The sequence below is a fragment of the Stenotrophomonas rhizophila genome, assembly GCF_000661955.1.
Classification (GTDB): domain Bacteria; phylum Pseudomonadota; class Gammaproteobacteria; order Xanthomonadales; family Xanthomonadaceae; genus Stenotrophomonas; species Stenotrophomonas rhizophila.
Genome location: NZ_CP007597.1, coordinates 1,541,930 through 1,598,465, shown reverse-complemented (window position 1 = coordinate 1,598,465; position 56,536 = coordinate 1,541,930). Strand labels below are relative to the sequence as shown.

Below are 56,536 nucleotides of genomic sequence, written 5' to 3'. Positions count from 1 at the left end.
GGCTCCCCACCATCCACGCATCGCGCGAAGAGCAGCCGGGCAGAGCCCGGCGCTACGGGTGTTGCAATCCGGCGCCGACCAACCGGTAGGCATCGACCGTTGGTCGATGCGTGCACAACAACCGGTAGTGCCGGCCGCTGGCCGGCTCCCCGCCATCCATGCATCGCGCGAAGAGCAGCCGGGCAGAGCCCGGCGCTACGGGTGATGCAATCCGGCGCCGACCAACCGGTAGGCATCGACCGTTGGTCGATGCACGCGCGACAACCGGTAGTGCCGGCCGCTGGCCGGCTCCCCACCCTCCATGCATCGCGCGAAGAGCAGCCGGGCAGAGCCCGGCGCTACGGGTGATGCAATCCGCCGCCGACCAACCGGTAGGCATCGACCGTTGGTCGATGCGTGCGCGACAACCGGTAGTGCCGGCCGCTGGCCGGCTCCCCCACCATCCATGCATCGCGCGAAGAGCAGCCGGGCAGAGCCCGGCGCTACGGGTGTTGCAATCCGCCGCCGACCAACCGGTAGGCATCGACCGTTGGTCGATGCGTGCGCAACAACCGGTAGTGCCGGCCGCTGGCCGGCTCCCCACCATCCGTGCATCGCGCGAAGAGCAGCCGGGCAGAGCCCGGCGCTACGGGTGATGCAATCCGGCGCCGACCAACCGGTAGGCATCGACCGTTGGTCGATGCGTGCACAACAACCGGTAGTGCCGGCCGCTGGCCGGCTCCCCACCATCCATGCATCGCGCAAACAGCAGCCGGGCAGAGCCCGGCGCTACGGGTGATGCAATCCGCCGCCGACCAACCGGTAGGCATCGACCGCTATTCGATGCGTGCACAACAACCGGTAGTGCCGGCCGCTGGCCGGCTCCCCACCATCCATGCATCGCGCGAAGAGCAGCCGGGCAGAGCCCAGCGTTACGGGTGATGCAGCGGCGTGGCGCCCGATCAGCCCCGGCCGGCCCACCACGTGCGCAGCAGCGTGCGCATCGGCGTGACCTTCAGCTCGCGACCCTGCGCACTGGCCTGCAGCCGCGTGCGCGCCAGCGAGGCGTACATGCGCCGTGCGCGCGGGCCCGACACGCGGGCCGGCCACCGCGCCAGCAGCTGCTGTGCCCAGCGCTGCGCGGCATCGCCTTCGCCGGCGGCCAGCAGCGAACGCGGCACGGCCGCCACACCGGCGGCATTCAGCCGCTGGGCCAACGTCTGCACCAGCACCGGGGTGGCCACATCACCGCGCGCGGGCGTATCGAACATCACCGCTTCCACCGCGGCTACCGCGGCCGCATACGGCTGCAGCGCCTTGAATGCCTGCGCCGGCTCCAGTGCGGCCGCGCGGGCTTCGATCAGGTCCGGCAGCGCATCGGCCAATGCGGTCCACGGCGCACGCACCGGCTCCAGCAGGCGGCCCAGCGGGTGGCGCGAGCGCTGCCCGGCCCAGCTGCGCAGCTCCTCGCCCCACCACGCCAGCTTGGCATCGGCCGGCATCGGGTCGCCACTGGTATTGAGAATGTCGTCGAACTCCTGCAGCAGCGTGAACCACGCCACCACCAGGGTGCGCTGCGCCTCCGGGACGAACGGTTCGGCCACCGACCATTCCGGCCAGCGGGTGCGCCACTTGTCCAGGAAACTGTCGAGGGCGCTGGAAGTTGTCACGGGGGAAATCCTTGCAAAGGGGCGGTGCCCACCAACGGTGGATACCTACCGGGGGTGCGCAGCGGCTCAACGCCGGTGCGTGCCTGGGTTGTGGTGTGTACCCACCAACGGTGGGCACCTACCAGATCGCGTGTGTACCCACCAACGGTGGGTACCTACCGGATCGCTACGGGTCAGCCGCGTGTGGGCGGCCAGGCATCGGCGCGCTGCAGCTGCGCGGGGTGCTCGATCATGCGCTCGGCGCCCCAGGCCAGCGGGTCGTCGGCGTCCAGCCGGTAGCCCCAGAGGGCAGCGACCGAGGCCATGCCCGCCGCGTTGGCGGCCACGATGTCGCGCTCGTCATCGCCCACGTAGATGCAGGTGCCCGGCGCGATGTTCATGCGCTCGGCCGCGGCCAGCAGCGGCAGCGGGTGCGGCTTGCGCTGGGCCAGGGTGTCGCCACCGATCAGCACCTTGCAGCGCGCGTCCCAGCCCAGCTGCGGCACGATCAGCCGCGCCAGGTACTCGGGCTTGTTGGTCACGATGCCCCAGGCGCAGCCCGCGGCATCCAGCGCATCGAGCATGCCGGCCACGCCGTCGAACAGCACCGCGTGCTGGCCGATCAGCGCTTCATAACGCTGCAGGAACTCGGGCACCAGCGCGTCGCGCTCGACCTGGCCAAGCTCGGGAAACGCCACTGACACCATCGCGCGCGACCCCTTGGACACCACCGGACGCAAGGCGTCCAGGCGGATCGGGGCGCGATCGCGCGCGGCCAGCATCGCGTTGGCGGTGGCCAGCATGTCCGGCGCGCTGTCCAGCAGCGTGCCGTCCAGGTCGAACAGAGCCGCGTGCGGAAAACCGGACTCAGACACCGGCGGCATCGTCCGGCTTGACCGCGTGGGCCAGGTAGTTGATGTCGGTGCGGGTGCTCAGCCGCGCGCGATTGCGCCACGGCTCGTAGGCCATGCCGCTGACGTCGCGCAGGCTCAGGTCGGCCTCGCGCAGCCACTTGCCCAGCTCGGCCGGCTTGATGAAGTCCTGGTAGTGGTGCGTGCCCTTGGGCAGCAGCCGCGCCACGTACTCAGCACCGACGATGGCCACCGCGAAGGCGGCCGGGGTGCGGTTGACCGTGGACAGGAACAGCTGGCCGCCCGGCTTGAGCAGGCGGTGGCAGGCGGCAATGATCGCGCCCGGGTCCGGCACGTGCTCCAGCATTTCCATGCAGGTGACCACGTCGAAGCTGCCCGGCTGTTCGGCGGCCAGGTCCTCGGCGGCCTGCACGCGGTAGTCCACCGTCACGCCCGACTCCAGGCTGTGCAGGCGCGCCACCTTGACCAGTTCCGGGGCCAGGTCGATCGCAGTGACGTCGGCGCCCTCCTTGGCCAGTGCTTCGCTGAGCAGGCCACCACCGCAGCCGATATCCAGCACGCGGGCGCCGCGCAGCGGCACGCGCTGGGCGACGTACTGCAGGCGGACCGGGTTCAGCGCATGCAGCGGCTTCTGCGGGCCGTCGACGTCCCACCAGCGGTTGGCGAGGGCGGCGAACTTGTCCAGTTCGGCCTGGTCGAAATTGGTGGAAGCGTGAGGGGTGTTCATGGGGATCCTTGGTGCATCAAGCACGGATGTGTCGGATGCGCTCGCGCCACTGGCGCGCGTTGGCGACGATCGCCGCGGTGTCCATGCCGACCAGTTCGCGCTGTACCAGCTTGGGCTGGCCGGCGATCCAGACATCGCTGACCTGGTGGCGGCCGGCGGCGTAGACAAGCTGCGAGAGCACATGGTGCAGCGGCTGGGTTTCAAGCGCGGACAGGTCCACGCAGACCAGGTCGGCCTGCTTGCCCACTTCGATCGAGCCGATGCGGTCGCCGAAGCCCAGCGCGCGCGCGCCGCCCAGGGTGGCCGCGCGCAGCGTGGTGGCCGCGTCCAGCGCGGTGGCATCGTTGGCCACGGCCTTGGCCAGGATCGCCGCGGTGCGGTTCTCGCTGAACATGTCCAGGTCGTTGTTGCTGGCGCAGCCATCGGTACCGATGGCCAGGTTCACGCCGGCACGCTGCAGCGCGCACGCCGGGCAGAAGCCGGAGGCCAGCTTGAGGTTGGATTCGGGGCAATGCACCACGCTCACGCCGCGCTCGGCGCACAGGTGGATTTCCGCTTCGGTCAGCTGGGTCATGTGCACCGCGATCAGGCGGTCGTTGACCAGGCCCAGGCGGTCCAGCCGTGCCAGCGGGCGCTGGCCGTGCAGCTTGATCGAATCGGTGATTTCCTGCGCGGTTTCATGCGTGTGCAGGTGCACCTGCATGTCCAGCTGGTCGGACAGCATGCGCACGCGTTCGAAATTGGCGTCGTTGACGGTGTACGGCGCGTGCGGCGCGAACGAGGTGCCGATCAGCGGGTCGTTGCGCCACTGGTCGTGCAGCTCGCCCGCCTTGGCGAAGTATTCGTCGTCGGTCTTGGCCCAGGCGGTCGGGAAATCGATGATCACCGCGCCAACCAGGGCACGGAAGCCGTGCTGCTTATAGACGGCGGCCTGGACGTCGGAGAAGAAGTAGTTTTCGTTGGCGCAGGTGGTACCGCCGCGCAGCATCTCGGCGATCGCCAGGGTGGTGCCGTCGGCCACGAATTCCGGGCCGATCACCGCCGCTTCCACCGGCCAGATGTGCTGCTGCAGCCAGACCATCAGCGGCAGGTCGTCGGCGACGCCCCGCAGCAGGGTCATCGGGTTATGGGTGTGTGCGTTGACCAGGCCCGGCATCAGGGCCGCGTCGGGGCGGGATACGGTCTGCTTGGGGGCAAAGCGCTCTCGCGCTTCGGCGCGCGGCAGGATCGCGATGATCTCGCTGCCGCGTACGGCCACGGCATGGTCTTCCAGCACCACCGCATGCGGTTCGATCGGGACCACGTAGCCGGCTTCGATCAGCAGGTCACAGGTTTCGGGAATGCGTGCGGTGTCGGTCATGCGGGCTCACTTGTCTGGGCGGACGACCCGAGGGTGTGGGCGACCGGGACGCTCTGGAACGGGACGCTTTTGACGTAGAGCCGACCGTTGGTCGGCTGCGTGTGGCATCGGCAGCCGACCAACGGTCGGCTCTACGGGATGCTGCAGCCGACCAACGGTCGGCTCTACCGTAATTCGGCCTTGGCCGCCAACAGCAGCCGACCAACGGTCGGCTCTACCGTAATCCGGCCTTGGCCGCCAACAGCAGCCGACCAACGGTCGGCTCTACCGTAATCCGGCTTCGCCGGATTACTTGCCTGCGCGTGCGGAGTATTCGCCCGAGCGGGTGTCGACCTTGATGATTTCATCCTGGTTGACGAACAGCGGCACGCGGACCACGGCGCCGGTTTCCAGGGTGGCCGGCTTGCCGCCGCCGCCGGAGGTGTCGCCACGGACGCCCGGGTCGGTTTCGGTGATCTTCAGCTCGACGAAGTTCGGCGGCTGGACGAAGATCGGCTCGCCGTTCCACAGGGTGACGATGCAGGACTCTTCGCCCTTCAGCCACTTCTCGGCGCCGCCCATGCCGGACTTGACGGCCTGGACCTGCTCGAAGGATTCCGGGTCCATGAAGTGCCAGTACTCGCCGTCGCTGTACATGAAGTCCATGTTGGTGTCGACGACGTCGGCCTTTTCCACGTCATCGGTGGCCTTCATGGTCATTTCGACCACGCGACCGGACTTGATGAAGCGGTACTTCATGCGGGTGAAGGCCTGGCCCTTGCCCGGCTTGACGTATTCGGTCTCGGTGATGACCGCCGGTTCATTGTTGACCAGGATCTTCATCCCGTTCTTGACATCGTTCATGCCCACAGTGGCCATGCTGAAACTCCTGAATGGGCAAACGCCGCGCAGGCGCGGCGAGCCGGATAGAATGGAAAACCCACCGGCACCGGTGGGGTGACTCGTTTTTCTGACCGACATGATAACCGCAGGCCCCCATTCCATGCAGCTTTCCGCCACGCCCCTGCCCACCCCCGTGCGCTGGCAACAGCTGTGGCGCCAGGCGGTACGCGACCCGCGGGTGCTGCTGCAGCAGCTGGGCCTGGACCCGGATGCCCTGCCCGTCTCGGCCGAGGCCGCCCGCCAGTTCGCGGTGCGCGTGCCGCAGGGCTTCATCGCCCGCATGCGCCACGGCGACCGCCACGACCCGTTGCTGCGCCAGGTGCTGCCGATCACTGATGAAATGCAGGTGGTGCCCGGCTTCAGCCTGGATGCGGTCGGCGATGGGCTGGCCAAGAAGGCCACCGGGGTCATCCAGAAGTACCGCGGCCGCGCCCTGCTGGTCACCACCGGCAGCTGCGCGATCAACTGCCGCTACTGCTTCCGCCGCCACTTCGACTACGGCACCGAGAACGCGGCCAAGGAAGGCTGGCGCGAGGCGGTGGACGCCATCGCCCAGGACCCGGACATCGACGAGGTGATCCTGTCCGGCGGCGACCCGCTGTCCCTGGCCACCCACAAGCTGGTCGAGCTGACCGATGCACTCCGCCAGATCCCGCATCTGCGCCGCCTGCGCATCCACAGCCGCCTGCCCGTGGTGCTGCCCGAACGCGTGGACGAGGACCTGGTGCAATGGATGGCCAGCCTGCCCTGGCCGTTGGCGTTCGTGATCCATGCCAACCATGCCAACGAATTCGATGCCTCCGTGGACGCAGCGATGGCCCGCCTGCGCGGTGCCGGCGCCACCCTGCTCAACCAGGCGGTGCTGCTGCGCGGGGTCAACGACTCGCTGCAGGCCCTGCAGGACCTGAGCGAGCGCAGCTTCGCCGCCGGCGTGCTGCCTTACTACCTGTATCAGGTTGACCGGGTGGAAGGCGTGGCCCACTTCGAGGTCAGTGACGAGACGGCCAAGGCACTGCACGCGCAGCTGACCACGCGGCTGTCGGGCTACCTGGTGCCCAAGCTGGTCCGCGAGATTTCCGGCGACGGCAGCAAGCGCCCGGTGTGAGGGCAGCGACCACCAACGGTGGTCGCCTACCGGCGGGGATGCGCTGCGACCACCAACGGTGGTCGCCTACCGGCGTCGGCGACAGCGCGTAGCGCCGGGCTCTGCCCGGCTGAACCGCCAACGCACGTAGAGCCGGGCTCTGCCCGGCTGATCCGCCAATGTAAATCCAGCCGGGCAGAGCCCGGCGCTACGGGGCTTGCGCCCTACACCCCGGACTCGATCAGTTCCACCACGTCGGTGGCGCTGACCGGGTGGCTCAGCCAATAGCCCTGGCCCAGGTCGCAGCCGCGCTGGCAGAGCAGGTCGAACTGCACTTCCTGTTCGATACCTTCGGCCACCACGGTGATCCCCAAGGCATGGGCCATGGCGATGATCGCCGTGGTCAGGGCCAGATCGTCCGGGTCGCGCTGCATGTCGGCCACGAAGCTCTTGTCGATCTTGACCCCGTCCACCGGCACCTGGCGCAGGTGGCTCAGGCCGGAGAAGCCGGTGCCGAAGTCATCCAGCCACACCTTCACCCCGGTCCGGTGCAGCTTGTCCAGCAGCGCCGCGGCCAGCATTTCATCGCCGATCACCGCCGTTTCGGTCAGCTCCAGGTGCAGGCGCGAGGCCGGCAGGCCGGTGTCGCGCAGGCAATCGGCCACCAGGTTGGGCAGCTCGCCGCCACGCAGCTGGCGCGGCGAAACGTTGACCGAGACGAACAGGCCGTCGCCGTCCACGCCGTGCGGCCACTGCACCGCTTCCATGCAGGCCGCGCGCAGCACCTTCGGGCCGATCACCTCGATCAGGCCACTCTGCTCGGCCACTTCGATGAACACCGACGGCGGGATCGTGCCCAGCGTGGGGTGTTGCCAGCGCAGCAGTACTTCCACCCCGACCATGCGCCGGTCGCGGGTGCGGAAGATCGGTTGGTAGACCAGGCGCAGTTCGCCGCGCTCCCAGGCGCCGCGCAGCTCCTGCTCCATATGCACGCGGCGCTCCACCGCGTGGTCCATGGCCCGGCTGTAATAGCGGTAGCAGTTCTTGCCGGCCACCTTGGCCTGGTACATCGCAATGTCGCCGTTCTTCAACAGCGTGGTCGCATCGGCCGCATCGTCGGGGAACAGGGTCACGCCAATGGACGTACCCAGGAACAGCTCCCGGCCCTGCACGAACAGTGGCTTGCCCAGCTCGCGGACCAGGATCTCGGCCAGTTGGCGGGCATGCGCGGCCACATCGCCGTCGCCGAGCAGGATCACGAATTCATCGCCGCCAAAGCGGGCCAGCAGGGCCTCGTCGCCCCCGGCCTGCGCCACGGCGGTGCTGATGCGCTGGGCGAACTGCAGCAGCGCTTCATCGCCGGCTTCATGGCCCAGCGTGTCGTTGACGCGCTTGAAGTCATCCATGTCGGCAAACAACAGGGCCAGCCGATGGTTGGACGCACGCGCGGCCATCAGCCGGTGGTCCAGCGCCTCACGGAAGGCCAGGCGGTTGGTCAGCCCGGTCAGCGCATCGGTGTAGGCCATGTGCCGCACTTCGCGGTCGTGGCGGGCGATCGCCTCGCTCATCCGGCCAAACGCACGCACCAGTTCGCCCACCTCGTCCTTGCGCGGGCTTTCATGCAGCGTCAGCTGGTAGTCGCCCGCCTCGATCTGGCGCGCGGCCCCGGCCAGCCAGCGGATCGGGGCCACCAGGGTGCGCTGCACGTAGATGATCATGCCCGCGCCGATGCCGACCAGCAGCCCGAGCATCAGCAACAGCCAGCCGAGGTGGCGCTTGCCCACCTGCTGCAGGCGCTCGCCCAGGGTCTGGTTGGCGCGCTGCTCCATCGCCTGCACGTCATCCAGCGCCATGCCCACCCGGACCCCGCCGATGCGCTGGTTGCCGATCATGATCGGCATCGCGTTGTCGAGCACCTTGGGCGACTGCTGCACCACCAGCGCCCGCGCGGCGACGGCACCGGAGGCCAGCGGGTCGCTCATCGGCCGGCCGAAGTCGATCACCTCGGCCGAGCCGTCGTGGATCAGCTTGCCGTCCTCGTCGAACACCAGCACATAGCGCACCACCTGCTGCCGCGAGGTGTTGCGCACCAGCGCGCCGACCTGCTCCAGGTCGTTGTAGTACAGCGGGTTGGCCAACGCGTCGGACAGCTCGCGCGCCAGCGCTTCACCGCGGCTGCGCACGCTGCGGTCGAACAGGTCATGGATGACGTTGCCACTGAGGTGCTGGACCTCATCCTGCATCGTCGCCTGGCGCCCAAGCACCACCGCGACGATGGCGATCACCACCAGCATCGCACCGCTCATCGCGAGCACGAACCGTGCCTGCATTCCGGAACCCAACAGCCTCATTCCACTTCCATCCGCACGCGAGCCAAGCCTTGTTTCAATTCATCCAACCGGTGCTGCATCTGCGCATCCACCCGATGGAACCCGGACGTACCAAAAAATGTCTGCAGCGCATCCTGCGCCTTGGGATCCGATGCCGCCTCCAGCAGCACCGCCTGCAACCGGTCGCGCACCCGTTCATCCAGCCCGGCGCGCACCATTTCCACCGCGCGCGGATACGGCTCGGTACGATGGATGACACGGAAATCACGCAGGAAAGTGGCCGGAATGCGATGTCCGTCGGTCCAGTCCACGCTGCTGACCGCCCCGGCGTCCACCACACCCTTGTGGACCAGGGTGGCGATATTGCCCTCCGAGCGTGCAAACACATAGCCCACCGTATCGGGGGCGGCCGCATCGCGCGCCGACAGCAGGATCTCCGGGGTCAGGCCCTGCTGCAACAGGGTCATCACCGGCACCAGGTAGGCACTGGTGGAGGCCACGTTCTGCAACGCCAGGGTGTGCCCCTTGAGGTCGGCCAGCGTCGCAATGGTGCTGTCCCGGCGCACGAAGAACACGGTGTGGTAGTCACGCACGCCGCTGCGCTCGGTCAGCAGCAGGGGCTGGGCGCCACTGCGCAGGCCCAGCGCCACCGCGGTACCGGAGGTTTCAGTGACCCAGTCCACCCGGCCACGGCGCAGGTAGCTGGCCATCTGCTGGGCGTCGGGTGCCATCAGGATGCGGCCTTCGGTAATGCCGACGTCGCGCATGCGCGGAACCACGTAATCGAGCAGGGGTTGCAGTTGCGCATAGTGTGACTTGGGGTTGTCGCTGATCCGGCCCAGCACCAGCACGTTGTCCGGTGCCGCTGACGCAGGTCCGGCCATCAGCACGATAGCCAGACACAGCAGACCTCCCTGCAGCAGCCATCGCAGACCCGGCACTCCCATCACTCCCCCCAAGGAATCCGAACAGCCTACCCGAAAAAGTGAGAACTGCGTCAGCTCATTCGGGCTTGGCGTTGGCCAACCGTGCCATCCGCTGGGCGTCGGACAGGATGCCGCGCAACAGGCGCACTTCCTGTTCGCTCAGTCCGGTGCGCAGGAACAGGCGGCGCAGTTTGCGCATGGCCGATTCCGGGGCGCGGCCCTTGTGGAAGTCGATATCGTCCAGGGCCTGACCAAGCTGGGTGAACATGCCTTCCACCTGCGCATGGCTGGCCGGCTGCTCGCGGAACTCGGGGTCGGCCGGGGCGGCGCCGTCGATGCCGCCGAGCACGGCCATGCGCGTTTCATAGGCCAGCACCTGCACGGCGGCGGCCAGGTTCAACGAACTGAAGTCGGGGTTGGACGGGATATGCACGGCCAGGTGGCACAGCTGCAGTTCCTCGTTGGTCAGGCCGGTGCGCTCACGGCCAAACACGAAGGCCACTTCGGCCGGCTCGGCGGCCTTGGCCAGGGCGCGCTGGGCAGCGACGGCCGGCAGCAGTTCCTCCAGCTGGACCCGGCGGGCGCGTGCAGTGCAGCCCAGGACCAGGGTGCAGTCGGCGACGGCCTCGGCCAGGGTGGCCACGACCGGTGCATCGCCCAGCACGTCCTCGGCGCCGGCCGAGCGCCGGAACGCTTCATCGTCCAGCGGCTTTTCCGGTGCCACCAGGACCAGCCGGGACAGGCCCATGGTCTTCATGGCGCGCGCCGCAGCGCCCATGTTGCCGGGGTGCTGGGTGCCGACCAGGACGAATCGGATACGGGTAGGAGCGGTTTCAACGGACATGAACAGGCCAAACGCGAGCAGGACAGCCACAGATGGTAAACTGTGCGACCGGCCTCTGCGCCGGGACCGCTCTTTTCCCCCGCCAGTACCCCCCACTCTGCCTTTCCGGGAGCTTTTCGCCATGCAGAAACCCGCCGTCACCGTCATGGTCAAGGCCGCCCGCCTCGCCGGCAACGTCCTGTTGCGCAACATCAACAAGCTGGAGGCGTTGAACGTCGTGCAGAAGGGGCGCATGGACTATGCCAGTGAAGTCGATGCGGATGCGGAAAAGGTCATCGTCAAGGAACTCAAGCGCGCCTATCCCGAGTACGGGATCATGGGCGAAGAAGGTGGTGTGCAGGGTGTGAACCGGTACATGTGGGTGATCGACCCGCTGGACGGCACCAGCAACTACCTGCGCGGCTTCCCGCACTACTGTGTGTCCATCGCGCTGGTCGAGAACGGCGAGCCGATCGATGCGGTGATCTTCGATCCGCTCCGCAATGAGCTGTTCACTGCCAGCCGCGGCGCTGGCGCGGTGCTGAACGACCGTCGCATCCGCGTGGCCGACCGCAAGGACATGGGCGGCGCGATGATCCACACCGGTTTCGCCCCGCGTGAGCGCCAGCGCGCCAGTTCGCAGCTGAAGGCCGTGGATGCGCTGCTGGTGCACGCCGAAGACGTGCGCCGTACCGGTTCGGCCGCGCTGGATCTGGCCTACGTGGCCTGCGGCCGCGCCGACGCCTACTTCGAGGCCGGCCTGAAGGCCTGGGACATCGCCGCCGGCGTGCTGCTGGTGCGCGAGGCCGGTGGCCGGGTCTGTGACTACAAGGGCGCCACCCCGGCCCGCATGGACAGCCGCGGCCCGGAGACCCAGCAGATCGTGGCTGGCAACGTGAAGAACACCGATGTGCTGCAGAAGGTGCTGGTCAACACCGGCTACGCAGCCGAGTTCGACGCCAAGTTCTGATCGGCCACCGCGCTGAAACCGAAGAACGGCGCCCTTGGGCGCCGTTTTTTTGTGCCGGTGCGTCCGGCTTTCCACCGCGGCCCGGGTAGACGGGAGGCCGCAACGCAACGCCACGCGCGCTACACTTTTTGATTGCGCCGCGGCGCACCCTTCAAGGAAGACCCATGTACAAGCGCGCGATTCTTTCCCTGGCCTTGCTGCTGGGGGGATATGACGCGACCGCGTCGGTGGTGATGGACCCGTCGTCCACGGAAGGGCCGGTGGTCCTGCCCGAGGAGGTCGCGGCGACCTGCGCCGACCTGGTCGCGAGCCTGCAGGCATCGGCCGCGCTGAGCCTGAAGAAGGCCGGCAAGGACGGCGGCGATGTCACCACGAGCCCGACCTGGGCGTACACCCCGTTCTCCCACCGCGTGCTGATGGCGTCCTGCGTGGCGTATGTCCTGACCGGCAGCACCGACGCCCCCGCCCGCCCCTTGCGCTTCATCGATGAAGACAGCGGCACGCAGGTGGCGGTGCTGGACAAGACCGGCTACCGCGACATCACCCCCTGAGCCGGCGCACCGCCGTATTTGACGTCGGCCTATGAGCCACCGTCCCGTATTATTCCGATTATTCCGACAACGGCGCCCTTGGGCGCCGCTGTTGTTTATGGGAACTGAGTGACTGCGGAGGCAACGGCAAAAAGCGCCATGCGCATCGCCTGCTGCTGGCTGGCTGGCGCGGGTGGGGGCGCGGGACACGCTGCAAGTACATCCATGTAAGCTCCGTCGCCGCATCCATGCGGCTCAGGGTCCCGCACCCCCACCCGCGCCAGCCCCTGACAGAGGGTCGGTGCCCTGGGCAAAAGGCAGGGCGCAAAGCCGGACTTCACCGGCGTGAGCTCAAAGGCACCGCTGCGGGGTTCCTTGCCGTTGCTTCGCATGGCCACCGACCCACTGTCGAGGGCGGGACGGTGTGGGTTCGCGGGACCCTGAGCGCCATGGATGGCGCGACGGAGCTTACAGGGACGTACTTGCAGCGTGTCCCGCGAACCCACACCGTCCTGCCCAGCCCGAGAATGCAGGGCAAATGAGGCCTTTGACGTTGCATTTGCCTCAAGGGCAGCCGGGCAGAGCCCGGCTCTACCAGGGAACAACGCAGACACAAAAACGCCCGGCCGAAGCCGGGCGTTCTGAGGTTTCAGCGCACCGCGGATCAGGCTGCGGTGCTGGCCTTCAGGGCGGCGATGCGCTCTTCCAGCGGCGGGTGGCTCATGAACAGCTTGCGGGCCGTCGAACCGGCGATGCCGAAAGCCGCGATCTGCGTCGGCAGCGTGCTCTGGCCGTGGTTGAGCTTCAGCCGCTCCAGCGCCGCGATCATCTTCTGGCGGCCTGCCAGGTGCGCACCACCGGCATCGGCGCGGAACTCGCGGTGGCGCGAGAACCACATCGAAATCATCGTCGCGAACACACCGAACACCATCTCCAGCACGAACACGATGATGTAGTACGCAAAGCCGCGACCGCCGCCCTCGCGGTTGCCCGACAGCGCGCTGTCGATGAAACCACCCACGATGCGCGCCAGCACGATCACGAACGTATTCAACACGCCCTGCAGCAGCGCCATCGTGATCATGTCACCGTTGGCCACGTGCGCGATCTCGTGGCCCAGCACCGCCTCGGCCTCGTCCTCGCTCATGTTGTGCAACAGCCCCGTGGACACCGCCACCAGCGCCTTGTTGCGGTTGGCACCGGTTGCGAACGCGTTGATTTCCGGGCCGTCGTACACCGCCACTTCCGGCATGCCGATGCCGGCCTCGCGGGCCTGGCGCTCGACGGTGGCCAGCAGCCAGCGCTCGGTCGGATTGCGCGGCTCGGTGATCACCACCGCGCCCGTGGAACGCTTGGCCATCCACTTGGACAGCAACAGTGAAATGAAGGAACCACCGAAGCCAAAGATGGCCGCCATCACCAGCAGGCCGCTCATCTGGTTGGGGTTCACGCCCAACACCGACATCACGATGCCCGCCAGGACCAGCACGGCAAGGTTGGTCAGAAGGAAGAGAGCAATGCGACTGAACATGGGGAAATGACGCTCATGGGAGGTGGATGACTGCAAATCTGCGGGGACTTCAGGTTGAATTCAAGTCGCAAACTGACCGACGATTCATAGTTCATGCCAATGACCCCCTACCTCGGCCGCTTCGCGCCCTCGCCCACCGGCCCCCTGCACCCCGGCTCGCTGCTCGCCGCACTGGGCAGCTGGCTGCTCGCCCGCCACGCCGGCGGGCAGTGGTGGGTGCGCGTGGAAGACGTCGACCCCCCGCGCACCGTACCCGGTGCCATCGACCAGCAACTGGCCTGCCTGACCGCGCTTGGCCTGGCCAGCGACGGCGCTATCGTGCGCCAGAGCCAGCGCGACGCCCTCTACCAGCGCGCCCTGGAGCGCCTGCTCGACGAAGGCACCGCGTTTGCCTGCCACTGCAGCCGCAGCGAACTGGCCGACCAGCACGGCATCCACCATCACTGCGTGGCACGCGGCCTGCGCGCGCAACCGGCCATCCGCCTGCGGGTACCGCCCGGCACCCGGATTGCCTTCCACGACGGCCTGCGCGGCCCGGTGGAACAGGACGTGCACGCCGACGTCGGCGATTTCGTGCTGCGGCGCGCCGATGGCTACTGGGCCTACCAGCTGGCCGTGGTCGTGGACGATGGGCAGCAGGGCATCACCGACGTGGTGCGCGGCGCCGACCTGCTCGACTCCACCCCGCGCCAGATCCTGCTCCAGCGCGCGCTTGGCCTGCCGACCCCGGCCTACCTGCACCTGCCCCTGCTGCTGGACGCGCACGGCCGCAAGCTGTCCAAGTCCGACGCTGCCCGCCCGCTCGACCCGGCCGAACCGCTGCCCGCCCTGCGCCAGGCCTGGGCGGCCTTGGGCCAGGACCCGGCCGTGGTGCGCGACGCTGCCGGCGTGACGCCGTTGCTGGACAACGCCCGTGCCGGCTTCGATCCCACCCGCCTGCCCGCCCATGACATCGCCCCACTCGCCACGCCCGGCTGACGCCCCATTTGCCGCGGCGATGTTGCAGAATCCCCTTCCCCCTTGTTGGCACAGCCTTTCGGAGTAGCAGCCCATGACATCTCGCGTCGCACTGGTCACCGGCGGAACCGGCGGTATCGGTACTGCCATCTGCCAACGCCTGGCCGACCAGGGCCATCGGGTCGCCACCAACTACCGTGACCAGGCCAAAGCCCTGGCCTGGCGCGAGATGATGCTGGCGCGCGGCTGCGACGTGGCGATCTTCCCGGGCGACGTCGCCGACCCGGACACCGCCGAGGCCATGGTCCACGCGGTGGAAGCAGCACTCGGCCCGATCGAGATCCTGGTCAACAACGCCGGCATCACCCGCGACACCACCTTCCACCGCATGCGCGCCGACCAGTGGCACGACGTCATCAACACCAACCTCAACTCGGTGTTCAACGTCACCCGCCCGGTCATCGAAGGCATGCGCCGCCGCGGCTGGGGCCGGGTGATCCAGATCAGCTCGATCAACGGCCTGAAGGGCCAGTACGGCCAGGCCAACTACGCCGCGGCCAAGGCCGGCATGCACGGCTTCACCATCTCCCTGGCCCGCGAGAACGCCGGCTTCGGCATCACCGTCAACACCATTTCCCCCGGCTACGTGGCCACCGACATGGTGATGGCCGTGCCCGACGAAGTGCGCGCCAAGATCATCGCCGACATCCCCACCGGCCGCCTCGGCAAGCCCGAGGAAATCGCCTACGCGGTCGCCTTCCTGGTGAACGAAGAAGCCTCGTGGATCACCGGGTCGAACCTGGACATCAACGGCGGCCACCACATGGGCTGGTAGAGCCGACCGTTGGTCGGCTGCACGCAATCCTGGTAGAGCCGACCGCTGGTCGGCTGCACGCAATCCTGGTAGAGCCGACCGTTGGTCGGCTCCACGCAATCCATCCAGAAAGGTAGGCGATCAAAGGCAGCCGACCAACGGTCGGCTCTACCGGGGATTTTCAAGAAAACGTTTGCAGGACTTTTTACGGCTGCACATATTCACCCGTTTGCAAATGCTGCACCCCGCGCAAATCCATGCTGCGCAACATAAAACCGGTCCTGTACCCCGCCGCATGGGCCTTCCGGCGGTTGCATGTGCTGCTGCACTGCGCCATGCTGCGCGCCTACTGTGATGAGTGACCGTTTCATGGCTGCGAACCGCATTATCAAGAAATACCCGAACCGCCGGCTCTACGACACCGAGATTTCCAGTTACATCACCATCGAAGATGTGCGCCAGCTCATCCTCGACGGCGAAGATTTCGAAGTGCGCGACGCCAAGAGCGGCGACGACCTGACCCGCTCGGTGTTGCTGCAGATCATCGCCGACCAGGAACAGGACGGTGAGCCGATGCTGTCCACCCAGCTGCTCAGCCAGCTGATCCGCTTCTACGGCGACTCCCTGCAGGGCTTCATGGGCAACTACCTGGAGCGCAGCATGCAGGTCTTCCTGGACCAGCAGCAGCAGTTCCGCCAGCAGATGGGCAACCTGCTCGGCCAGACCCCGTGGGCGATGATGAACCAGCTGACCGAGCGCAACCTGGAGCTCTGGCAGGACTTCCAGCGCAACATGGGCCCCGGCTTCGGCCCGCGCCCCGGTGGCACCTCCACCGGCACCGGTACCGGCAAGCCGGAAACCCCGGCCCCCGGCGCAGGCAAGACCCGCCGCTGAGGCAACGCCCGGCACGGGCCAATGAAAAAGGCGCAGCCCCACGGCCGCGCCTTTTTCGTATCCGCGGCGTGCGCGATCAGCGCTTCGGCTTGGCGCACCCGGTGCACACGCGCTCGACCGTGAAGCCCTTGGCCTTGAGCTTGTCCACCACGCCGTCGTCGCCCAGCAGGTGCAGCGTGCCGACCACCACCAGCGTGCCGCCCTGCCCGGCCTGCAGGTACTGCTGCAGCTTGGGCACCCAGGCATCATTGCGATCGGTATTGATGCGCTTGTACAGCTGCGGGTACTGACCGCGCATCTGCGCGGCCATCGAGGTCCACAGCAGCTTGTCGTCACCGCGGCGCCACGCGTCGTGCAGCTTGCGGCCTTCCGCGTCGGCCTTGTCGGCCTGGTCCAGCGCCTCGGCCACCATCTGCTGCTGCTCGGCCGCCGACATCCCCGACAGCACGCCGACCTGGGTGTCGATGTCCTCCAGCCCGGAGGTCGGCTTGCCGGCCGTCGCGGCGCGCTGCATGAAGTGCCGATCCAGGCCCAGGTTCGGGTCCAGGCCCATCTTGGTGAACTGCCCCAGCGTGATGGTCAGCCCCACGAACCACGGCTTCATGCCCTGCAGCTGCGCCAGGGGCAGATTGTTCGCGGTGGCGTAGGCCTGCAGCTTGGTCCACGTCGCCGGGTCCAGGTCACGCTTGAGCTCGGTGCCGTCGGTGCGCACCGCCGCCTGCAGCATCTTCTGGGTCAGCTGCGGCGACTGCATGTCCTGCGGCGACAGCTCGAACACCACCCGCTTGGACGCTGCGAACGCCTGGTCCACATCGGCCGCAAGCGGATAATCCTGCGCACGCAGCAGGTGGAACGAACCCAACAGATACACCCGGCTGTCGCCGGGGCCGGTCACCTTCCACAACAGCGGCACCGGCGGCGTGGCCTTGGCCGACGGGGCGTCGCCGCGCGCCTGCACCACGCCACTGCCCAACAGCAGGCCGACCATCAACACCGGGGACAACATTCGGGACAACATCGACATGGTTCAGGCCTCTCCTTCAGGGGCATGGTAGGCCTGCTCGCCCGCGTCAATGCGCAGGTCCAGGCGGTTTTCCGGCGGCGCCAACGGGCACGTTGCAAACGGCGTGAATGCGCACGGGGGATTGTAGGCGTGGTTGAAATCCACCTGCACCTGCCCGTTCGCATCCGGTGCGGCCACGTCCAGGTAGCGCCCGGCCGGGTAGCTGCCGTGGCCGCTGGTGCGGTCGGCGAAGATCACGAACAGCTCGCGCCCGGGTTCGCCCAGCGCTTCCAGCCGCCAGGTGCGGCCGTCGCGTTCGAACTCCAGTGCGCCGGCGTTGGGCATCTGCGTGGTCAGCCCGGTGATGTCCACGATGGGCAGGGTCTTGCCCGGCGCGTGCGGCACGAAGCGCGCGTTCACCCGCCACGACGGGCCGCCCGGCCAGTACTGCAGCCCGGTGAAATTGGCCCGGCTGGCCGCGTCGGCATGCTTCACCCGCAGTGCATAGCGCTCGCCGCGATGGATCAGGCTCAACTGGCCCTTGCCGTCGTCGAAGGAAATCAACGTCGGGGCGGGGTCGCGATCACTGGCGAACCGGATGCGGCCGGTGAGTGGTTTGTCGCCCACCTGCAGGGCAGCGCCACGCTCGGGCGTGAACCATACCGTGTCGCCGTCGCGCGCCACCATGCCCAGCTTGGCCGGTCCGACCGCCAGGCGGATGCCACTGCCCGGCCCGCTGCCGATGTAATGCGCCTTGTACTCCAGCCAATGCAGGCCCACCAGGCTGGTCCAGCCGTCGGCGGCATGCAGTTCTTCATAGCGCTTCTGGCGCCACTGCTGCTGTTCGGCGGCGAACGCCGGATCCACCGCGGCGGCCACCGTGGGTGCCGCGTCTTTGTCGCCGCACGCGGCCAGCCCCACCGCCAGCATGATCGCGCCCAGCGCCCTTCCCCAAGTTCGCATGATTGTCCCCTTCAACGTCCGCGCAGGAACCAGCGGTCGATTTCCGCCAGTGAAAAACGCGCCCAGGTCGGTCGGCCGTGATTGCACTGACCCGAGCGTTCGGTGATTTCCATGTCGCGCAGCAGCGCGTTCATTTCCGGCACGGTCAGGCGCCGGTTGGCGCGCACTGCGCCGTGGCAGGCCATCGTGGACAGCAGCTCGTCGCGGGCGCTGGCGATGCGCCGGCTTTGGCCGTGCTCGCGCAGGTCGGTGAGCACGTCACGCAGCAGGCCTTCCGGTTCGGCGTTGGCCAGCAGCGCGGGAATGCTGCGCACGTGCAGCGACCCTGGACCGGAACGGGTGATCTCAAAGCCCAGCGCCACCAGCGTGTCGGCTTCGCGCTCGGCGGTGTCGGCATCACGCTCGCCCACTGCCAGGGTGATCGGCACCAGCAGTGGCTGCGCGTGCAGGCCCATGCCATCGTGCGCGGTCTTCAGCCGCTCGTAGCCGATGCGCTCGTGCGCGGCGTGCATGTCGACCACGATCAGGCCTTCGGCGTTCTCGGCCAGGATGTAGATGCCGTGCAACTGCGCCACGGCGTAGCCCAACGGCGGCACGCCGCTGTCGGCCGCGGTAGCGGGCAGGCCGTTGTAGCTGGGCATCGGCGGCAGCGCAGCGGACACGCCGCCGGCAGGCGTGGCGTACAGCGCGGCGTAGGCCGACGGTGCATCGGCCACCTGCAGGCCCAACGGTGACTGCTGCGGGCGCCACTGGCCGGCCATGCTGCCACCCCCGCCGCCACCGCCCAGCGCGTAGCCGCCGCCGGACGTGCCATAACCGGCCGCACTACCCGGTGCGGTGCCGGGCAATGCGTGCGCCTCGGCGGCACCTGCGGTGGCGGTCATGCCGGCGCGGGTTTCGGCCAGCGCTTCCTTCAACGTGCGGTAGACAAAATCATGGATCAGGCGTGAGTCGCGGAAGCGCACCTCGTGCTTGGCCGGGTGCACGTTGACGTCGACCCGGGTCGGGTCCAGTTCCAGGAACAGCACGTAGGCCGGCTGGCGGCCGTGGAACAGCACATCGCCATAGGCCATCTTCACTGCGTGGGCCACGCTGCGGTCACGCACCGAACGGCCATTGACGTAGAGGTATTGCTGGTCGGTGCTGGCGCGCGAATAGTGCGGCTGCGCGATCCAGCCATGCAGCCGCAGGCCGGCCCCGCTGTGGTCCACGCGCAGCGCCTGCGCGGCGAAATCCTCGCCCAGGGTTTCGCCCAGGCGCGTATCGGAATACAGATCGCCAGGCTTGTAGCGGCGCGACGGCTTGCCGTTGTGCGACACCCGCAGTTCCACGTCCGGGCGGGCCAGCGCCAGCGACCGCAGCCACTCTTCGATATGGCCCAGCTCGGTGCGTTCGGCGCGCAGGAACTTGCGCCGCGCCGGCACGTTGTAGAACAGCTCGCGCACTTCCACCGTGGTGCCCGGCGCGTGCGCGCGCGGGGTGACCTCGCCGAGCTTGCCGCCTTCGATCTGCAGGGCCGAACCGTGCGCATCGCCGGGACGGCGCGAGGCCAGGGTGAAGCGGCTGACCGAGGCGATCGAGGGCAGCGCTTCGCCACGGAAGCCGAGCGTGGCCACCGCTTCGAGGTCGTCCAGGCTGGCGATCTTGCTGGTGGCGTGGCGGGACACCGCCAGCGGCAGTTCCTCCGGCGCGATGCCGCCGCCATCGTCACGGATCCGGATCAGGCGGACGCCGCCTTCTTCCAGATCGATGTCCACGCGGGTGGCACCGGCATCCAGTGCGTTTTCGACCAGTTCCTTGACCACCGACGCCGGGCGCTCCACCACCTCGCCGGCGGCGATCTGGTTGATCAGGATCTCGGGCAGTTGGCGGATGCTCATGCGTCGCTCCCGCAGAAGGGACAGGCGACGGCGGAAGCGAGGGGGAATCGGGGGCTGTACGTCATCGACAGATGATAGCGTAGGCCGCCAGCCTACCCACGGTCGGCTCTACCCGATTCATCCGGATGGGTTACGTGTGGGGCCCAGCCGACCAACGGTCGGCTCTACCCGGTTCATCCGGACGGGTTACGTGTGGGGCCCAGCCGACCAACGGTCGGCTCTACGCGGTTCATCCGGATGGGTTACGTGTGGGGCACAGCCGACCAACGGTCGGCTCTACGCAAATGATCTGCGTTGGGGATTATTTGCTGCCGCCGGCTACCGTGCTGGCGGCCTGGATCTCGGCTTCGGCGCGGGCGGCGTAGAGCGTGCCCGGCGGCGGTTGGCGGCTGAAGAAGGTGTGCACGCCGTCGAGCACCGCACCGGCGATCTGGCGCTGGTAGGCCGGGTCGATCAGGCGACGCTCTTCATCGGGATTGGAGATGAAGGCGGTTTCGACCAGCATCGCCGGCATGTCCGAGGTGCGCAGCACCGCGAAGTTGGCGCGTTCGATGTTGGGCTTGTGGTTCTTGCCGATGCGCTTGAGCCCGCCCAGCACGTGGCCGGCCGCATCTTCAGACGCCTTCATGTACCCACTCTGCGCCAGGTCCAGCAGCACGTTGGCCAAGGTGCCTTCGGTCTGCTGCAGGCGCACGCCACCGACCAGATCGGCGGCGTTTTCCTTGTCGGCCAGCCAGCGCGCACGCTGGGACGAGGCACCCTTGGTCGACAGCACGTACACCGACGAACCGGTGGCGGCACGGTTTTCAGCCGCGTCGGCGTGGATCGAAATGAAGATGTCGGCCTTCGCCGAACGTGCCTTCTGCGCGCGCATCGGCAGCGGAATGAACACGTCGGTGTCGCGGGTCAGGAAGGCTTTCAGACCGGGCGTGGCATTGACCTGGCGTGCCAGTTCACGCGCCACTGCCAGGGTGATGTCTTTTTCCCGCTTGCCGGTGGGTCCGACCGCACCGGGATCCTGGCCACCATGGCCGGGATCGATCGCGACGACCAGCGGGCGCATGCCCGGGCGCATCTTGATCCGCGAGATTTCGCTGGGCATCACCGGGCGCGGCGGCTCGGCAGGCACCACCACCGGCGTCGGTGCGGGCACCACTGCGGCAGTGGCCTGCCCGGCCAGGATCGCCGCCGGAGTGGCCGAGTTGCTGGCGGCATTGGCGTTGCCGGCGGCCGCCACGTTCACGGCGGCAGCGGCCGGTGGCGTGGGGGTCGGCACCGGCGTGGCGGCCGTGGCGCTGGCCTGCTGGCGCACCGAGGCGGTCAGCAGTGCGGTGGCACGCGCCGCATCGCTGCGCGCCTGCGCTGCGTTGGCGGCCGTCTGAGCCGGCGGTGCGGTGCCGGCAACCGTACCTGCCGGGGCGGGTGCGGGCGTCGGGGGTTGTGCGGGTGCGGGGGCAGGCGTGCTGGCAACACTGGTCGGCGCATCGCCCGGCCATTCGATGACCAGCCGCGACTCGTCGCCCTGCTTGACCATCTGCGGCCGGAACGGCGCGACCGATTCGGCCAGGTCGAACACCACCCGGAACGTGCCGGGCACCGGCTGACCGGTGCGCACGGCCGTGACCACGCCCTTGGGCGCAGGCAGCTTGAGGTTGCGTACCGCGCTGGAGTCCGGGAAATCCACCACCAGACGGTTCGGGCCGGCCAGGCTCAGGGTCTTGTAGCCACCGCTGCCGGACAGCGCGATCTCCGCGCGGGTGCCGGTGGCACCGGTCTCCAGGCCCACCTGGCGCACTTCACCGGCCCACGCCAAGGCGCTCGCCAGACAGAGTCCGACGGCGGCACAGATGGCGGTGAGTGGTTTCCCCATTGGCATGGGTCAAGATTCAATCACCGCCCTGAATGAAATGCAACTCCTTTTCCCTTAATAATCCGTAACCTGCCGGTGTTTCCTAGTGTCAGCCGACAGAAAGGGCCTGCAAGTCGCCCCCTTGTGGCAACCGGGCAAGCCATTCACGACCTGCGTCGCTCGTCGCATTGAGACGCACGCGGCGTCCCTGCCCCTCGATTTCCAGCGCCACGATCAGGTCGGTGGGCGGCAGCGCGCCCGCGCCGCGCTCGGGCCATTCGATCAGCCACAGCGAGGCACTGCCCTCGTCCAGCCCCAGGAAATCCAGCTCATCGGCCTGGCCGATGCGGTACAGGTCCAGGTGCCAGGCTTCGTGCCCGTCGGCCAGCGAATACCGCTCCACCAGCGTGTAGGTGGGGCTGCGGATGGCGCCCTGCACGCCCAGCGCGCGCAGCAGCGCACGCGCCAGCGTCGACTTGCCCGCGCCGAGGTCGCCCTGCAGCTGCATCACCGCCTGCGGCGGACGGGTCGCGGCCAGCCACTGCCCAAGCAGGTCGGTGTCGTCGGTCTGGGCGAGGAAAAACGTGATCATGCGGGTCGAGGTTCCGGATTCACCAGCCGGCGCAGCGGCACCAGCAGGTCGGTGGGGAGCAGGCCACGCTGGCCGTCGCTGGCGGCGGCATCGCCGGCCAGCCCATGCAGCAGTGCACCACTGCTGGCCGCATCGAAGGCATCCAGCCCCTGTGCGCGCAATGCAGCGATGATGCCGGTCAACAGATCGCCCATGCCGCCCACGGCCATGCCCGGGTTGCCCGCCGCGATCACCCGCGGCAGCTCACCGGGGGCGGCGATGATGCTGCCGGCGCCCTTGAGCACCACCACCGCGTGGAAGCGCTCGGCCAGGGCCTGCGCGGCGGCGAAACGGTCGGCCTGGATCGTGGCCGTGTCCACCCCGAGCAGGCGCGCCGCCTCGCCCGGATGCGGGGTCAGGATGGCGTCGTGCAGCGGCTGCGGCGCGGCGGCCAGCAGGTTCAGCGCGTCGGCATCCACCACCAGCGGCGTGCCGCTGCCCAGCACCTGCCGCCACAGCTCGCGCGCCCAGTCGTCCTGGCCCAGACCCGGCCCGATCGCGATCACGCCGGCCCGCGCCAGCGGGGCCTGCAGGTCCTGCGCGTCTTCCACCGCGTGCGCCATGGCCTCGGGCAGGCGCGCCAGCAGCGGGGCCACGTGCAGCGCCTGGGTGGCCACGCTGACCAGCCCGGCGCCGGCACGCAACGCGGCCTCGCTGGCCAGCATCACCGCGCCCCCGCTGCCGCGGTTGCCGCCCACGCACAGCACGTGGCCGGATTCGCCCTTGTGGGTATTGGCACGCCGCGCCGGCAGCAGCCCGGCCAGCCGGGGCGCCTGCCATGGCACCGCACTGGGCGACACCTGCGCGTCCGCGCCGTCCGGCAGCTGCAGCGGTGCCAACCGCCGCGCCCCCACGTGTTCCAACGCAGCGCCGGTATACAGGCCCTGGTGGCAGACGATGAACTGCAGGGTCACGCTGGCGCGCACCGCGCTGCCTGGCACGGCGCCGGTGTTGGCGTCCACGCCGCTGGGCACGTCCAACGCCAGAACCGGCACGCCCGCCTGGTTGATGGCTTCGATCAGCGCCGCCGCCTCGCCGGCCGGCGCGCGGTTCAGGCCCAGCCCGTACAGCGCATCCACCACCACATCGGCCGGGGGCAGTGCACCGGCAAACACGGCCACCTCCCCGCCCTCGTCCTGCCAGGCCTGCAGGGCCGCCCGGGCCAGCGCGGTGGCTGCGGCATCGGTGGCCAGGCGCAGCACGTGCACCGCGCGCCCGGCCTGCCGGGCCAACCGGGCCAGCACATAGCCGTCGCCGCCGTTGTTGCCGGGCCCCACCACCACGCACAGGCGCTGCGCCTGCGGCCATTGCTCCAGCAGGCACTGCCAGGCGGCCTGCCCGGCCTGGTCCATCAGCGCGGCACCGCCATCGCCGAGCAGGGCGCTGGCACGCGCATCGATCTGGCGCGCAGCAGGTATATCGAACAGTTCAGCAAGCTTGGGCATGCCGGGATTCTATACTTCCCCCCATGTCTGCTGTGCCCCTTCCCGCCCCCGTCAACCTGGCCCGCGCCACCGAGCGCGTGCGCGAGATCGCGCGCGCGCATGGCTTCCAGCGCTGCGGCGTGTCCGGCATCGAGCTGGGCGAGGACGAAGCGCACCTGGCCGACTGGCTGGGCAAGGGCCTGTACGGCACCATGGACTGGATGGCCCGGCACGGCACGATGCGCGCGCGCCCGGCCGAGTTGTTGCCCGGCACCGTGCGGGTGATCTCGGTGGGCATGGACTACGGCCACAAGGACGACGCGCAGGCGTGGGACACCCTGCACGACGGCGACCGTGCCTACGTGGCGCGGTACGCGCTGGGCCGCGATTACCACAAGCTCATGCGCAACCGCCTGCAGAAGTTCGCCGATGCGATCGCCGCCGAGATCGGCGCGTTCGGCTACCGGGTGTTCGTCGATTCGGCGCCGGTGCTGGAGCGCGCCCTGGCGCGCAATGCCGGGCTGGGCTGGATCGGCAAGCACACCTGCCTGATCGACAAGCAAGGCGGCTCCTGGTTCTTCCTGGGCGAGATCTACATCGACCTGCCCCTGCCGGTGGACACGCCGGCCACCGCGCACTGCGGCACCTGCACGCGCTGCATCGATGTGTGCCCCACCCAGGCCATCATCGGCCCGCAGCGGCTGGATGCGCGGCGGTGCATTTCCTACCTGACCATCGAACACGCCGGCGCCATTCCCGAAGACATGCGGCCATTGATGGGCAACCGCATCTACGGCTGTGACGACTGCCAGCTGGTGTGCCCCTGGAACAAATTCGCGCGGCGCACCGACGAGCCGGACTTCCGCGCCCGCAACGATCTGGATACCGCCTCGCTGGCGCAGCTGTTCGCCTGGGAGGAAGACGAATTCCTGCGCCGCACCGAAGGCAGCCCGATCCGGCGCAGCGGCCACGAGCGCTGGTTGCGCAACATCGCCGTGGCGCTGGGCAATGCGCCCACCAGTGCACAGACGCTGGCGGCGCTGGACGCGCGCCGTGCGCATGCCTCGCCGATCGTGCGCGAACACGTGGCCTGGGCCCTGCAGCAGCACGCCGCGCGAAACCCCGGCGCATGACGCTTGTGCGACCATGGGCGCCCGTTCGTACCGTTTGACCTGTCCATGGACCGCAGCGCGCAGATCCTCACGCCCAGCCAGCTCAACATCCTGGCCCGCGACCTGCTGGAAGGCGCCTTCCCGCTGATATGGGTGGAAGCCGAGCTGGGCAGCGTGACCCGCCCGGCATCGGGGCACATGTACTTCACCCTGAAGGACGCACGTGCGCAGATCCGCGCGGCGTTGTTCAAGCCCAAGAGCCAGTGGCTGAAGTTCGTCCCGCGCGATGGCATGCGCGTGCTCGCCCGTGGCCGGTTGACGCTGTACGAAGCCCGTGGCGAGTACCAGCTGGTGCTGGACCACATGGAAGAAGCCGGCGAAGGCGCGCTGCGCCGCGCCTATGAGCAGCTCAAGGCACGGCTGGAGGCCGAGGGCCTGTTCGCCGCCGAGCGCAAGCGGTCGATGCCGGCGCATGTCCGCCGGCTGGCGGTGATCACTTCGCCCACCGGCGCGGCGGTACGCGACGTGCTCAGCGTGCTTGAACGCCGCTACCCGCTGCTGGAAGTGGACCTGCTGCCCAGCCTGGTGCAGGGCGACAGTGCCGCCGCGCAGATCACCGCGCTGCTGCGCGCGGCCGATGCCAGCGGCCGCTACGACGTGATCCTGCTGACCCGCGGCGGTGGCTCGCTGGAAGACCTGTGGGCCTTCAACGATGAGCACCTGGCCCGCGCGATTGCGGCCAGCAGCACCCCGGTGGTGTCTGCGGTGGGCCACGAAACCGACTTCAGCCTGGCCGACTTCGCCGCCGACCTGCGCGCGCCCACGCCATCGGTGGCCGCCGAACTGCTGGTGCCCGACCAGCGCGACCTGCAGTTGCAGGTGCGCCGGCTGGCCGCGCGCATGGTGCAGCTGCAGCGCCACGGCCTGGGCCAGGCCATGCAGCGCGCCGACCGCGCCCTGCTGCGCTTGAATGCCCAAGGTCCGCAGGCTCGCCTGCAACTGCTTCAGCGGCGCCAGCAGGATCTGGGCCGGCGCCTGGACGCGGTATGGCGGCAGCAGCAGGAACGCCGGCAGGCGCAGCTGCGGCACGCCGCCGTGGTGCTGCGCAACGGCCACCCGCAGCGCCGCCTGGATGCGCTGCGCGAGCGGCTGCACCGGTTGATGCCGCGCGCCGACGCGGCCATCGGGCGCCAGCTGCAACGCGACCAGCTGCACCTGCGCGGCCTGGCACGTTCGATGGAAGCAGTGAGCCCGCTGGCCACGGTGGCACGCGGCTACAGCATCCTCACCCGCGACGAAGACGGCAGCCTGGTACGTTCCCCGCTGCAGGTGCGCCCTGGCGACACCCTTACGGCACGCGTGCAGGACGGCGCCATCGCAGTCGTAGTGAAATAACCGACGCCCCGTAGAGCCGGGCTCTGCCCGGCTGCAGATCGCCGACCGCACGCCCGTAGAGCCGGGCTCTGCCCGGCTGCACGACAACGACGAGCTGAAAGACGCCGGGCAGAGCCCGGCGCTACGTTACCGGTCGCTTGATCATCCGGTCCGCCGGTTACCGCGCCCTCACCCGCCCGCGCTTTCGCAGAACTTCTGCCGGTATTCCATCGCCTTGGGCATCAACGCCTGCAGGTTCTGGATGCGGGTGCCCGGATTGGGGTGCGTCGAGGAAAACTCCGGCGGCGCCTGGCCGCCACTGGCCTGGCCCATGCGTTCCCACAGCGGCACCGCCTCGCGCGGATCAAAGCACGCCGCGGCGGCGAGCATCAGGCCCACTTCATCGGCCTGGGTTTCGTGGCTGCGCGCATACGGCAGCAGGTAGCCGTAGCCCATCGCCGACATCATCATCTGTTGCTGCTGCGGGTCCATGCCGCTGGCGGCGCCGGCCATCTGCCCGATCTGGGTCAGCTTCTGCTGGGCCATGCGCTGGGCACCATGGCGCAGCAGGGCGTGGGCGATCTCGTGGCCCATCACCACGGCCATCGCATCCACCGTGCGTGCCACCGGAATCAACCCGGTGTACACCGCCATCTTGCCGCCGGGCAGGCAGAACGCATTGGCCTGCTCGGACTGGATCACGTTCACTTCCCACTCGAAATCGCGCGAGAAATGCGCCGGCTTCAGCCCATGCTCTTCGGCCAACGCGGTTTCCACCACGTCCACCTTGGCAATCAGGCGCTGGGCGATGGCGCGCACGTCGCGCGATACCTGCGCATTGGGATCCACCGGCCGTTCCTGCGCCAGGATCTCCTGGTAGGCCTGCAGCCCGAGGGCCTTCTCCTGGTTGGCGTCCAGCGCACTGTCGATGAGCACGCTTTCACCGGTGTAAGGGTCCACCGCCCGGTTGGAAAACCAGTAGAAAGCGGCATAACCGGCGAAGGCCAGCAGCACCCACCAGCGGATGTTGCCGAACAGGCCGGGACGCCGGGCGCGGCCCTGTTGCTGGCCGCCGAATGGATCGTTGCGCATGGTGCAGGTTCCTCGCTGGACCGACGCCACCCTGGCCGGCACGGCGACATCTTAGTGGCTGCGGCGGGATTTGACGTGAGTGCCGGGTCGATGCCGTCGCCGGTCAGATACCGCGCACCAGGCGGAACCCGATCCGGGCGCTGGTGGTGTCCGAGTCCTGCGACTGCCGCCAGGCCGCGCGGGTCTGTTCGGGGGCGTTGGCCCAGTTGCCGCCGCGGATCACCCGCTGCCGGCAGCCCGGGTTGAACCACGCCGCGCCATCGGCCGGTGCGCGCCGGTAGCTGGCATGCCAGCAATCGGCCACCCACTCGCTGAGGTTGCCGGCCACATCGTGCACGCCCCAGGCGTTGGGCTCGAAGCTGGCCACCGGCGCCGGGCCCCACCAGCCGTCGCCATAGCCGACGAACGCGTTGTACCAGCGCCGACCCGACGGCGAGACGTCCTCGGCACCGGTGAAGTTGCCCGAACGCGGCGGCGGCGTCCCCGCATCGCCCCACGGGTAGCGGCCACTGCTGCCGGCGCGCAGCACGTATTCGAACTCGGCCTCGCTGGGCAGCCGGTACGAGCGTCCGGTCTGTTCGGACAGCCAGATCGCGTAGTGCTCGGCGTCGCGCACGCTGACGTGCATCACCGGCGAATTGGCCAGCGCCGGGGCGCCGTTGTAATCCGATTGCCAGTCCACGCCACTGTGCCGCACGAAGTTGCCGCTGCGTTCGTCGTACACGATCGAGTGGCCACGCCGCGTCGCGCGCGGACGGGCGTTGCTGGCCTGCACGTAGCGGCGGAAATCGGCGACGGTGACCTCGGTGATCGACAGCGCGAACCCGCGCTCGAAACGCACGTAATGCGAGGGTTTTTCCGCGTCGCTGGCCCCCAGCTCGGTGTCCCCGGCGCCCATCTGGAAGCCGCCGTGCGGCACCACGATCATCTGCGGGCCACGGCCTCCATCGCGCAATGCGTCGCTGAACACCTGGCGCGGCCGGAAACTACCGTAGTGGGTGACCAGCTCGATGCGTTCACGCAGCTGCCCCACCACGGGGTCGCCGGGCAAGGCCATGCGCAGCGCGTCTTCAAGCTTCTCGCGCGCCGCCTTCAGCCCCTGTGGCGTGGCCAGGTCGCGCAGGCCTTCGTCACGCAGGCGGGTCAGGGTATCGGCACGGATGCGCTCGATGCGCTCGAACGCATCGGCGATGGTGATCGACGAATCGCGCACCTTGGCCGCCTCGGCCAGCCAGGTTCCCGCCGTGGCGAAATCGCTGGCGCGCGCGGCGGTTTCCGCACGGCCGATCAAACCGCTCTCGGCGGCGGCCAGCCCCTGGCGGGCGCGGGCGTCGTCGGGATTGAGCGCCAGCGCCTCACGGAAATTGGGGATGGCGCCGTCGCCGTCTTCCCCGATCCGGCCGGCACGCAGGTCCTCTTCGCCGGCACGGTTGTAGGCGATCACCCGCTGCGCCATTTCCACCCGCGACTGCAGCTGGCGAACGCGCGGGTCGTCGGGGGCGATGGTCAGCAGCACCAGGGCCATGTCGCTGGCCTGCGCCACGGCCTCGCGCTGTTTCAACGGCCGGACCAGCAACGCGTCGGCATCCTCCAGCAGCTGCTGGCGTGCGCGTTTCAGCCCGGCCACGGCCTGGCGGTCCTTGGGATCGCGCTGCAGCAGCGCCAGCCAGAGCGGAACCGCCGCCTGCGCATCCTCGTACAGCCGGCCCTGCTCGAAGGCCTGCGCGGCCTGGCGCCGCGCCGCCGCAACGCCGTCGTCGGCAATGTCCACCACGGGCGGCTGCCAGCGCTGCACGGTCTCGGCCGCGTCCTCGCCCCCGATCGTCACCCGCGCAGCCGGCACCGCAGCGGCCGGCTGGGCACGCGCAGCCGGCTTGGCCACCGCCGCGGGCGGCGACGGTGCATCGGCCGAGCATGCGGCCAGGGCGACCAGCACACCGGCCAACAGCGACGCGGGAAGGACAGAAGTGCGCACAATCAGGTTCCTTGCAGCCAGGCACGAGCATTGCTGAATCCGACCGGGTGAGGCAAGCCACGCCTGCCGCCACGCGGTGACAGGTTCATGATACCGGCGCGCAGGCCGACCACGGCGCGTTATCCTGCTCCCCCTGTGCACCCCCTGCAGTAGACGGAACCCACGTGGCTTATTGGATCAAAACCCCGGCGGAACTGGACGAGCGCTACCGCCAGCGCCCCACCCGCATCGGGCTGGACACCGAATTCATCCGCGAACGCACCTACTGGCCGCAGCTGGCCCTGGTGCAGATGGCCGTTGGCGAGGAGATCCTGCTGATCGACCCGCTGATTCCCGGCATGAACGAGGCCCTGGCTACGTGGCTGGGCGATACCAGCATCCTGAAGATCATGCACAGCGCCAGCGAAGACCTGGTCACCTTTAAGGTTGCCTGCGGCGTGCTGCCGCGACCGTTGTTCGATACCCAGATCGGCGCGGCGCTGGCCGGGATCGGCGGCGGCATGGGCTACCAGAAGCTGGTCAACGCGATCACCGGGGTGACCCTGGCCAAGGGCGAGACGCGCTCGGACTGGATGCGCCGACCGCTGTCGGAGGCGCAGCTGGAGTACGCCGCCGATGACGTGGAGTACCTGTTCGCGATCCACGATGCGATCGATGCCAAGCTCGGCGAGCTTGACCGCCGGCAGTGGCTGCAGGACGACGCCGAACGCCTGCTGGCCAGCGTCGAGCACGACGAAGAACGCTGGCCGCACGTGGCGATGCGCTCGGCGCAGTTCATGGACGCCGCGGCACAGATGCGCCTGCTGCGCCTGCTGCGCTGGCGCGATGTGCAGGCGCGCATCAGCGACAAGCCGCGCAGCTGGATCCTGGACAACGAACTGGCCGCCCTGCTCGCGCGCACCCCGCCGGCCGACGTAGCCGCGCTGGACAAGCTGATGGAAGGCTTCCCGAAAGCCCCGCGCAAGCTGCTCACCCCGGTCTGGGAGGCGTTGACCACCCCGCTCGACGACGAAGCCGACGCACCGCTCGCCTTGCCCGGCACCGACAGCAACAAGCAGGCCCTGAAGCGGCTGCAGGATGCGGTCAGCGCACGCACCGCCGAACTGGGCTTGCCCGACGGCGTGCTGGCCTCGCGCAAGCATCTGGAAAGCTACCTGGAAAGCCGGCAGTGGCCGAACGCACTGGCCGGCTGGCGGCGCCAGCAGCTGGAGCCGGTGCTGGCACCGCTGTTGCCGACGGTCTGAACCCGCACGCCGCGCGCAATGCGCGGCGATGGAAGACGCGATGCAGCAGGCTGCATCGCGTGGCACCTCGCGCCAAGGCTGCGCAACGCGCTGCACGCCCCCCCGCGATAGACCTGTCGCGATCCTGTACGTACGCCAACACGATCGCGAAGCGGTGCCTGCCGCCATGACCGCAGGCACATACAGCGGCCTGAACAGCATGCAAGAGTGAATTGCACGCCGCCTGCCACGCCTGTGCAGGGTGCCGGTGGACGTCGCATCCCGCGGGCCGCGCCAGTGGCGCAGGTTCTGCCCACGCTGCTGCGTAAAGGACTTCCATGCATACAATCACCGCCCGACGGACCACAGCTTCCTCCCACCGCACCGTGCGCGGCCTGCGCCGGTGGCTGGGCCTGTCATTGCTGTGCGTTGCCGCCAGCGCCAGCGCCGCCGACGACCTGCAGACACGCATCGCGCAGGCGATGCAGGGCACCGCCACGCCGGCCATGGGCGTGCTGGTGATCCGCGACGGCAAGGTCACCGAACAGGCGGTCAGCGGCGTGCGTCGCAACGACGCCAAGACCGCCGCAACCAGCAACGATGCCTGGATGATCGGCTCCACCGGCAAGCCGATCACCGTGGCGATGATCGCGCGGCTGGTCGAACAGGGCGTGCTGAAGTGGGATGCACCGTTGGCGGCGATGCTGCCCGACCTGGCCGCGCAGATGCAGCCGGCCTACCGCGATGTCACGCTGGTGCAATTGCTATCGCACCGCGCCGGCCTGCCGGAGAACCTCACCGACGGCGCCGCGCTGGATGCGTTCTTCACCGACACCCGCGCCCTGCCGGTGCAACGCGAGGCCTACATCAAGGCCGCCCTGTCCGAAGCACCGGTGCATCCGCCGGGCACCGAATTCGCCTACAGCAACAGCGGCTTCCTGGTCGCGGCGGTGATCGCCGAACGGGCGGCCGGCGCGCCGGTGGAAACGCTGATCCAGCGCGAAGTGTTCCAACCCCTGGGCATGACCGGGGCCGGCTTCGGCACACCGCCGGCCGGGCAGCTGCTGGGCCACCGCGCCGGCGCGCCGGTAACCCGCGCACCGACCAAGGCCGACGATGGCGTACCGCCGATCTACACCGCGGCAGGCAACCTGCACATGCGCCTGCAGGACCTGGCGCTGTTTGCCATCGACCAGCTGGCCGGTAGCCGCGGCCAGGGCAAGCTGCTGACCCTGGCGTCGTATGCGCTGATGCAGACCGCGCAGCCGGGCAGTCCGTCCGGGCTGGATTGGGGCGTACAGCCATCCATCGCCGGCCGCCAGGGACCGGTGCTGGTGCATGGCGGTTCGGATGGCAACTGGCTGGCCTGGGTGGTGCTGTTCCCCGGGCAGAACAACGGCGTGATCGCCATTGCCAACGCCGCCGAGGACATGGGCGCCGACAAGGCCAGCATGGGCCTGCTTGGCGGCCTGTTCGCCGAACTGGCGCCTGCCACCACCCCGTCCGCGAAGTAGTCCACGCACGACGCCCTGTATGCACAGGGCGTCGTTGCCCGTATCACGGAAGGCAGTCACTGCAGACAGTCACGGCAGGCAGAAGATTGCCTAGAATGCGCGTCCGATTCTCTGCAAGGACGCTGTTCCCCATGGCGCATTCCCCCCACGACGCGCTGGCCCTTCGCCGCAACGCGCGCGATGCCCTGCACCAGCACCGCTTCGATGACGTCGACCGGCTGCTGGGCGAGATGGAACAGCAGTGGCTCGACGGCAGCACCTCGCGCTTCGGATACGGTTGGCTGCTGGCCACCCTGCTTGATCCTGCGCAGGACCTGCCCACGCGGCTTGAGCAGGCGCGGCAGTGGTGTGCGCAACAGCCGCACAGCCCGCATCCCTGGGCCGTGCTGGGTGCGCTGTGGGATCGCGCCTGCGGGCGCATCCGTTCCAGCGAAACCATCGAAACCATCCGCCAGGTGCAATGGGATGCGGCGGGCCTGGCCCGCGACCACGCACTGGCTGCGTGGCTGCACACCATTGCACGGCACCCGCGCCCGGCCTTCGTGCTGGGCCGGATGCTGCGCATGTCGTGCTACCTGGGCGAACCGCGCTGGCTGCAGCAGCTGCAGCGCGGTGGCCGTGCCGATCTGTACAACGCGCAGCAGCACCAGGATCCGGATGGATTTGCGGCCGCCGTGGCGTTGTTGGCGCCGTATGGCCGCCCGCTGGAGGCCCTGCCCACCCTGCCGCCGCGGCTGGCCGGGCGCAGCGAAGAAGCGTTCGAGTACGCCGCCGATTACTGGCTGCAGCAGGCACTGGCGATCCGTGCCAACGACACCGACGCGCTGGAAACCTACCTGTACTACCTGTACCCGCGCTGGGGCGGCAGTCATGCGCTGATGCAGCACTTCATCGACGGCGCCGACGCCGCCCGGTTGATGCTGCCGCAGCGCAACCGCCTGCGCGTGTTGAAGGAACGCGACTGGCTCGGGTTCCAGCCGGACGCCGACAATGCCGACGACGTGGCCCAGTACGACCAGGCCTACGCCGCCCTGCTCGACCTGCACCTGGATGCATCGACGCGGGCCCTGGTGCTGTGCTGGTGGGCGATGCTGGACTACCACCTGGGCCGCGACGAACCGCAGGAAAATCACGTGCACTGGGACCCGGTGCGGATGGCGCATGCGCATGACTGCCTGGCCGAAGCCTTCGCGCTGGACCCGGCCTGCGTGATCGAAGAAGGCTTGACCGTGCTGGAAGCCTGCGCGCTGTTTGCGCACGTCGATGGCGCCGACACGCTGTTCGCACAGGTGCTGGCCAGCGTCGAAGACTGGACCGACAGCGCGCATGCGCTGGCGTGGCTCGCCGCGGGCCGCCAATCCGGCCTGTTCGGCTTCAGTGTCGACGCCGCGCTGGCCACCCGGCATCTGCGCGGGGCGCTGGCGATGGCCCGCGAAGAAGACGTCGACCTGTCCACGGTAGCGGCCAACCTGTTCTGCGCGGTGTCCGCCCCGGCGGGCCTGCAGATGCTGCTGGACCTGGGCGCGGCCGGGGATCCCCGGTCGATGGCGACGCTGGTGGACCTGTACCGGGGGCGTGTGGGCGGCCAGGACTTCCCCGCCTTCATCGATACGGCGCAGGAAAGTGCGTGGACCGAGCGTGCGATCGCCGCCGGCGACCTGGTGGTGATCTACAACCGCGCGTGGCAGCTGGGCCAGGCCTTCGAGCAGAATCCCGAGCCGGCCCTCCAGCAGCAGTCGCGCGCGCTCTACCGCCGCTGCGTGGATGAAGCCGCGCCCCACGACCGGGTATGGCGGCCGGCCCACAAGAATCTGGCGGTGCTGCTGTACCAGGGCGAGGATGACGCCGACAAGCAGGAAGCGGTGTTCGATCTGCTCGGGCCGCTGTGGTGGCGCGGCGACAGCGCGACCCAGGCGTGGGCGGCCGGCTTCCTGGCCGATGTCTTCCACTTCGGCAACGGCGTGCCTGCCAACGCCTTCCTGGCCAAGGTATGGCTTGAGCGCGCCGCGGAAGCCGAGCCGGACAACGCCGACGTGCTGCGCATGCGCCCGTTGATCGACGGCCAGGGCAAGCTGTTTGGCGCCAGCCGGGCCACGCGCCAACAGGCCCGCGACCGCGAGAAGGTGGACCTGCGCAGCTGGCAGCTCACCTTCGGCCAGCATGCCGTGCCAGACCGGCACGACATCCAGCCGGTCTGAACCGGGGAAGCCGACCAACGGTCGGCTCTACTTGGACGCGAGGAATCAGACGCAGCCGCGCGCTTTCAGCACGGCCCAGCGTTCCGGGCCGATCGCCTTGCGCAGGCCCGGCAACGGATCGATGTTGCCGCTGTTGTCGGCCACCGCCACCACGAAGTCGTCGGTGGTGGTGAGCAGGGCGCGGCGCTCGTGGGCATCCAGCCACGCCGCCACGTTCTTGAGCACGCGCGTGGCCGACGCAGTGCTTTGGCGCAGCTCCATGTACTGGCTGTGGCGTTGGCAGGCCTCGGTCAGTGCCGGCTCGGTAAACCAATGCTCCTCGCTGTCGCCCTGCACCTCACGGATCTCGTCGGGCGCCCACAGGTAGTACCGCGCTTCGTCATCGCCACGGTCCAGCACCGCCTGCCGATACGGCTGCCGGCCCCACACCAGGAACGGCGGCCAGGCCGCGGTGGTGTCCTCGGCGGTGAAACACAGCAGCAGGCAGTACAGCGGTTCGCCGGCGGGAATGCGTGGCAGCTGCGCGCTGATCGCCTCGATCAGCAACCGCTCCACCTCGGCGGTCACCGTGGCCAGGGTTTCGCCCGGACGCGGGCGCTGGTACTCCAACCGGCTTTTGCCGTTGCGGCGCCCCTTGGCATCCAGATACTCCAGCACGATCCTGTCGAGCTGACCGGCGTCGTTGTAGGTGTAGACGTTCTGGCACCACCAGGTACCCTCGCGCTTGGACCAGTTCTCGATCACCACGCGCTGCAGCTGGTCGCCCTCCCAATGGTAGGTCTCGTTGAAACCGCGATCGTCGGTGATCAGGTCCAGCCCCTGCAGCTTGCCGTCGTGCTCGCGCCATTCCCAGCCTGATGCGATGTCACCGTCGTCAAACGACAGACTATGGCGCACGCCGGGTGCATGCAGCCACGCCGTGATCGTGCCGCGCGTTCCGCATTCAATCACTACCCGCCCCTGCGCATCGAAGCCATGGCATACGTGCCTGGCGGGGTCCGCCTTGTCATCGATGACCCACCGCGCCTTGGGCCCGCCCTGCTTCTCCTGCAGGAACGGCGTGGCGAAGGCCATCGACTCGGTCGCCCAGCGCCACTGCACCACTGCGGCCTTGCAGGTGGCCACCAGCGTCCTGGCCGCGGCAGGATCGGCGTAGGTCGTGTAAAGCTGCCGGAGCATCGTCAAGATCCTTTCAACGTGGGGCATCGGGGCAACCGCGCGTCCGATGCGGGCCGGGGACCATAGCACGCAACGCACAACGCCCTGCATGGGCAGGGCGTTGTGGGACTACCTCAGCGGCAGCGTCGGCAGCGCGCGTACGCGCCGCCGATGCAGCCGACCTTACCAGTTCATGTTGAGCGAAACGCCCACGGTGCGCGGTTCGTTGTACACCGCCGCCATGTAGTTCTCGATCACACCCTTGAGGTTCTTCTCATTGGTGATGTTGCGCGCGAACAGGGCCACTTCCCACGCGCCGTAGTTGCCCGAATAGCCCAGCTTCAGGCCGCCTTCGAAGCTGCCCTTGGAGTTGAACTCGGCCGAGTCGTACAGCACGAAGCTGGTGTAGCCCTGCTTGTTCCAGTCGGTGGACACGAAGAACACATCGCTGTCGTTGACCGGCACGTCGTAGCGCGCGGCCAGGTTGATGTTGTACTTCGGCGCGTTCGGCAGCGGGTTGCCGTTGATCTGGGCAAACGTGTTCGCACCGACCTTGATGGTCGGGTCGTTCACGGTGCACACCACCGCGCCGTTCAGGGCGCAGACCTGGGCATACACGCGGTCGTCCTGGATCTCGCTGTGCAGCAGGCTCACGCCGGCGCTCAGGCTCAGGTTCGGAATCGGGCGCAGCTGCATGTCCGCTTCCAGGCCGTAGGCCTTGGCCTTGTCGGCGTTGAACAGCACGCCGTTGCCGTCCGAATCGTTGCCGTTGAGCTGGATGTCGTTGACCACGTAGGTGAACGCGGCCGCGTTCACGCGCAGGCGGTTGTCCCACAGGCTGCTCTTGATGCCCGCTTCCCAGGACAGGATGGTTTCCGAATCGGCGGTCGTGAAGTCGGCGTTGAACACCGCCGAACGGCCCTGGATGGTCGGGCCACGGAAGCCACGGGCCACGCGCGCATACACGCTGAACTGCGGATTGAACGCGTACATCGCGCTCACGTCCCAGCTCGGGGTGGTGTCGGCCATTTCCACGTCGGTGCGACCCTTGTAGGTCACCACGCCGGCGGCGGTGTCGGCGGTCTTGAGCAGACGGGTGTGCTTCTCGTCGCGCGTCTGGCGCACGCCGGCGGTCAGGGTGAACTTGTCGGTCACGTCATAGCTGACCTGGCCGAAGCCGGCCCAGGAGGTGTTGACGTTGCGCAGGCGCACCCAGTTGTTCGGGTTGCGCGCGTTGCCCTGCAGGAACCAGGCGCGCTGGTAGAAATCGGTGGTGTCGCGGCCGTCGAAGTAGAACGCGCCCACCTGCCACTTCAGGCGGTTGTCATCGCCATTGGCCAGGCGCACTTCCTGGGTCCACTGGTCCAGGTCGCGGATCTGACCCATCGACTGGCCATAGCCGTTGGGCAGGCCGTTGACCGGGTAGTTCACCGCCGCGCCACCGTCGGTGTCGCCGCGGCTGTAGCCGGAGGTGGTTTCGTAGGCGGTGATCGAGGTCAGCGACAGGTCGCCGAAATCGTAGACGGCCTTCACCGAACCGCCGTAGGTCTTGTAGGACTGCGGGTTGTTGTCGGCTTCGTCGTAGGCCACGCGGTCACGCGCCACGTCGGTCTTGTTGGAGCCCTTGGTGATCGCGCCACGCAGGAACAGGGTCGAGGTGCCGTCGTAGTCGCGCGCGTGGGCCGAGGCCAGCAGCGAGAAGTTGTCGGTCGGCTGCAGCAGCAGCTGGGCGCGCACGTTGCGGTCGTCGAAGCCGCCCATCGCGTTCTTGCGCGGGGCCACGGTGCCATCGGCGCTGGGGCCGGTGTAGGTGTTGTCGACGTAGTCATCGCGGTGCTGGTACAGCGCCGAGACGCGGAACGAGGCGATGTCGTTGATCGCACCGCCCACGCCGCCGTCGATGGCCACGCTGCCGAAGCTGCCATAGCTGGCCTGCACGCGGCCGCTGGATTCCTGGCTGGGCTTGATGGTGTCGAACTTGACGATGCCGGCGGTGGTGTTGCGGCCGAACAGCGTGCCCTGCGGGCCGCGCAGCACTTCGATCTGGTCCACGTCATAGACCGGGTTGGACTTCAGCACCACATGCTCCAGCACCACGTCGTCCTGGATGATCGACACCGGCTGCGAGGCACCCAGGTAGAAGTCGATGTTGCCCAGGCCACGGATGTAGAAGCGCGGGAAGATGCGCCCGGTGGTGGTTTCGGCGTAGAAGCTGGGCACCTTGCCCGACAGCGCCAGCAGGGTGTCATCACCGCCGGCGGTGTAGTCGCGGATCTGCTCGCCCTGCACCACGCCCACCGACACCGGCACTTCCTGCAGGTTGCGCTCGCGGTGGTCGGCGTTGACGGTGATGGTGTCCAGCGAGGTCGGCGACGCGTCCTGAGCCATCGCGGTGCCGGCCAGGCCGAACAGCGAGGCGGTGGCGCAGGCCAGCGCCAGTGCATGGCGGCGCGGCAGCGCGGTGGAATGACGGGACGACAGCGGCGCGGAGGTGGTGCGGAAGGCAGGCATGCAGGGGTCTCGGGGAGTACAGATCGGGTGGCGTGGGGTACACGCGGATGAACAACATCGGCACCGCTGTCTTCACAGCGATGGGGCACGGTATTGCGTGGATGTTGCAGGCTGGTTGCAGGGCGATGCGGGGGACGGCCGTCCATCCCCTACCCTGGTCTGCTGGCTGAGCCGCCGGGAATTCTGGCGCGGATTATGCCCGCTCGGCGCAGTGGCCGGTAGGCTTGACGCTGTGCCGGATCTGGTCAGCGGCGCGCGCGGCCGGGGCTGCGCGCGCCGCCAGGCAGGCTCAGGCCGCGGCCGGACGGCGCACGGCGGCCGCCGGGGCGGCCAGTCGGAAACGGCCCACGGTGTGCTGCAGGTCGGCCGATTGCGCGTTCAACGCCCGGGCCGCTGCCGACGCTTCTTCCACCAGCGCCGCGTTCTGCTGGGTGACCCCGTCCATCTGCACGATGCCCTGGTTGACCTGCTCGATGCCGGCGGCCTGTTCCTGGCTGGCGCTGGCGATTTCCTCGATCAGCCCGCCCAGTTCACCCACCGACGCCACCACCCGCTGCAGCGTCTGCCCGGCCTGGTGGGCCAATTGACTGCCCTCGGCCACCTGGGTGCTGGAGGCCTCGATCAGCCCCTTGATCTCGCGCGCGGCCTGGGCCGAACGCTGCGCCAGCGCGCGCACTTCGGAGGCGACCACGGCAAACCCGCGCCCCTCTTCCCCGGCCCGCGCCGCTTCCACCGCCGCGTTCAACGCCAGGATGTTGGTCTGGAAGGCGATTCCGTCGATCACCGTGGTGATGTCGGCGATGCGCACCGACGCCCCCTCGATGCCGGCCATGGTCTGCACCACCTGCGCCACGGCGGCACCGCCCTGCGCCGCCACCTCGGCGGCCTCGGCCGCCAGCCGGTCGGCACGGCGGGCATGGTCGGCGTTCTGCTTCACCGCCGCGGTCAGCTCTTCCAGCGACGCGGCCGATTCCTCCAGGCTGGCCGCCTGCTGTTCAGTGCGCCGCGACAGGTCTTCGTTGCCGGCGGCGATCTCCGCCGAGGCCGTGGACACCGACACCGCGGCCTGCTGGATGTCACCGACGATGGCGGTCAGCTGCGCCACGGTCGCATTGGCGTCATCGCGCATCGTGGCAAACACGCCCTGGAACTCGCCCTCGATGCGCCCGCGCAGATCACCGTCGGCCAGCGCGCGCAGCAGCCCGGACAGGGCCGCCAGGTTGTGGTCGGCGGTGACCATCAGGGTATTGAGGCCCTCGACCATCACGCGGAAGTCGTGCTGGTAGGCATCGGCGTCGCCGCGCACGCTGAAATCGCCGTCCGCCGCCGCCGCGACCAGCCGCTTGATCTCGCCGTTGATCGCCTGCAGGCGACCGCGCACCCCGTTGACCGCCTCGGTGATGCGCGCCTTCTCGCCGGGCAGCGCTTCCATCGCCTCGGACAGGTCGCCGTCGGCGTAGGCCCGAACCAGCGCGACCATGCGCATCTTGGTGCTGATGTGGGCATCGACCAGGGCATTGGTGCCGCTCACCATCGTGCCGAACTCGCCCTCGAAGCGGCCGGCATCGATGCGGTGGCTGATCGCGCCGTCGGCATGGCGCTGGCTCATGTCGTTCTGCGCATCGATGATCTCGCGCAGCTTGCCCTGCATCTGCGCCAGCGCGCCCATCAGCTGGCCCACCTCGTCCTGGCGCTGGACCACGATGGTCCGGTCCAGGCGACCGGCGGCCACATCGCGCGCCACCTGCCCGGCCTGCGCCAGCGGCACGCTCAGCATGCGCCGCACCACGACCAGCAGCGCCACGATCACCGCCAACAGCCCGAACCCGGCGACCAGCGCGATGTGCAGCATCAGCCTGTGCAGCACGCTCTGCAGCACCGACACCGGTTCCAGCCCCAGCACCGCCCACTTCCAGGGCCCATACGCCTGGGCCGACACGAAATAGGCCTGCGCCGGGCCATCGGCCGCGGTGCGCAGGTGCAGCGTGGCCTGCTCGGCCTGGCCAGCCAACAGCGCCTCCAGCGCGGGCAGGTCCGCCGCGTCCACCTGCGTGGCCAACAGCTCGCCCTCGGCCGACGGTGCGGCGATCAGGCTGCCGAAGCGCTCGCCGGGCCGGGTATCCACGGCCATGAAGTGTCCCTGCTTGCCCAGCTGCGCGGTGCGCAGGCGCGCCTTCAATGCGGCCAGGCCGTCGGAGTAGTTCTGCCCCACGAACGCGATCCCCACCACCTCGCCGGCCGCGTTGGTGATCGGCGTGTAGTGGGTCATGTAGTCCACCCCGAACAGCCGCGCCGGGCCGGTATAACGCCCGCCCTTCAGCAGCGAGGCGTACGCCGGGTTGGCGTGGTCCAGCGCGGTGCCCAGCGCGCGGGCGCCCTCGGCGTTGCGCAGCGAGGTGGACACGCGCACGAAGTCGTCGCCTTCGCGCACGAACACGGTGGCCACGCCCCCGGTGGCGGAGGCGAAGCGGTCCACCGCCGATTCCTGCAGGTTGATCGCCTGCGTGCCCAGGCGCAGCGTCGGCACCTGGCGCTCGCCCACGGTGACCGGCGCGGCCGCATCCAGGCTGGCGTCGCCATCAGGCAACAGCGCGCGGAAGGTGCCAGCCATGCGTTCGGTGCTGTCGCTGAGGCTGCGGTCGTACAACTCGACCGAATCACGCATCAAGGCAGTGGACGACTGCAGGCCGGCCTGCACGCGCTGTTCGTAGCTGTGCGCAACCTGACGGTAGATCAGCGCCGCCAGCAGGACGAAGGCAACGGCAGTGATCAGGCCCATCAGCAGCGCGAGGCGCGCGCCGATGGAGGAAGAGAAAACGGTGGCGGCACGGGGCGTCATCGTTGGTACTCGGAAGGGGAAAAGTGTGGGATGTTCGTCACACTTCTTATCGGCACCCTTTTTGGTCCTCTTTACCTTTTCCGGGCTAGTCCTTTCGTACTAGGGCAAAACGCCAAGTCCTTGTTTTTGCTTGTATTGGATCGTGACAAGTCTTCACAAACCCCGAGCTGCGTTCAGAAACGGGAGTGGCGGCCGAGAACGGAGCGCCGCGCGCGGACTGAAGGCGCCGTAGGCCAAGACCGCCTCGCCTCCGTCCTCCGCCCGCGTTGCGCTGTGCACCTGCCAGCGCCGCCGCCCCTTGGCAGCGGCCCATTCACGGCGCTAGACTAGGTGCATCGCGAGGCAACGCCCACGCGGTCTGTACCATCCGTGGGGCCATAGCTCAGCTGGGAGAGCGCGTCGTTCGCATCGACGAGGTCAGGAGTTCGATCCTCCTTGGCTCCACCACTTATTCAGCCCGACAGGGCATTGGAAAGGCCGGAATACCTGCAAAAACAGGGCTTCCGGCCTTTTTCGTTGGACCAGCCCCTCACCGGCAGACTCCAGTTCACCCCCAAGTGAGACCCGCAGCCCCATCCCGTCCGGTGCCGTCCAGAACCTGCCGATACCGGTGCGCTTGTCGAGAAACATGACGTCGAAGGAGCAGGTAACGCGATCATCCATCGCGCTTTGGCACTCGAAGAAGCGGCGCAGAAGGTCAAGATGGTGCGTATCGAACGCGCGGGTGTCGCTGAAGAACAACGCCGGTCTCAAGCGGCCGTTGAACGCGTTGCATGCGGTCCGGTCCGGTGATCGCTGTTCCTGCATCGAGAAGCACGTACTGATCGGGTCGACGGTTTCCAACCGGATCCTGTGCTCGCCGATGTACACGCCATGCATCTGGAACCCATCAGATGCGGGCAATGTAAAGAAGATGTTCCCTACACACTCACCACGCGGACTACCTGCGCGAATACGCGCGGCCTTTGCCTCGCTGGCAATCTGCAGCACATCCACACGCGCATTCTGGCGCTCATGGAGCAGAAACAGGCGCAGGAAAACCACCATCAGCACGACGTCGCCGGAGCCCGCAATAGCCCCGTACTTCCAGGAATAGACTTTCTGATAATTGCGAATAATCACGTGTTCTGTCGCATTTGACCCCCGTGACAGCACGGCGCAATGATCCCCGGCAAGGATCAGATGGTCTTGCACATCGGCCGCAATAATCAGCGTCATGGCAGACGATGAAAACAAAGCCGGAACAGACCGCGCGAATGTAGGCCGCGATAACGGCGCCGACATACTACTCAGCATCCACTTCAACGGAGCCAATGGGATCGCCAGAGGCACGGAGACATTGGTCCGCCCGCGCAGAGACAATGTCAACTTCGCCGAAGACACGGCACTCGCGGAAAGAGTCAACGATGCGACTTTACGGCGCCATCCTCGCCCATGATGCTGGCGCCAGAAATCGCGGTGTAAAGTCCGAAAGGCAGCTTGCGGTCTTGAGTGACCCTCAACTTGGAAACACTGCTTTGTACCACCCGCTTCGCGCTGCGCTGCTGGAGGTCGAATTCATCGACCACGAGGATGTAGACAAGCTCCTGAGCATCACCGATGGATACGAGCAGGTCCGACAGGATATATGCGACGCCATCGCAGCTGCATTACTCGAAGATCTGAGGCGCAACCAATGAAGGAAATTTGAGGCATGCATCTCCATTTTCCGTCCCCACTCCGCCTGGCACTGCGGTACCCCAGCCTGATCTATGCAGTTCTTATAGCCTGCACCTTGCCGTCGCTTGCGGTAGCAGCCGCCGTAGAAGAGTCGACCGACGTGGCACTGTCTTCCGAAGCGCGCTCGAAGCAGCTTGCTGCCCCCTACACACTGCAGCCTGAAAAGCTCCGTGAGACCTCGCGGCCCGTCCAGAAGTCGAAACTATTCAGACTCCTCGCGATCGGATCTGCACAAGCACGAATCGTCAACATAGAGGGTGAGGTAGTCAGGTCATCAGCGCCCAGAGCGAGCATCCAGACCTTGGAGATCAGTCCTGACGAACGCTGGTTTCTTGTAAAGGTGGGTAACGCCGGATATTCGATCGTTTCTGCAAGATCGCTGATGGATATGGCGAAGCCTCCGATGCATCCGGAGGCCCCAGAGGACGCCAACAACATCAGCTGGAAGATTTTCGACAACAACCACCTCATCGGGCAGGCCGACCTCCCTTCGCTGGACACCGAAGGCCTGACGGCAGCCGAGGTGGAGTCGCTTCCTCCCCGGGACACACTGATTTACCTGTACACCATCTCCAGCAACACCATGACCCCCATCCAAGTCGACGACACACTCTCTCGTCCATTCCATATCACAGGCGTCACCGACGGCCAGGTCGAGCTACTGCACTACGTCACTTCGGAGATATTTGGCGCGAGGATTGTCCCGGTTCCCGCCCAGTGACCTCAGCAGCCGCGGGTCACTGGGCGTTGCAGCCCGTCTGCAACCCCGTCAATCGTCTCCCTGGTCCTTGCGCTCCGGGCGCCGGGTTTCCGCGTCATGGATGGCCTGGTCGGTCTGGCCCGGGCGCTGTTTGGCCACTTCGTCCTGCTTGCGGTCCTGCTGGGCTTCCTTGGTGCCTTCTTGCTGGCCCTGCTGCTTGTCGTTGCTGGTCATGCTGGGTACTCGCTGTGGCCGTGTCACGGGGATGGCGACCAGCCTAGCCAGCGGGGAGTGATGCGCCGGTCACGGACCCGTGTGGGCCATGGCAATACCGTTGCGCTCGAACGCACCTGCCCGCGCACCGCACCGCTCAGTCCAGCTTGACCACCAGCTTGCCGAAGTTGCGCCCCTTGAGCAGGCCGAAGAATGCCGCCGGCGCCTGCGCCAGGCCCTCGACGATGTCTTCGCGGTACTGCACCTTGCCCTCCTGCAGCCACCGCGCCATGTCCGTCAGGAACGCCGGGAACAGCGCGTGGAAGTCGGACTGGATGAAGCCGCGCACGGTAAGCCGCTGGCGCAGCACCTGGCTCATGAAGCCCGGCAGCCGGTCCGGTCCCGGCAGTACCGCGCCACGTGCGTTGTAGGTGGCGATCGTGCCGCACACCGGAATGCGCGCGAAGTCGTTCAGCAGCGGCACCACGGCCTCGAAGACGTGGCCGCCCACATTCTCGAAGTACACATCGATGCCGTTGGGTACCGCGGCGCGCAGTTGGGTTGCGAAGTCGTCGGCGCGATGGTCCAGGGCGACGTCGAATCCCAGCGTTTCAAGGTAGCGGCGCTTCTGCTCGCCGCCGGCAATGCCCACCGTGCGCGCGCCCTGCAGCTTGGCGATCTGCCCTACCGTGGCCCCGACCGGGCCGCTGGCGGCCGCCACCACCAGTGTCTCGCCGGGCTGCAGCCGGCCGATCTCCTGCAGCCCGGCATACGCGGTGAAGCCGGGCATGCCATACACGCCCAGCGCGGTACTGACCGGCAAGCCGGTGTCGTCCAGCGTGCGGGTGATGCTGTCACCGTCCACCACCGCGTGGGTCTGCCAGTTGCCCGTGGCCACGACCCGCTCGCCGACGGCAATGCCGGGATGGTTGGACGCAATCACCTCCGACACCGTGCGCCCTTCCATCACGGCATCAACGGCCACCGGCGCGGCATACGAGGGGCCCTCCTCCATGCGACCGCGCATGTACGGATCCAGCGACAGCCAGCGGTTGCGCAGCAGCACCTGGCCCGGACCCGGCGTCGGCACGGCGACCTGCTCCAGACGGAAGTTGGCGGCAACCGGCTCGCCCTGCGGCCGCGAGGCCAGGACGACGCGGGTGTTGGTGAGGTCGTTCATCGATGCGCAACTCCATGACAGTGTGTGCTCACGGTAGTCGCTGGCGAGGTGCCTGGGGTGGGGGTAAAACAGCGTTCCATCCGTGCGCTGGCCGCGCGACGCCGCCAGCCCCTGCACCGCCTGCATCGGTAGTACCGATGCGACAACAGCATTCCACTGGCCACCGCGTGCAAGCCTGCCATGGTCACCGGGAGGCCACTTGGCGCATCATGGCGTGATGATCGCCCTTGCCCGCCACGTTCGCGCCAACGCCGCGCGCTATCTGCTGCTGTTGATGTCGGCCACCACCGCGCTTGGCCTGGGGCTGTGGGCCGTGCTGGCCACCGAGCCGGGCTGCCTGGCCGCGCAGGGCCATTGGTCGGGCAGTGGCCTGTGCCATACGCGGCTGTGCCTGCTGCAGGGTGACTGCGGGGAGATGGCCACGCCGGTGATCGGTTGCGCACACGTCCGGCCCGGCGACTCCCGCGGCAAGGTGTACTTCCACCTGGGCAACCCGCTGCCCGGCGCACCGGCACTGGCGCACTGGCAGGCGTTCAAGGAAGGCGACGGCATCATCGAAGCGCGCTTCGAGGGTGACCGGCTGGTCAGCCTGGCCTGCCCGCTGGCGAAGTAGCCGACGCGCGCACCTGAAACCGCGCTCAGCCGTTCAAGCGCACCGCCTCACGCAGTTCGAACGGTGCCTCGCACTGTGTACAACGTGAGCTGCCGAACAGCAACTGCAGCGTGTCGATGAATCCGTCGCGGTGCGCGCGTGCCATCTCCAGCAGCCAGCGCTCCGACTCGAAGGCTGGATTACCGACCGCCGCTTCGATCACCGCCGTACGCACCGCCCCGCCCCCGATCCACTCCTCGTGCGTGACGAAGGCCTGCGGCGGGTCGATGACGAGGTACAGATCGGCCTGGCAGGCCGGGCACACGCCCGACAGTTCGCCTTCCAGCACGCCGGCCAACGCGCGCGACCAGACCCGTTCCCCACCGAACGCCAGGTGGGCCTGCAGCAGGTGCAGGAACGTCGCGTCGGGCAGGTCATCCTGGGCAACCTCGCGCAGGGTCTGTGCGGCGCAGTCCTGCAGCAGCGGCAGCAGCTGCGGATGGCCCGGCACCTGCACCGTCGCGCTGTCGGCATGGCTGACGATGGCGCCCGCCAGCACCAACGGCTCGATCCGCTGCGCCGGCACCGCGTTCAGCGCGGCACGCAGCAGATACGGAAGCGCCTGCAGGCTGGCCGAGTACACCGTGGACTGGTGGCACAGGTGTGACCACAGCACATCCCAGTCCACCTCGCCCGTGCCCGCATCCAGTTCCTCCAGCATCGCGCCCACGGTGTCGGCGCTGCCGTAGGCATCGTCCAGTGCGTTCCAATCGGGCATTGCCGTGCTCCAGCGTGTGCAGGGGTAGCCCGACAGTGTGCGACGGTCAGCGTGTTCGCCGCCACTGCAACGGGCTGATCCCCATTTCCACCCGGAACATGTAGTTGAACGCGGACGCCGATGCATAGCCCAGTTCGTGCGCGATCACGGTGGGCGAACGCCCCTGTGCCAGCCATTCGATCGCACGCAGCAGGCGCAGCCGCGTACGCCACGCGCGCAGGGTCATGCCGGTCTCACGCTCGAAGTGCCGCGCCAGCGTGCGCGTCGATGCACCCAGCCGGTTGGCCCAGTACGCCATGTCGCGCTCGTCGCCGGGGTGGTCGTGCAGGGTCTGGCACCAGCGCTGCAGGCGTGCATCCTGTGGCCACGGCAGGTGCAGCAGGTGGCGCGGCTGGCGGCGCAGCTGGGTGGAGATCAGGCGGCACAGCGTGAGGTAGTAGTCCGGATCGTGGTCGGCGGTGGTGCGGTCCAGTTCCACGATCAGTTCGCGCAGCAATGCCGACACCTCCAGCACCACGCAATGGTCGGGCATGCCCGGCGCCGCGTCGTCGGCCACGTACAGGTTGCGGAAGGCCGCCGCGCCCAGGGCGCCGGTGTGGTGCAGCGTGCCGGTGGGCACCCACAGCGCCTGCTGCGGGGTGATCACATGGCGCGCGTGCGCGGCACTGACCTGCAGCACACCGTCGGTGGCGAACACCAGCTGGTTCCAAGGATGGGCATGCGGCGGGAAGCGCTCGCCGGCGGCCAGCTGCTGGCTGCGCGCCACCACCGGCCACGGCAGCCGCTGCAGCGCCGGCACCGGCACTTCGCGCCAGGGCGCCACCTGGGTGGACGGCTGGGATTGTCGCTTGGTCGACATGATGGGTCATTCTATCGAAAGACAGTCAGACCCCGGGCGCTGAGGATGGGCCAACCCCCTTCTGCCCGCCGCCATGCCCGTCCTCCCCTCTGCTGCGCCCGCACGCCGCCCCTGGCAGGTCATCGGCGCCGGCATCTGCGCGCTGGTGCTTACCGTAGGTCTGGCCCGCTTCGCCTACACCCCGTTGCTGCCTCTGATGCGGGTGGACGCCGGGCTGAGCGCTGCCCAAGGCGGCTGGCTGGCCACCTTCAACTACCTGGGCTACCTGCTGGGCACGCTGCTGGTGGCGCGGGTGGGCGACATGCGGCAGAAGTTCCACTTCTACCGGGTGGGCCTGGTGCTGGCCGTGCTGGCCACCGGGCTGATGGGGCTCACCACTACGCCCTGGCTATGGAGCCTGCTGCGCTTCGTGGCGGGCCTGTCCAGCACGGCCGGGCTGCTGCTGGCCTCGGGACTGGTGCTGAACTGGTTGCTGGCACAGGGCCTGCGCCCGCGGCTGGGCCTGCATTTTGCCGGGCTGGGGCTGGGCATCGCGGTGTCCGGGCTGGCCACCGCTGCGCTGGCCGGGCATGCCAGTTCCAGTGGCCAATGGATCTGGCTGGCCGCCCTGGGGGTGCTGTTCCTGGTGCCGGCCTGGTTTTGGATGCCTGCGCCGGCGGCGGCATCTGCCCAGGCCACGGGCACCGCGCCCACCCCGCCCGGCCGGCGCTGGCGCTACCTGCTGGTCGCCGCCTACTTCTGCGCCGGCTTCGGCTTCGTGGTCAGCGCCACCTTCATCGTGGCCATCCTGGAACAGACCGCCGTGTTTGACGGCCATGGCAGCGCGGTCTGGGTGCTGGTCGGGCTGGCCGCCGTGCCCTCCACCTTCGGCTGGGACCGGCTGGCGGCGCGGCTGGGCCTGATCCGTGCGCTGATGCTGGCTTTCGCGCTGCAGGCGGTCTCCTTCGTGTTGCCGCTGCTGGATGACGGACTGCTGGCCGGGCTGGGCAGCGCCGTGCTGTTCGGCCTCACCTTCGCCGGCATCGTCAGCCTCACCCTCACCGTGGTCGGCCGCCATTACCCACGCAACCCCGCCAAGGCGATGGCCAACCTGACGTTGAGTTACGGCGTGGCGCAGATCCTGGCCCCGGCACTGGCCGGCACCCTCGCCCGCGACAGTGGCTCCTACCAGGCATCGTTGCTGCTGGCCGCGGTGATCATGGCCATCGGCATCGTGCTGCTGTGGTGCATGCCCGACGACACGCACTGAGCGCAGCGCGCGAGGTGCGGACTGAACCGATGTTCATGCGCACGGCACCGCGCACGGGCACGCCGGATCAAGCACTTGCAGCCCTTCGCGCGAGGCCTGGCAACAAATGTGAAATTTTTTTCGCGAAACGCTTGCCGAACCCTGCATACCTCCGTATTATTCGCGTCCTCGCCAGCGGCAACGCAGCGATGAAGTGGCCGAGTAGCTCAGTTGGTAGAGCAGGGGATTGAAAATCCCCGTGTCGGCGGTTCGATTCCGTCCTCGGCCACCATGATTCAAGAAGAGCTCGCAGAAATGCGGGCTCTTTTTCTTTGTGCGGTTGTACGGAATCTGCACGGATCCCTTTCCTGCGAGGACGCAGATGCACGCGCGCGACTGGATGATCGAACTGAGGACGCACCTGCACAATGCGGGCTGGACCGTCAGCAACACGGCCGAGCTGTTCGAGATCGTCCGCAAGGAGATCGAGTGGGACCTGGTGCATGAGTGGTCGGCGAAAACGGACACGCTGGTGTTCTGGCTGCCGTCGCACCCGGGCGAAATGAACACAGTGGCAGATCTTCACTACGTCACCCGCGCGAGCGACGGCGCGCGCCTGGACTTCAGATCGGATGAGGTGCGCTGGCAGGCAACCATGAAGGCCTTCGTCCGCAGCCTTTAGACCGAACTGCGCGGGACTCAAACGCAACGTGTCCGAAGCGATGCCCGCATTGCGCGTATCGCCGCCAGCCCAATGGGGCCGAAACGTCCACCTGGCTGTCGCATCTCTCAAGGCGCTGTTCTGGCCGCGCCCGCAAATGACAGAAACTTCACACCTCGCCCCTGCCCTGCCCCTAAGCTCGGGCGACCGTTCCGGAGTGCCGTCGATGCGCATCATCAGCCCGTGTCTTGCCCTGTTTCTCCTGTCTGCAGCCACGTCGCTGTGGGCGGCCGAACCCGTGCGCTCGGTGCCCGCCCTGGACATGGGCCGTTACGCCGGCCAGTGGCATGAGATCGCGCATCTGCCGGTGTCGTTCCAGAAGAAGTGCGTGGGCGACATCACCGCCACCTACGCGCTGCGCGGCGACGGCCGCATCAGCGTTCACAACGCGTGCCGCACCGCCGATGGCGAGCGCATCGCCGCCGAAGGCGTGGCGCGGCCGGTGGAGGGCGCGCCGGGCCAGCTGCAGGTGCGCTTCGTCCCCGACTGGCTGGCGTGGGTGCCGCTGGTGTGGGCCGACTACTGGGTGATCGCGCTGGATCCGGAGTACCAGTGGGCACTGGTGGGTGACCCCGACCGCAAGTACCTGTGGATCCTGTCGCGCTCGCCGCGCATGGACGCCACGCAGTTCGACAGCATCAAGGCCAAGGCCGAAGTCATGGGCTACGACCTGGCGCCGTTGAAAGTGATGGCGCCGCTCGATTGAGCGGCGCCGTGCCTGCCTGGTCCTTCGCGCGCATGCGGTAGTCCAGCGGCGGTGTGGTGCGATCCAGCAGCGGCACATAACGGAACTGCGCGCCCCGCCGCTGTGCGAATTCGTTCTTCGCCGCCGTCACGGTCTGTGGCGACTGCAACAACGCCACCGTGGTCAGCGCCAGCACCTTCGCCGCGGTGAGCGCGCCCTTGGTGCCGATCGGCGCCCCCGAGGCCGCCACCGCCTGCCAGCTGTGCGCCGGCGTGCCGGGCACCCAGGTGGCGGTGCTGAGCCCAACGGTGGGCACGTTCCAGCTCACATCGCCCACATCGGTGGATGCGCCCCCGGCCTGATCGTCGCGATACGGCTCCAGCGTGGCCGCAGCGGCCAAGGCAGGACGTTGCTGCAGGGTCTGCTGCAGCTGGGTGGCGAACGCGGTGTCGGCCGCGTCATAGATCACACCGCCCACCTGCTGCAGCGAGGCCTGCATGACGCGGCCCAGCGCATCGTTGGGCAGCAGCGAGTACACCCCGCCGGTAGGTTCGAACACCACCTCGGTGCCGGTGCCCATCGCCGCACCGCGCGCGGCCAGCTGCAGGCGGTCGATCACATCGCGCACCACGGCCGGGTCGACGTGGCGCACGTAGTAGTACGCTTCGGCGGCATCGGGCACCACGTTCGGCGCGGCGCTGCCGTTGCTGATCACGTAATGGATGCGGGTGCCGTCGGGCACGTGCTCGCGCATCATGTTGGCCATGTGGTTGAGCGCTTCCACGCCATCCAGCGCCGAGCGCCCGCGATCCGGGGCCAGCGCTGCGTGCGCGGCGATGCCTTTGAAGCGGAACTTGCCACTGATGTTGGCCAGGCTGGTGCCCTGTGCGGCGGAGTTGGCCGCCGCCGGGTGCCAATGCAGCGCAACGTCCACGTCGTTGAACAGGCCGGCGCGGGTCATGTAGACCTTGCCGCTGCCGCCCTCCTCGGCCGGCGTGCCATACACGCGCACTTCGCCGTCGTGGCCACTGGCCGCGAGCCACTGCGCCACGGCCTGCGCGGCGCCCACGACCGCAGCTCCGAACAGGTTGTGGCCACAGGCCTGGCCCGCGTCCTGGCCGGCAATGGGGCTGCGCGTGGGCAACGCCGCCTGCGACATGCCGGGCAAGGCATCCATCTCGGCCAGCAGCGCGATCACCGGTCCGTTGCCGCGCTTGCCGTAGCGGGCCACGAACGCGGTAGGCATGCCTGCCACACCGGCGTCGATGCGAAAACCGGCCTTGCGCAGCTCGTCCTGCAGCAGTGCCGATGACCGGGTTTCCAGGTAGCCCAGTTCCGGCTGTGCCCACAGCTGCTGGCCGACTTCGGCCTGCCGCGTGGCGTAGGCATCCACCGCCGCCAGCACGTCGTGGGAGGCATCGGCGGCCCCTGCGGGCAGGCCCACGATGCAGGCCAGCACTGCCAGCGCAACCCGTGCACGACGCCGCACCGCGTCAGTAGAACCGGACATTGTCGATCTCGAACCAGATCTTCGCGCCCGCGTCGCCGGTGCCGGTGAACACCAGCTGCTGCACGTCATCGCCGCGCCAGGCGGGCAACGGCCCCTTGGCGCGATACGGCGGCTGGCCCCGCAGCGCATGGAACGGAATCTCCACGGTCTGCCAGCTGCCATTGGTCGTTACCGGCGCGGCCCAGCGGCGGCCCTGCAGACCGCGCGCTTCCAGGCGCAACGTGGCATCGCCGCGCACATCCACGCGCACGCCCTTCCAGCCGCGCAGGTCGGCCGGGGCCACCGAGCCGCGCGTCAGCGGCAGGATCACGCCTGCATAGGCGTCGTCCTTGCTCGACAGCCGGGCCTGCATCGACAGCGCCTTGCCGCCGCCATCGCGATCGATCACGTCGGTGACCTGCACGGTACGGTCGTTGCCACCGTCGGCATCGTCATTGCGCAGGGTGTCCAGCGCGGTGCGCTGATCGGCACGCTCGAAATCATCCACCAGCGCGCCAACGCGTAGCGGCGGCAGCGACGCGGCGCGGTTGCCCGCCGGCAGCTGCACGCCCTTGCCCATCACCTGGCGCCCGGCCACATAGACCTGCTGGGTGTTGCGGATGTCGCCAATGCGCTCCCACGGCTTGCCCGTGACCAGCAGCAGGTCGGCGCGCTTGCCGACCTCGATGCTGCCGCGGTCGTCCAGGGCCAGCGCTTCGGCACTGGCGCGGGTGCCGGCCAGCAGGGCCTCGGTCGGGGTAAGCCCGGCCTGCACGAACAGTTCCAGCTCGCGCAGGGTGGACGCGCCGTGCGGGGTGCCGGTCATGCCGGCATCGGTGCCCAGCACGATCGGAATGCCGGCGTCGTGCAGCGTCTTGACGTTGCGCAGTGCATTGGCGAAGTTCGCCTCGCGCTGGCGGTAGGCCTCGGTGCCGGCGCGGGCCTTGCCGCTGCCATCCACGCGCTCGGGCAGGTACACCGCCAGCGACGGCGAGTAACGGGTGCCGTGCTGCTTCATCATGGCAATCAGCTCGGCGTCGGCCGGGCCGTCCTGCACGCTGTGCGCCAGTGCATCCACCCCGGCACGCGCGGCGGTCTTGCCACGCTTGACCATCACCGTGTGGGTGAACACGCGCAACTGCTGGCGGTGCGCCTCCTCCACGAGGGCGGCCAGGGTTTCTTCGTCCATGCTGCTGTTGTCGGCCGCGTTGGAGTAACGCCAGCCGTCGGTGAACGCCTTGATGAAGTCCGGCTTGTAGGCCGCCACTTGTTTCACCGCCGCGGTGGCCGCTTCGGGCGAGTTGACCCAGCGGGTGGTGTTCTCATCCCCCCAGTCGGCGCCGTGACCCAGCGGCGTGCTCATGCGCGCGGCGAACTTCACATCCGGCGCGGCGATGCTCTGCAGCCATGCGCGCCGCGGCGCATAGGCCTCCGGTGGCTGGTGGAAATCGCTCACGGTGGTCACGCCCGCAGCCAGGTAGCGGTTGGCGATCTGCGGCAGCGTCGCCGGCTCGGCGTTCGGGGTCCAGTGGGTGTGCAGGTCGAACAGGCCCGGCAGCAGCGCCTGGCCCCGCGCATCCACCTGGCGGGTATGCGCCGGTGCCTTCAGATCGGTGCCGATCGCCGCAATGCGACCGTCCTGCACCAGGACACTGGCCGCATAGGGCGCACGCCCGGTGGCGTCGAAGACCATCGCGTTGCGGATCAGCACGTCGTTGTCGGCAGCACTGGCGACCACCCAGGCCTGGCCACCGGCCAGCAACAGGGCGGTCAGCAGCGCCAGTGGGCGCGCGCGCGAAACAGTGGCAGTCATTCGGGCATCCCGGTTCATTGCAGTGAGCGCGGCGCGCTGTGGAAGGCGTTGTGCGGCGTGCGCAGCCAGACATCGTTGCCCTGCTGGTCCACCTCCAGGCCCAGGCTGAGCGCGACGCTGCGCGCAAAGCCGAGCGGATCGTTGGCCGAGTACAGCCCGACGATGCGACGGCTGCCGACCAGCGGGTCGTCGATCATGATGCGCACGTCGCTATAGCGCAGGAACTGCGCAGCGGCCACCGACAGCGTGTCGCCGTTGAAGGACAGCATGCCCTCGCGCCACGCCAGCTGCTGGTCCAGGTCGTCATGGGCAACGCTCTCGATGCGGATGCCATGGGTGCGGTTGGCCAGTGCACGGTAGTTGGCCTGCAGCCGGGTCGGGGCCACCGCGCCGGTAGCCGTGGCGACATCGACGATGCCCTCGCGCACCAGCACTTCCACCCCGTGCGTGCGTTGTTCGTTGAGGCTCACCGAGAAGCTGGTGCCGACCGCGGTCACCGCGGTATCGCGCGCGGTCACCACGAACGGGCGGGCCCGGTTTTTGGCCACATCGAACAGGGCTTCGCCACGCAGCAGGGTGATCTCGCGCCGCGTGCCGGTGTAGTGCACGCGTACCGCCGCGCCCGAATCCAGGGTCACCGCCGAGCCATCGGCCAACGGCACCCGCAGAATCTCGCCCTTGCGGGTGACGTGGTAGTCCCCGGCATCGCTGTGCTCGTGCACGCCCAGCGCCAACAGGCACAGCGTCGCCGCCAGGCCCATGGCCCATTGCAGCCGCGGCCGTGGGCCGTGCACGCGGGTGTGTGGCACGCGGTCGGCACTGCCCAACGCGCGCGCGCGCCCGGTTCGCGCGTACACCGCGTGGGCGCGTGCGTAGGCGCCGAAATGGCGGCGGTCGGCGGCCAGCCAGAGGTCACACTCGGCCACCTCGTCCGGGGCCAGCGCACCGCGATCCTCGCGCGCCACCCACTGCGCGGCCTGGTCATCGATCGGGTTGGTGTCAACGGCGCCGTGCATGAACTGCCTCCGTGCTGTCCGGTTTCCCTGTGGACCCTGCATCACCCGCTTCCTGTTTCATCGATTCCATCAACAACCGAATACCCTTGCACACGTGCTTTTCCACCGTGTTCTCGCTGATCTGCATGCGCTCGGCGATCTCGCGCTGCGAGAATCCCTCGACCCGTCGCAGGATGAAGGCCTGGCGGCATTTGTCCGGCAACTGCGCGATCAGCGCGGTGACTTTGTTGAGTTCCTGGCGCGAGGACGCCAGCCGTTCCGGTGAGGCGTCCTCACCGGTGATCGGCAGCCGGTCGAACTCGGCCACCATTTCAATCGATACCACCTGGGCGCGGCGCACCTGCTGCAGCACCACCGACTGCGCCACCTGGTAGACGTAGGCGCGCGGTTGCCGCACGTGCGATACGTCGGCCATCGCCGCCAGGATCGCGTAGGTTTCCTGCACCACATCGTCCACGTCCTGCGCATGCGCCATGCGCCGCCGCAGCCAGTCGCGCAGGCCCCGCTCGCACGGCAGGACATGCTCGGCCAACCACAACGCACGCTCTGCTGCCAATGTTGCGCCCATTTGAACTCCTGCTGCGCTGCCCGGCAGTGGCCGGGCAGCGATGTAAGGAACTACCTGCGGATCAGAACGCCTTGGTCACGCTGGCATACCAGTAGCGCGGGTACGCCTGGTATATCGCCGAGGAGTAACCATAACTGTCATCGGAGACCGGCGGCCGCTTGTCGGCGATATTGTTGGCCCCCAGCTTGACCGATACCCCGTTGAACAGACCCTCGCGGTTGAAGTCGTACTTGACGTAGGCGTTGGCCAGCGTCTGCGACTTCACCGTCCATGGCGTGCCATCGGCCAGGGTCAGGCTGGTTTCGTGGTAGCTGCTGGCATAGCGCGCGCTCGCCCCGATGCTGAGGTTCTGGTAGCGCCAGGTGAGCGTGCCGCTCCACTTCCACTGCGGGTTGCCGCCGTCACCGATCAGGTCGCCGCCGCCGGTGATGGCGATCGACGGATCGACCAGGCCGGTGGCCTTGGCGTCTTCCAATGCCTGCAGCGCCGGCGAGCGGTCGCGGTAGAACTCGATCAGGCGGGTGCCGTTGATGCCCACGTCGAACCGGCCGATGCGGGTGTCCGGCGAGCTCCAGGCCACGCTGTAGTCCACGCCGCGCACGGTCTGCGGCTGCATGTTGACGTACTGGTCGGTGACATACAGCACCTTGCCGGCGGCATCCAGGCCGGTACCGGCGAAGCGCGCGATGTCATCGGCGGTGGGGGCGGCGCGGACCACGTTGGGATTGCTGCTGCCCTGCTGGCGCAGCAGATAGTCCAGGATCAGCCCGTTGCCCTCGCCGAACAGGCCGATGATGCCTTCCTGCTCGTACTTGTAGTAGTCCACCGCGAAGGTGAAACGACCGAAGTCTTCGGGGATGAACTGCGGCTGGAACACGATGCCGGCGCTGGTGTTGGTCGAGGTTTCCGGCTTGAGGTCCGGGTTGCCCGAGCGCCGCGCGGTGGTGGACGAACGGTAGGTGCTGCCACAGGCATTGATCGAGGCCAGCGCGCCGGAACGCACGTCGGCTTCGCACTGGATGTAGTCGGTGCGCGTGTTGGACCGGCTGACCACGGTGGCGTTGACCTGCTCCAGGTTCGGCGCACGGAAGCCCTTGGCCCACGACGCGCGCACGGTAAGCCCGTCGATCACGGTCCAGCCCAGGGCCAGCTTGGGCTTGGTGACGTTGCCGAAATCGCTGTAGTGCTCGGCACGCCCGGCCACCTGCAGGTCCAGTGCACGCACCAGCGGAATGGACATCTCACGCGACACCAGCGGCACCGAGAACTCGGCGAACAGGCCGGCCACGGTGCGCGACCCTTCGGTGTCCGGGGTCGGGCTCACCCCGTACATGTCGCTGGGGTAGCTGACGCCGGTGATGCTGTCGGTATAGGTAATGCTGCCGTCCACGCGCGCGTCGCGGTCGTCGCGCTGGGTTTCGCGGCGCACTTCCAGGCCGGTGGCCATGCCCACGTCACCGGCCCAGGTGCGGAACAGGTCCGGGCGCGAGGCCTTCAGGTCCCACAGGTACAGCTCGGTCTCGCTGGTGCGGGTGGCCTTGTAGAAGAACCGGTCCAGCTTGCCGTAGTCGTTGCAGCCGCCGCAGAACGGGTTGTAGGCGGCCGAAGTGGCATCGGTCAGCGCCTGCTGGAACAGGGTCATGCTGACCGCGTCCTGGGTATCGACCACCTTGGCCTTGGAATACAGCGCCGCGGTTTCCCAGTCGAAGCCGAAGTGGAAGCCGCGCAGGCCGCCCAGCGCGCGCACCTGGGTGTTCTTGACGTCGATCTGGGTGGGCCGCTCGAAGCGGTAGCTGCTGATGCTGACCGGAATGCCGCCGGCAGCCACGTTGAGGTTGGCCAGCCGGTTGGGGTTGGCGCTGCCGTCGGGCAGCGTGGTGGCGCCAAACGGGTTCCAGTAG

At 68.4% G+C, this 56,536-nt stretch carries 48 protein-coding genes and 2 tRNA genes (1 of these 50 only partly in view); 20 read left to right on the top strand and 30 right to left on the bottom strand.

The features are described 5' to 3' along the window. Positions 1–941: 941 nt before the first annotated feature. The 5 genes from DX03_RS06745 to efp form a co-directional block, all read right to left on the bottom strand. On the bottom strand, positions 942–1,649 hold the full coding sequence (locus tag DX03_RS06745) for a squalene/phytoene synthase family protein (protein WP_038687406.1): 708 nt from the start codon (positions 1,647–1,649) through the stop codon (positions 942–944). 173 nt (positions 1,650–1,822) lie between these two features. After that, positions 1,823–2,512, bottom strand: a complete 690-nt coding sequence (locus DX03_RS06740; protein ID WP_038687404.1) for a phosphoglycolate phosphatase — start codon at positions 2,510–2,512, stop codon at positions 1,823–1,825. Further along, positions 2,496–3,227 carry a bifunctional 2-polyprenyl-6-hydroxyphenol methylase/3-demethylubiquinol 3-O-methyltransferase UbiG gene (gene ubiG / locus DX03_RS06735; protein ID WP_038687402.1) on the bottom strand — a complete coding sequence of 244 codons (732 nt, stop codon included), beginning with the start codon at positions 3,225–3,227 and terminating at the stop codon, positions 2,496–2,498. The genes DX03_RS06740 and ubiG overlap by 17 nt, the downstream gene beginning before the upstream one ends. Before the next feature lie 16 nt (positions 3,228–3,243). Further along, positions 3,244–4,587 (bottom strand): TRZ/ATZ family hydrolase, encoded by a 1,344-nt coding sequence (locus DX03_RS06730; RefSeq protein ID WP_038687400.1) that lies wholly within the window; start codon positions 4,585–4,587, stop codon positions 3,244–3,246. 288 nt (positions 4,588–4,875) lie between these two features. Next, complete coding sequence (gene efp / locus DX03_RS06720; protein ID WP_038687396.1) at positions 4,876–5,445, bottom strand: elongation factor P; 570 nt, start codon at positions 5,443–5,445, stop codon at positions 4,876–4,878. A gap of 100 nt (positions 5,446–5,545) precedes the next feature. On the opposite strand from efp, the gene epmB reads away from it, so the two are divergent. Then, on the top strand, positions 5,546–6,574 hold the full coding sequence (epmB, locus tag DX03_RS06715; protein WP_185753474.1) for an EF-P beta-lysylation protein EpmB: 1,029 nt from the start codon (positions 5,546–5,548) through the stop codon (positions 6,572–6,574). Between the two features lie 203 nt (positions 6,575–6,777). On the opposite strand, the gene DX03_RS06710 is transcribed toward epmB, so the two are convergent. The 3 genes from DX03_RS06710 to DX03_RS06700 all read right to left on the bottom strand — a co-directional run bounded on the left by DX03_RS06710 (position 6,778) and on the right by DX03_RS06700 (position 10,653). Further along, positions 6,778–8,904 carry a putative bifunctional diguanylate cyclase/phosphodiesterase gene (locus tag DX03_RS06710; RefSeq protein WP_038687393.1) on the bottom strand — a complete coding sequence of 709 codons (2,127 nt, stop codon included), beginning with the start codon at positions 8,902–8,904 and terminating at the stop codon, positions 6,778–6,780. Beyond that, a complete protein-coding gene (locus DX03_RS06705) occupies positions 8,901–9,824 on the bottom strand; it encodes a phosphate/phosphite/phosphonate ABC transporter substrate-binding protein (protein WP_425598304.1) in 924 nt (307 codons plus the stop codon). Before DX03_RS06705 ends, DX03_RS06710 begins: the two co-directional genes overlap by 4 nt. Positions 9,825–9,885: 61 nt before the next feature. Beyond that, positions 9,886–10,653, bottom strand: a complete 768-nt coding sequence (locus DX03_RS06700) for an RNA methyltransferase (RefSeq protein ID WP_038691999.1) — start codon at positions 10,651–10,653, stop codon at positions 9,886–9,888. Positions 10,654–10,774: 121 nt separating this feature from the next. Between DX03_RS06700 and DX03_RS06695 the strand changes: the two genes are divergently transcribed. Together DX03_RS06695 and DX03_RS06690 are read left to right on the top strand one after the other, a co-directional pair. Then, on the top strand, positions 10,775–11,602 hold the full coding sequence (locus DX03_RS06695; RefSeq protein ID WP_038687391.1) for an inositol monophosphatase family protein: 828 nt from the start codon (positions 10,775–10,777) through the stop codon (positions 11,600–11,602). 164 nt (positions 11,603–11,766) lie between these two features. Then, positions 11,767–12,153 carry a hypothetical protein gene (locus DX03_RS06690; RefSeq protein ID WP_038687389.1) on the top strand — a complete coding sequence of 129 codons (387 nt, stop codon included), beginning with the start codon at positions 11,767–11,769 and terminating at the stop codon, positions 12,151–12,153. Positions 12,154–12,796: 643 nt separating this feature from the next. On the opposite strand, the gene htpX is transcribed toward DX03_RS06690, so the two are convergent. Continuing rightward, the gene (gene htpX / locus DX03_RS06685) at positions 12,797–13,663 is read right to left on the bottom strand and encodes a protease HtpX (RefSeq protein ID WP_038687387.1); all 867 of its coding nucleotides are present in this window, start codon (positions 13,661–13,663) and stop codon (positions 12,797–12,799) included. A gap of 93 nt (positions 13,664–13,756) precedes the next feature. On the opposite strand from htpX, the gene gluQRS reads away from it, so the two are divergent. From gluQRS to phaR, 3 genes are all read left to right on the top strand, one after another. Further along, complete coding sequence (gene gluQRS, locus DX03_RS06680; protein WP_081797172.1) at positions 13,757–14,641, top strand: tRNA glutamyl-Q(34) synthetase GluQRS; 885 nt, start codon at positions 13,757–13,759, stop codon at positions 14,639–14,641. A gap of 73 nt (positions 14,642–14,714) precedes the next feature. Then, the gene (gene phbB, locus DX03_RS06675; RefSeq protein ID WP_038687383.1) at positions 14,715–15,455 is read left to right on the top strand and encodes an acetoacetyl-CoA reductase; all 741 of its coding nucleotides are present in this window, start codon (positions 14,715–14,717) and stop codon (positions 15,453–15,455) included. 348 nt (positions 15,456–15,803) lie between these two features. Then, positions 15,804–16,328, top strand: a complete 525-nt coding sequence (gene phaR, locus DX03_RS06670) for a polyhydroxyalkanoate synthesis repressor PhaR (RefSeq protein ID WP_038691997.1) — start codon at positions 15,804–15,806, stop codon at positions 16,326–16,328. A 76-nt stretch (positions 16,329–16,404) separates the two neighbouring features. Here phaR and DX03_RS06665 read toward each other — a convergent pair whose 3' ends face one another. The 6 genes from DX03_RS06665 to DX03_RS06640 all read right to left on the bottom strand — a co-directional run bounded on the left by DX03_RS06665 (position 16,405) and on the right by DX03_RS06640 (position 24,099). Next, positions 16,405–17,316 (bottom strand): TraB/GumN family protein, encoded by a 912-nt coding sequence (locus tag DX03_RS06665; protein ID WP_244880233.1) that lies wholly within the window; start codon positions 17,314–17,316, stop codon positions 16,405–16,407. A 39-nt stretch (positions 17,317–17,355) separates the two neighbouring features. Further along, positions 17,356–18,294 carry a DUF1684 domain-containing protein gene (locus tag DX03_RS06660; protein ID WP_038687378.1) on the bottom strand — a complete coding sequence of 313 codons (939 nt, stop codon included), beginning with the start codon at positions 18,292–18,294 and terminating at the stop codon, positions 17,356–17,358. An 11-nt stretch (positions 18,295–18,305) separates the two neighbouring features. After that, positions 18,306–20,174 (bottom strand): DNA mismatch repair endonuclease MutL, encoded by a 1,869-nt coding sequence (mutL, locus tag DX03_RS06655; RefSeq protein ID WP_038687377.1) that lies wholly within the window; start codon positions 20,172–20,174, stop codon positions 18,306–18,308. 301 nt (positions 20,175–20,475) lie between these two features. After that, positions 20,476–22,050 (bottom strand): N-acetylmuramoyl-L-alanine amidase, encoded by a 1,575-nt coding sequence (locus tag DX03_RS06650; RefSeq protein ID WP_038687376.1) that lies wholly within the window; start codon positions 22,048–22,050, stop codon positions 20,476–20,478. An 82-nt stretch (positions 22,051–22,132) separates the two neighbouring features. After that, a complete protein-coding gene (gene tsaE, locus DX03_RS06645; RefSeq protein ID WP_038687374.1) occupies positions 22,133–22,615 on the bottom strand; it encodes a tRNA (adenosine(37)-N6)-threonylcarbamoyltransferase complex ATPase subunit type 1 TsaE in 483 nt (160 codons plus the stop codon). Then, complete coding sequence (locus tag DX03_RS06640) at positions 22,612–24,099, bottom strand: bifunctional ADP-dependent NAD(P)H-hydrate dehydratase/NAD(P)H-hydrate epimerase (protein WP_038687372.1); 1,488 nt, start codon at positions 24,097–24,099, stop codon at positions 22,612–22,614. Before DX03_RS06640 ends, tsaE begins: the two co-directional genes overlap by 4 nt. A 23-nt stretch (positions 24,100–24,122) precedes the next feature. Between DX03_RS06640 and queG the strand changes: the two genes are divergently transcribed. Continuing rightward, positions 24,123–25,211, top strand: a complete 1,089-nt coding sequence (gene queG, locus DX03_RS06635; RefSeq protein WP_038687370.1) for a tRNA epoxyqueuosine(34) reductase QueG — start codon at positions 24,123–24,125, stop codon at positions 25,209–25,211. Positions 25,212–25,256: 45 nt separating this feature from the next. After that, entirely contained in the window at positions 25,257–26,585 is a 1,329-nt protein-coding gene (gene xseA / locus DX03_RS06630; protein ID WP_038687368.1) for an exodeoxyribonuclease VII large subunit, read from the top strand. Positions 26,586–26,753: 168 nt separating this feature from the next. On the opposite strand, the gene DX03_RS06625 is transcribed toward xseA, so the two are convergent. Further along, positions 26,754–27,656 (bottom strand): M48 family metallopeptidase, encoded by a 903-nt coding sequence (locus DX03_RS06625; protein ID WP_038687367.1) that lies wholly within the window; start codon positions 27,654–27,656, stop codon positions 26,754–26,756. A 103-nt stretch (positions 27,657–27,759) separates the two neighbouring features. Continuing rightward, entirely contained in the window at positions 27,760–29,631 is a 1,872-nt protein-coding gene (locus DX03_RS06620) for a formylglycine-generating enzyme family protein (protein ID WP_051598766.1), read from the bottom strand. Between the two features lie 164 nt (positions 29,632–29,795). Here DX03_RS06620 and rnd point away from each other — a divergent pair, with 164 nt between their 5' ends. The 3 genes from rnd (at position 29,796) to DX03_RS06605 (ending at position 34,566) form a co-directional block, all read left to right on the top strand. Further along, the gene (gene rnd / locus DX03_RS06615) at positions 29,796–30,875 is read left to right on the top strand and encodes a ribonuclease D (RefSeq protein ID WP_038687365.1); all 1,080 of its coding nucleotides are present in this window, start codon (positions 29,796–29,798) and stop codon (positions 30,873–30,875) included. A 317-nt stretch (positions 30,876–31,192) separates the two neighbouring features. Next, positions 31,193–32,368, top strand: a complete 1,176-nt coding sequence (locus tag DX03_RS06610; RefSeq protein ID WP_038687362.1) for a serine hydrolase domain-containing protein — start codon at positions 31,193–31,195, stop codon at positions 32,366–32,368. A gap of 131 nt (positions 32,369–32,499) precedes the next feature. Beyond that, on the top strand, positions 32,500–34,566 hold the full coding sequence (locus DX03_RS06605) for a DUF4034 domain-containing protein (protein ID WP_038687360.1): 2,067 nt from the start codon (positions 32,500–32,502) through the stop codon (positions 34,564–34,566). Positions 34,567–34,611: 45 nt separating this feature from the next. On the opposite strand, the gene DX03_RS06600 is transcribed toward DX03_RS06605, so the two are convergent. The 3 genes from DX03_RS06600 to DX03_RS06590 all read right to left on the bottom strand — a co-directional run bounded on the left by DX03_RS06600 (position 34,612) and on the right by DX03_RS06590 (position 41,074). Further along, on the bottom strand, positions 34,612–35,745 hold the full coding sequence (locus tag DX03_RS06600; RefSeq protein ID WP_051598764.1) for a hypothetical protein: 1,134 nt from the start codon (positions 35,743–35,745) through the stop codon (positions 34,612–34,614). A gap of 162 nt (positions 35,746–35,907) precedes the next feature. Beyond that, on the bottom strand, positions 35,908–38,235 hold the full coding sequence (locus tag DX03_RS06595; RefSeq protein ID WP_038687356.1) for a TonB-dependent receptor: 2,328 nt from the start codon (positions 38,233–38,235) through the stop codon (positions 35,908–35,910). A 289-nt stretch (positions 38,236–38,524) separates the two neighbouring features. Further along, positions 38,525–41,074: a Cache 3/Cache 2 fusion domain-containing protein gene (locus DX03_RS06590; protein WP_038687354.1), complete on the bottom strand. Its 2,550-nt coding sequence runs from the start codon at positions 41,072–41,074 to the stop codon at positions 38,525–38,527. Between the two features lie 371 nt (positions 41,075–41,445). Between DX03_RS06590 and DX03_RS06585 the strand changes: the two genes are divergently transcribed. After that, positions 41,446–41,521, top strand: a tRNA-Ala gene (locus tag DX03_RS06585). Here DX03_RS06585 and DX03_RS20635 read toward each other — a convergent pair. Next, the gene (locus DX03_RS20635; RefSeq protein ID WP_081797170.1) at positions 41,492–42,292 is read right to left on the bottom strand and encodes a hypothetical protein; all 801 of its coding nucleotides are present in this window, start codon (positions 42,290–42,292) and stop codon (positions 41,492–41,494) included. The genes DX03_RS06585 and DX03_RS20635 overlap by 30 nt on opposite strands. On the opposite strand from DX03_RS20635, the gene DX03_RS21545 reads away from it, so the two are divergent. From DX03_RS21545 to DX03_RS06580, 3 genes are read left to right on the top strand one after another with little or no spacing between them, the layout of a single operon-like run. Then, the gene (locus DX03_RS21545) at positions 42,291–42,512 is read left to right on the top strand and encodes an N-acetylmuramoyl-L-alanine amidase (RefSeq protein ID WP_081797169.1); all 222 of its coding nucleotides are present in this window, start codon (positions 42,291–42,293) and stop codon (positions 42,510–42,512) included. The two genes, DX03_RS20635 and DX03_RS21545, sit on opposite strands and share 2 nt — an antisense overlap. After that, entirely contained in the window at positions 42,481–42,753 is a 273-nt protein-coding gene (locus tag DX03_RS21115; RefSeq protein ID WP_185753473.1) for an N-acetylmuramoyl-L-alanine amidase CwlD, read from the top strand. Before DX03_RS21545 ends, DX03_RS21115 begins: the two co-directional genes overlap by 32 nt. Before the next feature lie 14 nt (positions 42,754–42,767). After that, positions 42,768–43,514 carry a hypothetical protein gene (locus tag DX03_RS06580; RefSeq protein WP_038687352.1) on the top strand — a complete coding sequence of 249 codons (747 nt, stop codon included), beginning with the start codon at positions 42,768–42,770 and terminating at the stop codon, positions 43,512–43,514. Between the two features lie 48 nt (positions 43,515–43,562). On the opposite strand, the gene DX03_RS21110 is transcribed toward DX03_RS06580, so the two are convergent. Both DX03_RS21110 and DX03_RS06575 read right to left on the bottom strand, forming a co-directional pair. After that, positions 43,563–43,727, bottom strand: a complete 165-nt coding sequence (locus DX03_RS21110; protein WP_181393970.1) for a hypothetical protein — start codon at positions 43,725–43,727, stop codon at positions 43,563–43,565. Between the two features lie 136 nt (positions 43,728–43,863). Continuing rightward, the gene (locus tag DX03_RS06575) at positions 43,864–44,886 is read right to left on the bottom strand and encodes an NADP-dependent oxidoreductase (protein ID WP_038687350.1); all 1,023 of its coding nucleotides are present in this window, start codon (positions 44,884–44,886) and stop codon (positions 43,864–43,866) included. Positions 44,887–45,103: 217 nt separating this feature from the next. Between DX03_RS06575 and DX03_RS06570 the strand changes: the two genes are divergently transcribed. Next, on the top strand, positions 45,104–45,499 hold the full coding sequence (locus tag DX03_RS06570; protein ID WP_038687349.1) for a hypothetical protein: 396 nt from the start codon (positions 45,104–45,106) through the stop codon (positions 45,497–45,499). A 25-nt stretch (positions 45,500–45,524) separates the two neighbouring features. On the opposite strand, the gene DX03_RS20385 is transcribed toward DX03_RS06570, so the two are convergent. Both DX03_RS20385 and DX03_RS06560 read right to left on the bottom strand, forming a co-directional pair. Continuing rightward, positions 45,525–46,256, bottom strand: a complete 732-nt coding sequence (locus DX03_RS20385) for a hypothetical protein (protein ID WP_051598763.1) — start codon at positions 46,254–46,256, stop codon at positions 45,525–45,527. Between the two features lie 46 nt (positions 46,257–46,302). After that, the gene (locus DX03_RS06560) at positions 46,303–47,115 is read right to left on the bottom strand and encodes an AraC family transcriptional regulator (protein ID WP_051598762.1); all 813 of its coding nucleotides are present in this window, start codon (positions 47,113–47,115) and stop codon (positions 46,303–46,305) included. Between the two features lie 73 nt (positions 47,116–47,188). Between DX03_RS06560 and DX03_RS06555 the strand changes: the two genes are divergently transcribed. The 4 genes from DX03_RS06555 (at position 47,189) to DX03_RS06540 (ending at position 49,770) form a co-directional block, all read left to right on the top strand. Then, positions 47,189–48,364: a YbfB/YjiJ family MFS transporter gene (locus DX03_RS06555; protein ID WP_038687347.1), complete on the top strand. Its 1,176-nt coding sequence runs from the start codon at positions 47,189–47,191 to the stop codon at positions 48,362–48,364. Positions 48,365–48,559: 195 nt separating this feature from the next. Next, positions 48,560–48,635: transfer RNA gene (locus DX03_RS06550), tRNA-Phe, on the top strand. 90 nt (positions 48,636–48,725) lie between these two features. Next, positions 48,726–49,025: a hypothetical protein gene (locus tag DX03_RS06545; RefSeq protein ID WP_038687344.1), complete on the top strand. Its 300-nt coding sequence runs from the start codon at positions 48,726–48,728 to the stop codon at positions 49,023–49,025. 205 nt (positions 49,026–49,230) lie between these two features. Further along, positions 49,231–49,770 (top strand): lipocalin family protein, encoded by a 540-nt coding sequence (locus DX03_RS06540; protein WP_038687343.1) that lies wholly within the window; start codon positions 49,231–49,233, stop codon positions 49,768–49,770. Here the strand turns inward: DX03_RS06540 and DX03_RS06535 are convergent. From DX03_RS06535 to DX03_RS06515, 5 genes are all read right to left on the bottom strand, one after another. Then, positions 49,721–51,259: an amidohydrolase gene (locus DX03_RS06535; RefSeq protein ID WP_081797168.1), complete on the bottom strand. Its 1,539-nt coding sequence runs from the start codon at positions 51,257–51,259 to the stop codon at positions 49,721–49,723. The two genes, DX03_RS06540 and DX03_RS06535, sit on opposite strands and share 50 nt — an antisense overlap. After that, positions 51,243–53,051 carry an amidohydrolase family protein gene (locus DX03_RS06530; RefSeq protein ID WP_081797167.1) on the bottom strand — a complete coding sequence of 603 codons (1,809 nt, stop codon included), beginning with the start codon at positions 53,049–53,051 and terminating at the stop codon, positions 51,243–51,245. The genes DX03_RS06535 and DX03_RS06530 overlap by 17 nt, the downstream gene beginning before the upstream one ends. 14 nt (positions 53,052–53,065) lie before the next feature. Next, positions 53,066–54,067 carry a FecR family protein gene (locus DX03_RS06525; protein WP_081797166.1) on the bottom strand — a complete coding sequence of 334 codons (1,002 nt, stop codon included), beginning with the start codon at positions 54,065–54,067 and terminating at the stop codon, positions 53,066–53,068. Further along, positions 54,051–54,635 carry an RNA polymerase sigma factor gene (locus DX03_RS06520; protein ID WP_038687339.1) on the bottom strand — a complete coding sequence of 195 codons (585 nt, stop codon included), beginning with the start codon at positions 54,633–54,635 and terminating at the stop codon, positions 54,051–54,053. Before DX03_RS06520 ends, DX03_RS06525 begins: the two co-directional genes overlap by 17 nt. 61 nt (positions 54,636–54,696) lie before the next feature. Then, positions 54,697–56,536 carry the 3' portion of a TonB-dependent receptor gene (locus DX03_RS06515; RefSeq protein ID WP_219335245.1) on the bottom strand. The gene runs 1,514 nt beyond the window's last position, so only the last 1,840 of its 3,354 coding nucleotides appear in the window; its start codon lies off the right edge, out of view — the gene reads right to left on this strand; its stop codon occupies positions 54,697–54,699.

Bases quoted from the DNA above. Each gene is read 5' to 3' on its own strand.
- DX03_RS06590 (WP_038687354.1), bottom strand. From the start codon at position 41,074: ATGACGCCCCGTGCCGCCACCGTTTTCTCTTCCTCCATCGGCGCGCGC.
- DX03_RS06640 (WP_038687372.1), bottom strand. From the start codon at position 24,099: ATGCCCAAGCTTGCTGAACTGTTCGATATACCTGCTGCGCGCCAGATC.
- DX03_RS06525 (WP_081797166.1), bottom strand. From the start codon at position 54,067: ATGCACGGCGCCGTTGACACCAACCCGATCGATGACCAGGCCGCGCAG.
- xseA (WP_038687368.1), top strand. From the start codon at position 25,257: ATGGACCGCAGCGCGCAGATCCTCACGCCCAGCCAGCTCAACATCCTG.
- DX03_RS06625 (WP_038687367.1), bottom strand. From the start codon at position 27,656: ATGCGCAACGATCCATTCGGCGGCCAGCAACAGGGCCGCGCCCGGCGT.
- phbB (WP_038687383.1), top strand. From the start codon at position 14,715: ATGACATCTCGCGTCGCACTGGTCACCGGCGGAACCGGCGGTATCGGT.
- ubiG (WP_038687402.1), bottom strand. From the start codon at position 3,227: ATGAACACCCCTCACGCTTCCACCAATTTCGACCAGGCCGAACTGGAC.
- DX03_RS06545 (WP_038687344.1), top strand. From the start codon at position 48,726: ATGCACGCGCGCGACTGGATGATCGAACTGAGGACGCACCTGCACAAT.
- DX03_RS06665 (WP_244880233.1), bottom strand. From the start codon at position 17,316: ATGGTCGGCCTGCTGTTGGGCAGTGGCGTGGTGCAGGCGCGCGGCGAC.
- phaR (WP_038691997.1), top strand. From the start codon at position 15,804: ATGGCTGCGAACCGCATTATCAAGAAATACCCGAACCGCCGGCTCTAC.
- DX03_RS06540 (WP_038687343.1), top strand. From the start codon at position 49,231: ATGCGCATCATCAGCCCGTGTCTTGCCCTGTTTCTCCTGTCTGCAGCC.
- DX03_RS06690 (WP_038687389.1), top strand. From the start codon at position 11,767: ATGTACAAGCGCGCGATTCTTTCCCTGGCCTTGCTGCTGGGGGGATAT.
- DX03_RS06595 (WP_038687356.1), bottom strand. From the start codon at position 38,235: ATGCCTGCCTTCCGCACCACCTCCGCGCCGCTGTCGTCCCGTCATTCC.
- DX03_RS21115 (WP_185753473.1), top strand. From the start codon at position 42,481: ATGCGACTTTACGGCGCCATCCTCGCCCATGATGCTGGCGCCAGAAAT.
- DX03_RS21545 (WP_081797169.1), top strand. From the start codon at position 42,291: ATGGCAGACGATGAAAACAAAGCCGGAACAGACCGCGCGAATGTAGGC.
- DX03_RS06660 (WP_038687378.1), bottom strand. From the start codon at position 18,294: ATGCGAACTTGGGGAAGGGCGCTGGGCGCGATCATGCTGGCGGTGGGG.
- mutL (WP_038687377.1), bottom strand. From the start codon at position 20,174: ATGAGCATCCGCCAACTGCCCGAGATCCTGATCAACCAGATCGCCGCC.
- tsaE (WP_038687374.1), bottom strand. From the start codon at position 22,615: ATGATCACGTTTTTCCTCGCCCAGACCGACGACACCGACCTGCTTGGG.
- DX03_RS06610 (WP_038687362.1), top strand. From the start codon at position 31,193: ATGCATACAATCACCGCCCGACGGACCACAGCTTCCTCCCACCGCACC.
- DX03_RS06560 (WP_051598762.1), bottom strand. From the start codon at position 47,115: ATGTCGACCAAGCGACAATCCCAGCCGTCCACCCAGGTGGCGCCCTGG.
- DX03_RS06730 (WP_038687400.1), bottom strand. From the start codon at position 4,587: ATGACCGACACCGCACGCATTCCCGAAACCTGTGACCTGCTGATCGAA.
- epmB (WP_185753474.1), top strand. From the start codon at position 5,546: ATGATAACCGCAGGCCCCCATTCCATGCAGCTTTCCGCCACGCCCCTG.
- DX03_RS06520 (WP_038687339.1), bottom strand. From the start codon at position 54,635: ATGGGCGCAACATTGGCAGCAGAGCGTGCGTTGTGGTTGGCCGAGCAT.
- DX03_RS06555 (WP_038687347.1), top strand. From the start codon at position 47,189: ATGCCCGTCCTCCCCTCTGCTGCGCCCGCACGCCGCCCCTGGCAGGTC.
- DX03_RS06740 (WP_038687404.1), bottom strand. From the start codon at position 2,512: ATGCCGCCGGTGTCTGAGTCCGGTTTTCCGCACGCGGCTCTGTTCGAC.
- DX03_RS06650 (WP_038687376.1), bottom strand. From the start codon at position 22,050: ATGCCAATGGGGAAACCACTCACCGCCATCTGTGCCGCCGTCGGACTC.
- DX03_RS06700 (WP_038691999.1), bottom strand. From the start codon at position 10,653: ATGTCCGTTGAAACCGCTCCTACCCGTATCCGATTCGTCCTGGTCGGC.
- DX03_RS06535 (WP_081797168.1), bottom strand. From the start codon at position 51,259: ATGTCCGGTTCTACTGACGCGGTGCGGCGTCGTGCACGGGTTGCGCTG.
- htpX (WP_038687387.1), bottom strand. From the start codon at position 13,663: ATGTTCAGTCGCATTGCTCTCTTCCTTCTGACCAACCTTGCCGTGCTG.
- DX03_RS06530 (WP_081797167.1), bottom strand. From the start codon at position 53,051: ATGACTGCCACTGTTTCGCGCGCGCGCCCACTGGCGCTGCTGACCGCC.
- DX03_RS06570 (WP_038687349.1), top strand. From the start codon at position 45,104: ATGATCGCCCTTGCCCGCCACGTTCGCGCCAACGCCGCGCGCTATCTG.
- queG (WP_038687370.1), top strand. From the start codon at position 24,123: ATGTCTGCTGTGCCCCTTCCCGCCCCCGTCAACCTGGCCCGCGCCACC.
- DX03_RS21110 (WP_181393970.1), bottom strand. From the start codon at position 43,727: ATGACCAGCAACGACAAGCAGCAGGGCCAGCAAGAAGGCACCAAGGAA.
- DX03_RS06600 (WP_051598764.1), bottom strand. From the start codon at position 35,745: ATGCTCCGGCAGCTTTACACGACCTACGCCGATCCTGCCGCGGCCAGG.
- DX03_RS06695 (WP_038687391.1), top strand. From the start codon at position 10,775: ATGCAGAAACCCGCCGTCACCGTCATGGTCAAGGCCGCCCGCCTCGCC.
- DX03_RS06710 (WP_038687393.1), bottom strand. From the start codon at position 8,904: ATGAGGCTGTTGGGTTCCGGAATGCAGGCACGGTTCGTGCTCGCGATG.
- gluQRS (WP_081797172.1), top strand. From the start codon at position 13,757: ATGCCAATGACCCCCTACCTCGGCCGCTTCGCGCCCTCGCCCACCGGC.
- DX03_RS20635 (WP_081797170.1), bottom strand. From the start codon at position 42,292: ATGACGCTGATTATTGCGGCCGATGTGCAAGACCATCTGATCCTTGCC.
- DX03_RS06575 (WP_038687350.1), bottom strand. From the start codon at position 44,886: ATGAACGACCTCACCAACACCCGCGTCGTCCTGGCCTCGCGGCCGCAG.
- efp (WP_038687396.1), bottom strand. From the start codon at position 5,445: ATGGCCACTGTGGGCATGAACGATGTCAAGAACGGGATGAAGATCCTG.
- DX03_RS20385 (WP_051598763.1), bottom strand. From the start codon at position 46,256: ATGCCCGATTGGAACGCACTGGACGATGCCTACGGCAGCGCCGACACC.
- DX03_RS06605 (WP_038687360.1), top strand. From the start codon at position 32,500: ATGGCGCATTCCCCCCACGACGCGCTGGCCCTTCGCCGCAACGCGCGC.
- DX03_RS06580 (WP_038687352.1), top strand. From the start codon at position 42,768: ATGCATCTCCATTTTCCGTCCCCACTCCGCCTGGCACTGCGGTACCCC.